Source organism: Halomonas litopenaei (assembly GCF_003045775.1).
Classification (GTDB): Bacteria; Pseudomonadota; Gammaproteobacteria; order Pseudomonadales; family Halomonadaceae; genus Halomonas; species Halomonas litopenaei.
Map to the genome: position 1 here is coordinate 1 of NZ_PXNS01000011.1, position 57,671 is coordinate 57,671.

44 protein-coding genes are annotated in these 57,671 nt (G+C 66.3%); 12 read left to right on the forward strand and 32 right to left on the reverse strand.

From position 1 onward, the window contains the following. Positions 1-616: TRAP transporter small permease subunit (locus C6W88_RS16880; RefSeq protein WP_108133370.1), on the reverse strand; the 616-nt coding region annotated here is incomplete at its 3' end. Between the two features lie 151 nt (positions 617-767). Next, complete coding sequence (locus C6W88_RS16885; RefSeq protein ID WP_108133327.1) at positions 768-1,802, reverse strand: TRAP transporter substrate-binding protein; 1,035 nt, start codon at positions 1,800-1,802, stop codon at positions 768-770. 241 nt (positions 1,803-2,043) lie between these two features. Between C6W88_RS16885 and C6W88_RS16890 the strand changes: the two genes are divergently transcribed. The 3 genes from C6W88_RS16890 to C6W88_RS16900 all read left to right on the forward strand — a co-directional run bounded on the left by C6W88_RS16890 (position 2,044) and on the right by C6W88_RS16900 (position 6,878). Continuing rightward, positions 2,044-3,855, forward strand: a complete 1,812-nt coding sequence (locus tag C6W88_RS16890) for an IlvD/Edd family dehydratase (RefSeq protein ID WP_231498685.1) — start codon at positions 2,044-2,046, stop codon at positions 3,853-3,855. Positions 3,856-3,927: 72 nt separating this feature from the next. Then, complete coding sequence (locus C6W88_RS16895; protein WP_108133328.1) at positions 3,928-5,730, forward strand: IlvD/Edd family dehydratase; 1,803 nt, start codon at positions 3,928-3,930, stop codon at positions 5,728-5,730. Positions 5,731-5,936: 206 nt separating this feature from the next. Then, positions 5,937-6,878, forward strand: a complete 942-nt coding sequence (locus C6W88_RS16900; RefSeq protein ID WP_108133329.1) for a Gfo/Idh/MocA family protein — start codon at positions 5,937-5,939, stop codon at positions 6,876-6,878. Between the two features lie 83 nt (positions 6,879-6,961). Here the strand turns inward: C6W88_RS16900 and C6W88_RS16905 are convergent, their stop codons facing one another. Next, a complete protein-coding gene (locus C6W88_RS16905) occupies positions 6,962-8,188 on the reverse strand; it encodes an ROK family transcriptional regulator (RefSeq protein WP_108133330.1) in 1,227 nt (408 codons plus the stop codon). Positions 8,189-8,885: 697 nt separating this feature from the next. Here C6W88_RS16905 and C6W88_RS16910 point away from each other — a divergent pair. Both C6W88_RS16910 and C6W88_RS16915 read left to right on the forward strand, forming a co-directional pair. Continuing rightward, positions 8,886-9,659, forward strand: coding sequence for a D-xylose 1-dehydrogenase (locus tag C6W88_RS16910; protein ID WP_108133331.1), 774 nt, complete (start codon positions 8,886-8,888; stop codon positions 9,657-9,659). A 46-nt stretch (positions 9,660-9,705) separates the two neighbouring features. Further along, a complete protein-coding gene (locus tag C6W88_RS16915) occupies positions 9,706-11,130 on the forward strand; it encodes a sugar porter family MFS transporter (protein ID WP_108133332.1) in 1,425 nt (474 codons plus the stop codon). Between the two features lie 103 nt (positions 11,131-11,233). Here C6W88_RS16915 and C6W88_RS16920 read toward each other — a convergent pair whose 3' ends face one another. The 18 genes from C6W88_RS16920 to tmpA all read right to left on the reverse strand — a co-directional run bounded on the left by C6W88_RS16920 (position 11,234) and on the right by tmpA (position 39,504). Further along, positions 11,234-11,863, reverse strand: a complete 630-nt coding sequence (locus C6W88_RS16920) for a CDP-alcohol phosphatidyltransferase family protein (RefSeq protein WP_108133333.1) — start codon at positions 11,861-11,863, stop codon at positions 11,234-11,236. A 105-nt stretch (positions 11,864-11,968) separates the two neighbouring features. Next, a complete protein-coding gene (locus tag C6W88_RS16925) occupies positions 11,969-12,733 on the reverse strand; it encodes a FadR/GntR family transcriptional regulator (protein WP_231498686.1) in 765 nt (254 codons plus the stop codon). Between the two features lie 197 nt (positions 12,734-12,930). Next, positions 12,931-15,060, reverse strand: a complete 2,130-nt coding sequence (locus C6W88_RS16930; protein ID WP_108133334.1) for a site-2 protease family protein — start codon at positions 15,058-15,060, stop codon at positions 12,931-12,933. Between the two features lie 98 nt (positions 15,061-15,158). Beyond that, the gene (locus tag C6W88_RS16935; protein ID WP_108133335.1) at positions 15,159-16,589 is read right to left on the reverse strand and encodes an efflux RND transporter periplasmic adaptor subunit; all 1,431 of its coding nucleotides are present in this window, start codon (positions 16,587-16,589) and stop codon (positions 15,159-15,161) included. Continuing rightward, the gene (locus tag C6W88_RS16940; RefSeq protein ID WP_197037140.1) at positions 16,586-17,434 is read right to left on the reverse strand and encodes an efflux RND transporter periplasmic adaptor subunit; all 849 of its coding nucleotides are present in this window, start codon (positions 17,432-17,434) and stop codon (positions 16,586-16,588) included. Before C6W88_RS16940 ends, C6W88_RS16935 begins: the two co-directional genes overlap by 4 nt. Continuing rightward, positions 17,424-19,019 carry a TolC family protein gene (locus tag C6W88_RS16945; RefSeq protein WP_108133337.1) on the reverse strand — a complete coding sequence of 532 codons (1,596 nt, stop codon included), beginning with the start codon at positions 19,017-19,019 and terminating at the stop codon, positions 17,424-17,426. The genes C6W88_RS16940 and C6W88_RS16945 overlap by 11 nt, the downstream gene beginning before the upstream one ends. Before the next feature lie 23 nt (positions 19,020-19,042). After that, positions 19,043-24,217 (reverse strand): cadherin-like domain-containing protein, encoded by a 5,175-nt coding sequence (locus tag C6W88_RS16950; RefSeq protein ID WP_108133338.1) that lies wholly within the window; start codon positions 24,215-24,217, stop codon positions 19,043-19,045. A gap of 60 nt (positions 24,218-24,277) precedes the next feature. Then, on the reverse strand, positions 24,278-28,927 hold the full coding sequence (locus tag C6W88_RS16955) for a DUF4347 domain-containing protein (protein WP_108133339.1): 4,650 nt from the start codon (positions 28,925-28,927) through the stop codon (positions 24,278-24,280). 461 nt (positions 28,928-29,388) lie between these two features. Continuing rightward, complete coding sequence (locus C6W88_RS16960) at positions 29,389-30,129, reverse strand: ABC transporter permease (protein WP_108133340.1); 741 nt, start codon at positions 30,127-30,129, stop codon at positions 29,389-29,391. A gap of 189 nt (positions 30,130-30,318) precedes the next feature. Continuing rightward, positions 30,319-31,032: an ABC transporter permease gene (locus C6W88_RS16965; RefSeq protein WP_045994541.1), complete on the reverse strand. Its 714-nt coding sequence runs from the start codon at positions 31,030-31,032 to the stop codon at positions 30,319-30,321. 275 nt (positions 31,033-31,307) lie between these two features. Next, entirely contained in the window at positions 31,308-32,150 is an 843-nt protein-coding gene (locus C6W88_RS16970) for a transporter substrate-binding domain-containing protein (protein ID WP_045994542.1), read from the reverse strand. 30 nt (positions 32,151-32,180) lie between these two features. Further along, positions 32,181-32,993 (reverse strand): amino acid ABC transporter ATP-binding protein, encoded by an 813-nt coding sequence (locus C6W88_RS16975; RefSeq protein ID WP_108133341.1) that lies wholly within the window; start codon positions 32,991-32,993, stop codon positions 32,181-32,183. Between the two features lie 7 nt (positions 32,994-33,000). After that, the gene (locus tag C6W88_RS16980; protein WP_108133342.1) at positions 33,001-34,185 is read right to left on the reverse strand and encodes a pyridoxal phosphate-dependent aminotransferase; all 1,185 of its coding nucleotides are present in this window, start codon (positions 34,183-34,185) and stop codon (positions 33,001-33,003) included. Next, positions 34,182-34,937, reverse strand: coding sequence for a class II aldolase/adducin family protein (locus C6W88_RS16985; RefSeq protein WP_108133343.1), 756 nt, complete (start codon positions 34,935-34,937; stop codon positions 34,182-34,184). The genes C6W88_RS16980 and C6W88_RS16985 overlap by 4 nt, the downstream gene beginning before the upstream one ends. Continuing rightward, positions 34,934-35,884: an ABC transporter substrate-binding protein gene (locus C6W88_RS16990; RefSeq protein WP_052704501.1), complete on the reverse strand. Its 951-nt coding sequence runs from the start codon at positions 35,882-35,884 to the stop codon at positions 34,934-34,936. The genes C6W88_RS16985 and C6W88_RS16990 overlap by 4 nt, the downstream gene beginning before the upstream one ends. A gap of 94 nt (positions 35,885-35,978) precedes the next feature. Further along, a complete protein-coding gene (locus C6W88_RS16995) occupies positions 35,979-37,685 on the reverse strand; it encodes a 5-guanidino-2-oxopentanoate decarboxylase (protein WP_108133345.1) in 1,707 nt (568 codons plus the stop codon). Next, on the reverse strand, positions 37,682-38,305 hold the full coding sequence (locus tag C6W88_RS17000) for an HD domain-containing protein (RefSeq protein ID WP_181248663.1): 624 nt from the start codon (positions 38,303-38,305) through the stop codon (positions 37,682-37,684). Before C6W88_RS17000 ends, C6W88_RS16995 begins: the two co-directional genes overlap by 4 nt. Positions 38,306-38,322: 17 nt before the next feature. Beyond that, positions 38,323-39,504, reverse strand: coding sequence for a 2-trimethylaminoethylphosphonate dioxygenase (gene tmpA / locus C6W88_RS17005; protein ID WP_108133347.1), 1,182 nt, complete (start codon positions 39,502-39,504; stop codon positions 38,323-38,325). Between the two features lie 316 nt (positions 39,505-39,820). Here tmpA and C6W88_RS17010 point away from each other — a divergent pair, with 316 nt between their 5' ends. Next, positions 39,821-40,873: a GlxA family transcriptional regulator gene (locus C6W88_RS17010; RefSeq protein WP_231498689.1), complete on the forward strand. Its 1,053-nt coding sequence runs from the start codon at positions 39,821-39,823 to the stop codon at positions 40,871-40,873. A gap of 20 nt (positions 40,874-40,893) precedes the next feature. Here C6W88_RS17010 and C6W88_RS17015 read toward each other — a convergent pair whose 3' ends face one another. Together C6W88_RS17015 and C6W88_RS17020 are read right to left on the reverse strand one after the other, a co-directional pair. Next, entirely contained in the window at positions 40,894-42,162 is a 1,269-nt protein-coding gene (locus C6W88_RS17015) for a TauD/TfdA family dioxygenase (RefSeq protein ID WP_108133349.1), read from the reverse strand. A gap of 378 nt (positions 42,163-42,540) precedes the next feature. Beyond that, entirely contained in the window at positions 42,541-43,500 is a 960-nt protein-coding gene (locus C6W88_RS17020) for a GlxA family transcriptional regulator (RefSeq protein WP_108133373.1), read from the reverse strand. Between the two features lie 277 nt (positions 43,501-43,777). Between C6W88_RS17020 and C6W88_RS17025 the strand changes: the two genes are divergently transcribed. Then, on the forward strand, positions 43,778-44,773 hold the full coding sequence (locus tag C6W88_RS17025) for a GlxA family transcriptional regulator (RefSeq protein ID WP_108133350.1): 996 nt from the start codon (positions 43,778-43,780) through the stop codon (positions 44,771-44,773). 12 nt (positions 44,774-44,785) lie between these two features. Here the strand turns inward: C6W88_RS17025 and C6W88_RS17030 are convergent, their stop codons facing one another. Further along, positions 44,786-45,460 (reverse strand): Fe2+-dependent dioxygenase, encoded by a 675-nt coding sequence (locus tag C6W88_RS17030; protein ID WP_108133351.1) that lies wholly within the window; start codon positions 45,458-45,460, stop codon positions 44,786-44,788. Positions 45,461-45,678: 218 nt separating this feature from the next. On the opposite strand from C6W88_RS17030, the gene C6W88_RS21540 reads away from it, so the two are divergent. Next, complete coding sequence (locus tag C6W88_RS21540) at positions 45,679-47,079, forward strand: 4-helix bundle domain-containing protein (RefSeq protein ID WP_156088609.1); 1,401 nt, start codon at positions 45,679-45,681, stop codon at positions 47,077-47,079. A 168-nt stretch (positions 47,080-47,247) separates the two neighbouring features. Here the strand turns inward: C6W88_RS21540 and C6W88_RS17045 are convergent, their stop codons facing one another. From C6W88_RS17045 to C6W88_RS17065, 5 genes are all read right to left on the reverse strand, one after another. Continuing rightward, positions 47,248-48,639, reverse strand: coding sequence for a BCCT family transporter (locus C6W88_RS17045; RefSeq protein WP_045994800.1), 1,392 nt, complete (start codon positions 48,637-48,639; stop codon positions 47,248-47,250). 130 nt (positions 48,640-48,769) lie between these two features. Continuing rightward, a complete protein-coding gene (locus C6W88_RS17050; RefSeq protein WP_108133352.1) occupies positions 48,770-49,588 on the reverse strand; it encodes an alpha/beta hydrolase fold domain-containing protein in 819 nt (272 codons plus the stop codon). A gap of 40 nt (positions 49,589-49,628) precedes the next feature. Next, a complete protein-coding gene (locus tag C6W88_RS17055) occupies positions 49,629-50,081 on the reverse strand; it encodes a thioesterase family protein (protein WP_108133353.1) in 453 nt (150 codons plus the stop codon). Beyond that, positions 50,081-51,034: an L-carnitine dehydrogenase gene (locus C6W88_RS17060; RefSeq protein WP_108133354.1), complete on the reverse strand. Its 954-nt coding sequence runs from the start codon at positions 51,032-51,034 to the stop codon at positions 50,081-50,083. Before C6W88_RS17060 ends, C6W88_RS17055 begins: the two co-directional genes overlap by 1 nt. Continuing rightward, complete coding sequence (locus C6W88_RS17065; protein WP_108133355.1) at positions 51,031-51,951, reverse strand: beta-keto acid cleavage family enzyme; 921 nt, start codon at positions 51,949-51,951, stop codon at positions 51,031-51,033. The genes C6W88_RS17060 and C6W88_RS17065 overlap by 4 nt, the downstream gene beginning before the upstream one ends. Positions 51,952-52,185: 234 nt before the next feature. Here C6W88_RS17065 and C6W88_RS17070 point away from each other — a divergent pair, with 234 nt between their 5' ends. Further along, complete coding sequence (locus tag C6W88_RS17070; protein ID WP_045994795.1) at positions 52,186-52,761, forward strand: carboxymuconolactone decarboxylase family protein; 576 nt, start codon at positions 52,186-52,188, stop codon at positions 52,759-52,761. A 329-nt stretch (positions 52,762-53,090) separates the two neighbouring features. On the opposite strand, the gene C6W88_RS17075 is transcribed toward C6W88_RS17070, so the two are convergent. Continuing rightward, positions 53,091-53,393 carry a hypothetical protein gene (locus C6W88_RS17075; RefSeq protein WP_108133356.1) on the reverse strand — a complete coding sequence of 101 codons (303 nt, stop codon included), beginning with the start codon at positions 53,391-53,393 and terminating at the stop codon, positions 53,091-53,093. An 84-nt stretch (positions 53,394-53,477) separates the two neighbouring features. Then, positions 53,478-54,398, reverse strand: a complete 921-nt coding sequence (gene argF / locus C6W88_RS17080) for an ornithine carbamoyltransferase (RefSeq protein ID WP_045994793.1) — start codon at positions 54,396-54,398, stop codon at positions 53,478-53,480. Between the two features lie 237 nt (positions 54,399-54,635). Here argF and grxD point away from each other — a divergent pair, with 237 nt between their 5' ends. Continuing rightward, the gene (gene grxD, locus C6W88_RS17085; protein WP_045994792.1) at positions 54,636-54,986 is read left to right on the forward strand and encodes a Grx4 family monothiol glutaredoxin; all 351 of its coding nucleotides are present in this window, start codon (positions 54,636-54,638) and stop codon (positions 54,984-54,986) included. 171 nt (positions 54,987-55,157) lie between these two features. On the opposite strand, the gene rnt is transcribed toward grxD, so the two are convergent. After that, positions 55,158-55,823 (reverse strand): ribonuclease T, encoded by a 666-nt coding sequence (rnt, locus tag C6W88_RS17090; protein WP_045994791.1) that lies wholly within the window; start codon positions 55,821-55,823, stop codon positions 55,158-55,160. Between the two features lie 207 nt (positions 55,824-56,030). Between rnt and C6W88_RS17095 the strand changes: the two genes are divergently transcribed. Both C6W88_RS17095 and C6W88_RS17100 read left to right on the forward strand, forming a co-directional pair. Further along, positions 56,031-57,248 (forward strand): argininosuccinate synthase, encoded by a 1,218-nt coding sequence (locus tag C6W88_RS17095; protein WP_045994790.1) that lies wholly within the window; start codon positions 56,031-56,033, stop codon positions 57,246-57,248. Between the two features lie 35 nt (positions 57,249-57,283). Further along, the gene (locus C6W88_RS17100; protein ID WP_045994789.1) at positions 57,284-57,586 is read left to right on the forward strand and encodes an HlyU family transcriptional regulator; all 303 of its coding nucleotides are present in this window, start codon (positions 57,284-57,286) and stop codon (positions 57,584-57,586) included. Positions 57,587-57,671: the final 85 nt, after the last annotated feature.

Consider the following 57,671-nt stretch of genomic DNA (forward strand, 5'->3'; position numbering starts at 1 on the left):
TCAGGTGAATCAGCGCCTGGACGCACATGATCGCCACCGCGGCGAGGATCATGCCCTTGACCAGGGCGGGGAACGGCGGGTTCCAGGAGGTGCCGGAGCGCTCCAGTTGCCACTCGCCGAGGGGGTTGTGGGAGGCGCCATAGAACATCACCCAGGCGGCGTAGGTCATGCCCAGGCAGAAGCCGAAGGTGACCAGGTCATTGAAGCGGTCGAGCCACAGCCGGAACCTCGGGCCCACGGCGTCGTAGAGCACCTTGACCCGGATATGGCGGTTGGAGGCCAGCGCGGCGGGGCCGCCGAGACAGAAGCTGACCGCCACCAGCATGACCACGCTCTCGTGGACCCAGGAGGTGGGCGCGCCGAAGCCGTAGCGCATGATCACCTCATAGACGCTGATGGCCATGGCGATGAACACCAGCCAGGCGGCGAACTGGGCCACCCGGACCACGCCACGATCGAAACGACTGCGCACCACATCGGGGGCACGCTCGGGCGTCCTGTCCGCCGACGGGTCGGGGTTCGGGCCGCGAGAAGGCTCGTGCGAAGGATCGGGCGGCCGCCCGGCGCCGTCATGTGGCGATCCGGCGGGGGTGTTGTGGGAGGAGGGAGGCGTCATGGTTGCTCCAGGCCGCTGGCGGCGTTGGTCAACAGGTTGAAGGTCACGACCACGGGTGCGGTCAGCAAGTCGTCACGGATCTGCCCCCCGGTGTCAGCAGGCTGGACCGGGGGGCAGGGGCCCTCTCGGGGGGCAGGACGGCTGGCGAGGCTTACAGTTGGCCGCGGGCGGTCAGGAAGCCGGTGGCGGCGTCGTAGACCTTCTGGGTCATCTCGTTCTTGCCGGCCCACTCCTGCCATTCCTGTTCAGCCGCCTGACGGAAGGCCTTGCGTTCTTCGTCGGGCAGGTCGAACGGGTGAACCTCCGGGTCCGCCTGGAGACGGGCAAGCGCTTCGATGTCCTGGGCCTTGAGTCGGGCGATCAGGTCGTAGGCCATGGCGTCGAAGGCGGTCTCGAGGGTGGTCTGAAGGTCTTCGGGCAGGCCGTCCCAGATATCCTTGTTCACCGATACCGCGATCATCGGCATGGAGTGGAAGCCCGGGTACAGCGGGTAGGGCGCAAAGGCATGGAGGCCCTGGGCGTCGTTGTTCGACAGCACCGTGGAGTCGGCGGCGTCGATCACGCCCTTCTCAAGGCCGGTGTAGACCTCGGAGCCGGGCAGGTTGACCGGCGTGGCGCCGATGCGCTCGAAGATGTTGTAGACCATGCCCTGGGGCGCACGAATCTTGAGTCCCTCGAAGTCTTCCAGCGACTCGATGGCCACCGTGGACGGGATCGACTCCAGCGGGAAGGTCGCCGCCGCCACCAGATGGGCGCCGTAGGGCTCCACCAGCTCGTTGTAGAGATCCTCGCCGCCGGCGTTGTTCATGAACTCGAGGAAGTCGTAGGGGTCGTTCCAGGCGCCCACCAGATTGCCGAGCATGCCGAAGGCCGGGTTCTGGCCGGAGAAGTAGCTGGGGTCGGTCATATGGCCCTGCAGGATGCCGGAACTCACCGCCTGCAGGGTTTCGGTGGGACCTACCACCGAGTTGATCGGCAACACCTCGATGGCCACACGGCCATCGGTCATGGTCTCGATGCGCTCGGCCCACTCCTGCTTGATCTTGAAGCTCGGCTCGCCGGCGGTCTCGGAGGCCTGGAAGGTCCACTCGTATTCAGCGGCCTGGGCACTGGCGGCAGCAGTGATGGCGATGGATGCCGCACCGATGGAGGCGGCAAGACGGGAAAGCCTGGGGATAGCTCGCATGGTCGATCTCCCTGATGAGAGCGTGATCGTTATTGGTGTGGCGGCAAGTCTTGACCGAGTTGCGAGTATGTTCAACATATACTTTCGTATGTGTGTACTTTGTGGCGCCCGCGACGTAGGCTTGCCCAGGACCCGACGAGCGGGTCGGTATTCGCCATGACGTCGAAGGCCAGCGATTGGCCCGAGACAGCAGGCAGACCGGTTGCCGCTCGCCCCGTGACAGAGTTGAAGGAGCCAGGCAATGGCCGATAGTGATCAGGATTCCCCAAGCGTGGGTATTGAGGCTGCAAGCGACGAAGCGGCGACCGAAGTGCCCCAGAAGGCACGCTTTCGTAGCGCCGAGTGGTTCGGCAGCGCGGACAAGAACGGCTTCATGTACCGCAGCTGGATGAAGAATCAGGGGATTCCTGATCACGAATTCGATGGCCGCCCGATCATCGGTATCTGCAATACCTTCTCCGAGCTCACACCGTGCAACGCCCACTTCCGCAAGCTGGCCGAGCACGTCAAGAAGGGGGTGCTGGAGGCGGGCGGCTACCCGGTGGAGTTCCCGGTGTTCTCCAACGGCGAATCCAATCTGCGTCCCACCGCCATGTTCACCCGCAACCTGGCGAGCATGGACGTGGAGGAGGCCATTCGCGGCAATCCGCTGGACGGCGTGGTGTTGCTGACCGGCTGCGACAAGACCACTCCGGCGCTGTTGATGGGGGCGGCCAGCTGCGACATCCCGGCCATCGTGGTCACCGGCGGGCCGATGCTCAACGGCAAGCACAAGGGCCGGGATATCGGCTCCGGCACCGTGGTCTGGCAGCTGTCCGAGGAGGTCAAGGCAGGCAAGATATCGATCCACGACTTCATGGCCGCAGAGGCCGGCATGTCACGCTCCGCCGGCACCTGCAACACCATGGGCACGGCCTCCACCATGGCCTGCATGGCGGAATCGCTGGGGGTGTCGCTGCCCCACAATGCGGCGATTCCTGCGGTGGACTCGCGCCGCTATGTGCTGGCGCACCTGTCGGGCAATCGCATCGTCGACATGGTCAAGGAGGACCTGCGGTTGTCTCGGGTGCTGACCCGGGAGGCCTTCGAGAACGCCATTCGCACCAACGCCGCCATCGGTGGCTCGACCAATGCGGTGATCCACCTCAAGGCGATCGCCGGACGCATGGGCGTCGAGCTCGAGCTCGATGACTGGAACCGGGTAGGGCGTGGCACCCCGACCATCGTCGACCTGCAGCCGTCGGGGCGCTTTCTGATGGAGGAGTTCTACTACGCCGGCGGGCTTCCGGCGGTGCTGCGGCGCCTCGGTGAGGCAGACCGCCTGCCCCACAAGGAGGCGCTGACGGTCAACGGCCAGACCCTGTGGGACAACGTCAAGGATGCGCCGCTCTACAACGATCAGGTGATTCGTGAGCTGGACAACCCGCTGGTGGACGACGGTGGCATGTGCGTGCTGCGCGGCAACCTGGCGCCCAAGGGCGCGGTGCTCAAGCCCTCGGCGGCGAGCCCCGAGCTGATGCGTCACCGTGGTCGCGCGGTGGTGTTCGAGAACTTCGACGACTACAAGGCGCGGATCAATGACCCGGATCTGGAGGTCGATGCCGACAGCGTGCTGGTGATGAAGCACTGCGGTCCCAAGGGCTACCACGGCATGGCCGAGGTGGGCAACATGGGCCTGCCGGCGAAGCTCCTGGCCCAGGGCGTGACCGACATGGTGCGGATCTCGGACGCTCGCATGAGCGGTACCGCCTATGGCACCGTGGTCCTGCATGTGGCGCCGGAGGCGGCGGCCGGCGGTCCCCTGGCGGCGGTAGAGAACGGCGACTGGATCGAGCTGGATGCCTACGACGGGCGTCTGCATCTGGACGTCGACGAGGCCGAGCTCGAGCGGCGCCTGTCCGCCAGCGATCCCACCGAGGCGTCGCGCCGTATCGCCTCCAGCGGCGGCTACCGTCAGCTCTACATCGAGCACGTGCTGCAGGCCGATGAAGGCTGCGACTTCGACTTTCTGGTGGGCTGTCGTGGCGCGGACGTTCCGCGACACTCCCACTGAGCGCTCCCGACCTTCGCACCCAATGGCAGACCGTTGCCGCTCGCATGCCGGCGGCAACCGCAGGAGAACACCATGACCCAGCGCCCCCGCCTTACCCCCGACCAGCTGCGTTCCCGCTGGTGGTTCGACAATGCCGACCACCCGGGCACCACTGCGCTGTGCATCGAGCGTTACCTCAACTACGGGGTGACCCTCGATGAGCTGACCTCGGGCAAGCCGATCATCGGCATCGCCCAGTCCGGTTCCGACCTGACCCCCTGCAATCGTCACCACATCGAGCTGGTCAAGCGGGTCAAGGACGGTATACGCGCTGCCGGCGGGGTGCCCTTCGAGTTCCCCCTGCACCCGATCCACGAGAACGTGCGCCGGCCCACGGCGGCGCTGGACCGCAACCTGGCCTACCTGGGCCTGGTGGAGGTGCTGCACGGCTATCCGCTGGACGGCGTGGTGCTGACCACCGGCTGTGACAAGACCACCCCGGCCTGTTTGATGGCGGCGGCGACGGTCAACATTCCGGCCATCGTGCTGTCCGGCGGCCCCATGCTCAATGGCTGGCGGGGCAACGAGCGGGTCGGCTCCGGCACCATCATCTGGGAGCTGAGAAAGCGTCTGGCCGCCGGCGACATCGACTACGCCGAGTTTCTTGCCCGGGCCAGCGACTCGGCGCCTTCGGTGGGCCACTGCAACACCATGGGTACCGCCTCCACCATGAACTCCATGGCCGAGGCGCTGGGCATGAGCCTGCCGGGGTCGGCGATGATTCCCGGGCCCTACAAGGAACGCGCGATGGTCGCCTACGACACCGGCGAGCGCGCGGTCGAGATGGTATGGCAGGACCTGCGTCCGCTCGACATCCTGACGCGCGAGGCGTTCGAGAACGCGGTGGTGGTGTGTTCGGCGCTGGGGGGATCGTCCAATGCGCCGATCCACGTCAACGCCATCGCCCGCCATGCAGGCGTTGCGCTCGACAACGACGACTGGCAGCGACTGGGCCACCGGATTCCGTTGCTGGCCAACGTGATGCCGGCGGGTGCCTATCTGGGTGAGGAGTTCCATCGTGCCGGCGGGGTGCCGGCAGTCCAGCACGAGCTGCTCGAGCGCGGACTGCTGCACGGCGACGTCACCGGCGTCGACGGCCGCCGCCTGGCCGACAGCATCGCGGGCCGCGAGACGCAGGACGAGGAGGTCATCCGACGCTTCGACAATCCGCTGGTCGAACACGCCGGCTTCCTGAACCTCAAGGGCAACCTGTTCGACTCGGCGCTGATGAAGACCAGCGTGATCTCGCCGGACTTTCGTCGGCGGTTTCTCGAGAACCCGGACGACCCGGATGCCTTCGAGGGCCGGGTGGTGGTGTTCGACGGCTCCGAGGACTACCACGCCCGCATCGACGATCCCGAACTCGGCATCGACGCCAGCACCATCCTGATCATGCGTGGGGCGGGACCGGTGGGCCATCCTGGCGGCGCCGAGGTGGTCAACATGCAGCCGCCGGAGGCGCTGATTCGCCAGGGGATCGAGTCGCTGCCGTGTCTGGGCGACGGGCGTCAGTCGGGGACCTCGGGATCGCCCTCGATCCTCAACGCCTCGCCGGAAGCCGCCACCGGCGGGCCGCTGGCGCTGGTCCAGACCGGCGATCGACTACGCGTGGATCTGGGCCGCTGCGAGGTCCGCCTGCTGGTGGACGATGACGAAATCACCCAGCGTCGACAGCGTCTCGACGCCCAGGGCGGCTATCCCTATCCGGCCCACCAGACGCCGTGGCAGGAGATCCAGCGCACCCTGATCGAACCACTGGATCGCGGCATGACCCTGCGCGGCGCCGACGCCTACCGTGACGTGGCGCGCCAGAGTCCGCCCAGGGACAATCACTGAAAGGGTGATCCTCGTCCTTGTCTGGGCGCCCGCCAGGGCCTTCGCAGCAGCACACCAGGGCTGACCCGACCTTTTGCCCGGGGTAGCGAGGGTGGCGACAGGTCCCTGGCGTAGCTGGGGCAGGGTTGGTCACGCCCCTCGGCTCAATTATGCTGTGCTCCTTGATTACGTTGAGGTCTCCGCGGGGACCGCTCCAGGAGGCAGTAATGCGGCAGTTTCGACTGGGCGTGGCCGGCGCCGGCAAGATCGTCCGGGATCAGCATCTGGACGCCATCCGTGCCACCGAAGGACTTGAGCTGGTGGCGTCGGCGGACCCTCATTCGCGCCTGGAGGACGTGGCGTCCTACGCAAGTCTCGAGGAGATGCTCGACGCCGAGCCGGATATCGACGCCGTGGCGATCTGCACTCCTGCCCATCTGCGCCACAGGCTCGCCAGTCAGGCGCTGGCCCGTGGCAAGGCGGTGCTGTTGGAAAAGCCGCCGGGTGCCACCCTGGCCGAGGTGCAGGACCTCAAGGCACAGGCCGAAAAGGCGGGACTTACGCTGTTCGCCGCTTGGCACTCGCGCTTTGCCCCGGGCATCGCCGCGGCCGCCGAGTGGCTCGCTGGACGCCGGGTCGAGGGCGTCGATATTCGCTGGCACGAGGACGTGCGGGTGTGGCATCCAGGCCAGGCCTGGCTGTGGGAAGCCGGCGGCATGGGGGTGTTCGATCCGGGCATCAACGCCCTGTCCATCGTTACCGCACTGCTGCCCGATCCGTTCTTCTTGAAGCGGGCCAATCTGGTCGTGCCCGCCAACGCCCAGACACCCATCGCGGCGACGCTTGAATGGCGTACCGCCGATGGCGTCCTGCTGAGCGGTGACTTTGACTTCCGCCACGAGGATCCGCCGTGCTGGGAGATGACCTTCGTCACCGATGGGGGAACCTTGACCCTGGAGGCAGGGGGCGCCCGTCTGATCGCCGATGGCAGGACGCTGATCGATGAGCCGGAGCGCGAGTACCAGGGGGTCTACGCGCATTTCCACAGCTTGCTCGAGGCTGGCCAGCGCGATATGGACATCACGCCGCTGCAGCAGGTGGCCGACGCCCTGATGCTGGGGCATCGCCAGGCCACCGAGGCCTTCGTCGACGATGATGGCAGCGCCTGAACACGCCACTTCGCGTCGATCTCTCGATGACCCACGACGCCGTCGCTCCCTTGGTGTGAGCTGAACCCGCCAGAAGCAGCGGGTTATTCGTCAGTGGCGAATTCGTCGTGGCGAGCCAGCAACTGGCACAGTACCTGGGCGGCAGCGCCGCGGGCGGCGGTCGCCAGGCTGTCGTCGAGGATGCGCACCGGGATCGGCGGCGCCTGTGGCAGCAGATGGTTCTGATGACGAGTGAAGAACGCAAGCGCCGGGTCCAGCAGCGGTGCGCCCAGCTTCACCAGCGAGCCACCGATGACGATGCGCTCGGGATTCAGGGTGAGGTGGAGATTGAGCAGCAGCAGGCCCAGGGCTTCCCCTGCCTGGTTGAGGGTCTCGGCCACCAGGTCGGGGTCGTGGTGATGCTTGATGCCTTCGCTCAAGGAGGCGCCGGCCTCGATACCCAGGGCATCACGCAGGGCCCAGCCACTGACCAGGGTCTCGGCGCAGCCGTGGTTGCCGCAGTGACACGGCTTGCCCCCCGGCGCCAGGAGTGTGTGGCCGATCTCTCCGGCCAGCCCATGCACGCCACGAATCACCCGGGGCGGCGTGCCTTGCACTACCAGCCCGCTGCCGATCCCGGTAGCCGCGCTGACGTACAACAGTGAGGACGGTGTCGCGGCATCCTGGCCGCTGGACGGGCTGCAATAGAGCTCGCCAAAGGCCGCCGCCTTGGCCTCGTTGTCCATGCACCAGAATCGTCTCGAATCATCGCCGAGTTCCGGCAGGCGCTGCCTGAGCATCTCGAGCAGCGGGACGTCTCGCCAGCCCAGGTTGGGCGCCAGGCTAAGCCGCGACTGCTCCGGCGACGTCGGCCCCGGCACCGCCAGTCCCACACCGAGCAGTGTCCTGTGTGAAAGCGCCGTCCGGATAAGCTCGCGCACCATGGGCACGATCTGATCCAGGGTATCGTCTGGCCGGGTCGGCACCACGGCCTGGTGTCGCTGGGCCAGGATCTGGCCATGAAAGTTGATGGCCAGCACGTGCAGGCCATGGACCCCGATCTCGATGCCCAGGATGGCATGGCTGTCGGGATTGAGGGACAGCGCCCGTCCGGGGCGGCCGCTACCCCCACGCAGCAGATCGCCTTCGACCAGCCAGCCCTGGTCCAGCAGCGTCTGTACGGCGGCGCCGACGGTTACCTTGGTCAGGGCGGTGCGCTGGGCAAGCTCGGCACGGGTCAGCCCGGGCTGGCGGCGCAGCCACTCCAGCAGAGAGGCGCGGTTGCGTGACTTGAGCGCACCAAGGTCGCCGGCGGTGGAAGAGGCGGTCATGAACGAAAGTCTCCGACCCTGTCAGGGATGGGGAAGGTCGCGTCGAGTGTACCAAGGCGGGCGACGGGCCGCAGCGCCGGACTTTAGGGCTTGTCTGAAAAGTGCCTGCGCTCGGTAATACGGCGTTAAAAATCGGATCAACATGCTCATTTACACCCCGTAAACTGCGCTTTCTCACCAATTTTTGCCTTGTCTAACCTTCGCTCGTCGACTTTTCGGACAGCGCCTAGCGCCGTACAGTAGCGCCCGGCTGCATCGACCGACTGCATCGGCCGGCTACATCGGCCGAACAAGGATCCTGAGTGAATCCGTGCGACGCCTGTGCCGCTTTTCAGAAGAGCACTGGATTTCAGAAGAGCACCGGGCGCCATCAAGCACCTTTCCGCTGGGAGGCTTCTGTTCGACATAAGTGCAATGGCACAAGGCGTCCGACTCGACAAGACTGTGCACTTAGTTAGGACAAATTACTAACGAAATATTAGTAAAGAGAAATAACAAACATCTCTCGTCGAACGAACGGATCTCGCCAGACGAAAGGCTTCGCCAATCGAAAGGCTTCGTCGATCGAAAGGCGAAAGCGGTGACAGACGCCGCCTCCAGCAGGCCAAGCCGATACGTCGACGAGCGCAGGCGCTTCCAGGCAAGTCCTGGATGGCTTAGGTACAACCCCTACAACAGCAACGGGAGTCACGCTGACATGACGAAGGAATCTCGAGCGCCGGTGGCGCTTTATCCAGGCCTTGCGGGCAGGCGGGTGGTCATCACCGGTGGCGGCTCGGGAATCGGAGAAGGGCTGGTGGAAGCCTTTGTCGAGCAGGGCGCCGAGGTGCACTTTCTCGACCTCGCCGAGGCGCCATCACAGGCGCTGGTGGCGAGTCTGACCGAGCAGGGTGCCGGCCGCGATCGGCTGCAATTCCATCACTGTGACCTGACCGATCTGGCGCGTCTCGACGAGGTGCTGAGCGCGATCGGTGATGTCGATGTGCTGGTCAACAACGCGGCCAACGACGATCGCCATCGTCTGGCGGACATCACCCCGGCCTATTTCGACGAACGCATCGCCGTGAATCTCCGCCACCTGGTGTTCGCCACCCAGGCGGTGGCGCCGGGCATGGCCAGACGTGGCGGCGGAGCGGTGATCAACCTCGGCTCGATCAGCTGGCATCTGGGCCAGGCAGGCCTGGCGCTCTACGAAACGGCCAAGGCCGGTATCGAGGGGCTGACCCGGGCGCTGGCCCAGGAACTGGGTGAACAGGGCATCCGGGTCAACTGCGTGATCCCCGGCAACGTCAAGACGCCGCGCCAGTCCCGCTGGTACAGCGCCGAACAGGAGGCCCAGATCGTCGCCGAGCAGAAGCTCAAGGTGCGCCTCGAGCCTCATCACGTCGCGGCGATGGTGGTATTTCTCGCCTCCGACGCGGCCAGCGGCTGTACCGCGCACAACCACTGGGTGGACGCCGGCTGGCTGTGACCCAGCCTTTCTTCAACTGCGATATCAAAACAACAAGGAGTTCAGCATGCCTATCGTATCCTCAGCGGCGGACGCCGCCTCGCTCAAGCGACAACGCTATGTGTTCGCCATCTGCTGTATCGCCGCCATCGGCGGTTTTCTGTTCGGCTTCGACAGCGGCGTGATCAACGGCACCGTCGATGGTCTGCAGACGGCCTTCGACTCCGACAGCGTCGGCACCGGCTTCAACGTGGCCTCGATGCTGCTGGGTTGCGCCATCGGTGCCTTCTTCGCCGGCCGCCTGGCCGATCGCTACGGCCGTCGTGCGCTGCTGATCGTGTCGGCGGTGTTCTTTCTGGTCAGCGCCTGGGGCTCCGGGGTGGCGACCGGCTCGCTGGAGTTCGTGATCTACCGGGTGCTTGGCGGCATGGCGGTGGGCGCGGCCAGCGTGATGACGCCGGCCTACATCAGCGAGGTGGCGCCGGCCGAGCGGCGCGGACGGCTGGCCACGATCCAGCAGGTGGCGATCATCTCGGGGCTGTTTATCGCCTTCGTCAGCAACTATGTGCTGGCCAAGATCGCCGGCGCCTCCACCGCCAGTCTGTGGTTCGGCTTCGACGCCTGGCGCTGGATGTTCTGGATCGAGATGCTGCCGGCGGCGATCTTTCTGCTGGCACTGCTGGGTATCCCGGAGAGCCCGCGTTTTCTGATCAGCCGCGGACGCGACGACAAGGCGACACGGGTGCTGGTCACCCTGCTCGGCGAGCAGGCGGGGCAGGCCAAGGTCGCCGAGATCAAGGCGTCGCTGAACGCCGACCATGTGCCGAGCCTCAGGGATCTGATCAACGCCACCAGTGGCAAGGTGCACGGCATCGTCTGGGTCGGTATCGGGCTGGCGGTGTTCCAGCAGCTGGTCGGGATCAACGTGGTGTTCTACTACGGTGCGGTGCTGTGGCAGGCGGTGGGCTTCTCCGAGGGTGATGCCCTGCTGATCAACGTGATCAGCGGTGCGGTGTCGATCGGCGCCTGTCTGATCGCCATCGCGCTGATCGATCGGATCGGTCGCAAGCCGCTCTTGTGGGCAGGTTCAGTGGGTATGGCGCTGACCCTGTGCCTGTTGGCCTACGCCTTCTCCACCGCCAGCATGGTCGACGGAAAGCTGGCCTTGGCCGGTGACATGGGGGTGCTAGCGCTGCTGGCGGCCAATGCCTATGTGCTGTTCTTCAATGTGTCCTGGGGGCCGGTGATGTGGGTGATGCTCGGTGAGATGTTCCCCAATCAGGTGCGCGGTTCGGGACTGGCGGTCTCGGGGCTGTTCCAATGGCTGGCCAACTTCGCCATCACCATGACCTTCCCGATCATGCTGGCGGGAATCGGCCTTGCCGGGGCCTACGGTGTCTACGCCTTCTTCGCGGCTTGCTCGGTGGTGTTCGTGATGAAGTGGGTCAAGGAGACCCGTGGACGGGAGCTTGAGCAGATGGCCTACGAGTAACCCATGCGTTCGGGTTGGGCAGCAGGCGGGTTGCCCATGGTGAACGGGGCTGTCGTCCTGCATCTTAGGTGCCACGCCTGCTGATGGTGGGACCCCGGCGAGATCAAGGCGCCGGGGTCTTGTCGTCTCCAGTGGCCTCGGCGATGCCACGCTGGACGCGATGGTACAGCGAGACCAGCATCAGCACCGCCATCAGCCAGAATACCGCTGCGATGAACCAGCCTGCCGCCAGGCCCACCGCCACCACCAGGGCGAGTATGCCGATGACCAGGGCGCGATCGCTCTTGCCCATGGGGCCGTCGTAGCGTCGGGTCGCCCCGACCAGGGGGCCCATGACGCCGGCGTACTCGACGATGATCGCCAGCACCATGGCGATAAGGACGGCGCCGGGGCCTGTCTCGGGCAGCAGCGCGAAGGGGACGAACAGGGCGGCGTCCGAGACCACGTCGCACAGCTCGTTGAGGTAGCCGCCCAGGGCCGTCTGCTGGCCGTGTTCACGGGCGAGCATGCCGTCGATGGCGTTGAGCGCCATGCGTAGGGGGAGCCACAGTGCGATCAGTACGAACCAGAGCTGCGTCTGCACGTTGAGGCCAACCACTGCCGCCACCAGCAGTGACAGCACGGCGGCCAGCAGGGTGACCTGATTGGCGCTGACGCCACGCTGGTGAAGGCGGCCCACCAAGGGACGCAGCAGGGCTTGAAAACGAGGCTTGAAATCATACACGGAGGCCATGTCAAAGGTCCTTTTTGACGGGCTAGGCGAGGGGGACGGGGCTGGCGGGTGCGTGGGCTGCGCCAGGCCGCCAGCATAGCATGGCGGCTCCCACAGGACCTTGACTCAGCCGGTAGGTGGCAACTCCAGGTCGCTGCCGAGCACCGAGTCGCCGGGTTTGATGCCCAGGGCGTCGGCGGTACCGGCCAGCACCGCCTGGGCGGCGCGAAAGGCGTCCTGGGGGCGTCGCGTGCGTATCGCCTCCATCAGCTCGCGGTGACGCTCGAGGCTGTCCTCGGGGTCGCTGGCGCTTTCGTTGGAGGTCTCGATCAGCAGGTAGATCGAGGGGCGCAGGATATGCGAGAGCTGGGACCAGACGATATTGCGGGTGGCCTTGAAGATGGCCACATGGAAGGCGATGTCGTGATCGCTGTGCAAGCGCTTGGCGTCGCCCTCGGCGGCGTTCATGGCGCTTTCCATGCCCTCGAAGGCCTCCTCGATGGCGACCAGATCGCGGGCCGTCGCGCGGCGGGCTGCGGTCATCGCCACGTAGGGCTCGACGTCGAGGCGGAAGCTCAGGATCTCGCGCTGGATCTCGGGGTTGGGAGCCGCGTAGCGGGTCATCCAGTCGGTGACCGACGGGTCGAGGATGTTCCAGGCCTCGACCTCGCGCACCTTGGAGCCGTGGCCGGAAATGCGTTCGATGATGCCCACGTCCACCAGCTGGCGCAGGTCGCTCCTGACCGCCGAACGGTTCAGTGCAAACTGTTCGGCCAGGTCGACCTCCTTGGGCACGAAGTCGCCGGGGCGATAGCGTCCGCCGAAGATGGCCTCGGCCAGGTAGTCGGCCACGCTGGGGCGTTTGCTGTTGCTGCGAGATGGGACGGCCACTGACTTGCTCCTGGCGAATGCAGTGACGATGCTAGCGAATGTGCAACATAGTGACAATGCGCCTTAGTGACAACGGGGCACAGTGACAACGGGGCATAGCGACAACGGGGCATAGCGACAACGGGGCATAGCGACAATAGGGCACAGTGGCAGCGCTGGTGGGCTCGCGGGCAGGCAGTCTAGAGGGAACCGTCTTCTCAGAAGCCGCTCTCGCGGATCACCACCGAAGCGAGCCAGGTAGTGAACTGTCCGACCAGGCTCTGACGCTCGGCGTCGATGTGCAGTTGGCCGGCGGCCTGCCTGCCGCCTGTCCAGGGGCTATCCAGGCGGGCTTCGATCGCGATCAGCGCGCGTTCAAGACGCAACTTGCCGCGCTCCTCCGGGTCCTCGTAGGTGGACAACGGGCCGCCGTGACGTGCCGCCAGCAGGGTGTGACTCAGGTGCTCGGCGCGGGTGGCACCGATGCTGGTGACGTGTCCGGCCAGTGGTCGGGTGTGGCCCTCCACCAGAAAGCGCACCCGAGCACCAGGACTCAGGCGGTGGACCTCGTCCTGAGGCACGTAGGCATCGATGACCCAGGTCGAGGGGGCCACCAGTACGCCCAGCGGCTCTTGGGTCGCGACCCATTGCCCCGGCGTCTGTTGTCGATCGAAGCGCTGCCATTCGCCGGCGAAGGGGGCGTTGATGACCAGTCGCTGCTGCTCCCGCCGGGCGGCCTGGCGTCCACTTTCGCTGACGCGGTGTAGCGCCAGGGTAGCGCTGTCGCGATTACGCCCATCGTCGGCGTCGAGCAGCCCCGCGAGTTCGGCCTCCAGCAGGTCGAGCTCGCTTTCCTGGGCCAGCTCACGACGTCGGATATCCGGCTCGCTCAGCCGCACCAGGGCCGCCTCCCGCTCGACCCGCCCGGTGGCGGCGATGGTCTCCAGGCGTGCGGGAAACGGCGAGTACAGGGTCAGCTCGCGCTCGGCGTGGAGCACGCCAGGCCCGCTGACGCGGGTCTGCAGGGGCAGGCAGGCCAGCAACAGCAGTAGGCCGAGGGCCAACAGCCAGGCCAGGCGAAAGCGCCGGGGGACGGCGCGGCGATGGGACCACCAGTGCTGCAGTTCTCGGGTGACGGGCATCAGGATGAACCAGGCTATTTCCACGGCGAACAGGACGATGCCCAGCGCCTTGAAGAACAGATGATAGACGGCCAGGGCGATGCCGAGGAACAGCACCAGTCGATACAGCCAGGTGGCGAAGGCGAACAGCACCAGCGAACGTCGCTGATGACGGGGAAAGGGCTCGGGCCAGGCCTCGTCGAGCCCCAGCAGTCGACGGCGCAGCCACACACGGGCCTGGGCGCCGGCGCGCTCGTGCAGGTTGGGGAAGTCGAGCAGATCGGTCAGCACGAAGTAGCCGTCGAAGCGCATGAAGGGACTTGCGTTGATCGCCAGGCTCAGCACCCAGCTGGTGGTGGCCAGGTACAGAAGTGCCGAGTTGACGGCGCCCGGCTCGGTCAGCACCCAGCCGAGGGTCGCCAGGCCTGCCAGGCCAAGCTCCACCAGCATGCCCGCCGACGAGATCGCCAGCCGCGATCGACTGCGCCTGAGTTTCCAGCTCTCGCCGGTGTCGGTGTAGAGCATCGGCCACAGCACGATAAAGGCGACGCCCATATGCGCCACCTTTACCCCCAGCCGGGTCGCCACCAGGGCATGGCCGAGCTCGTGGCAGGCCTTGGCGACCACCAGTGCACAGGCGAAGCTGAGCATGCCCGACATCGAGAAGGCGTCCATCACCGCGTGGGTAAAGTGGTCCCAGCGGCGCACCACCAGCACCAGCCCGAGCAGTCCGAGCAACAGCACCGCCGTGACCATGCCACGGCTGAACAGCCAGGGCAGGGCGCGCACCACGGCGCCAAGAAAGCGCTGCGGGCGCACCAGCGGCAGGCGAAAGAACAGATAGTGATGCAGCCACCAGGACAGCTTGCGCCAGGCGGCGCCTGTGGCGGCCTCGCGGGCCAATCGGTCGGTGCTGTCGGGCCCGGCCCGCAAGAGACGGTGATGCTCGAGAAAGTCCACTAGTTCGAGCACCTGCTCGAGCGACGGCTGCATCGGCGTCTGGGCGGCGATCTCGTCGCGAATCCGCGCGGGGCTCGCCCCCCAGCGCGCCAGACACTCGAACTCGAGCCAGCCGATCCGGTAGAAGCGATTGGTCACCGGGTCCTGGATCGACCATTGGGGCTCGCCATGGCGATCACGACCCGCATCCACCAGCACCAGGTCCTCGCGCAGCGGCGGCGGCGGACGATCCGAGCGTTCATCGACGCCGGCGGTGTGATGGGCCATCGTCGCGCTAAAGGGGCTGGCGTTGACTTCCGTGGGTGAGGCAGCCGCGCCGTGGGAAGCCCCCGGGCCATGGCTTGCGGGTGTCGCTGAGGCCATGGCTACCACCCCGTCCAGGCGCGCAGGGCCGACAGCGGCCGGCGCAGCAGGTAGTAGCCGAGACTGACCTCTTCGCCGTAGACCTTGGCGGTGCCGTGCAGCCCCAGGCGTACTTGGTTCGCTGTCGAGTCGGTCTGGGTATCGGTCCCCTGGTCGAGGCTCTGTCCGGCGCTGTCTTTCACCTCGGTCGGCGCAAGCTCGGCCAGCAGGCGATAGGCGGCGACGCCATCTGCGTCGGTCGAGGCTTCGTAGCTGGTCTGGGTGAGGCGCGCGCCGATCGGTTCCAGCGGACGGGCGCTGAGGAACACCTTGACCTCGGCCCCGGGTGCCAGGGTGATGGCGTCGGCGGCGGCCAGCTGGATCTCCACCGCCGGCTGATCGGGGTCGGCCAGGCGCAGGATGCGCTCGCCGGTGGCGACGGGGCGTCCTTCCCAGTCGTCGGGGTCGCTGTAGACCGCGACTCCCGCCGTCGGAGCCGTCACCAGGGTGCGTTCGAGCCTGGCCTCCAGTGCCTCCAGTTCGGCCTGGCGCTGTGCCTGCTGGCGCCTCAGGCGGCTTATATCGGCGAGCCGCGAGCGGTCGTCGAAGGCCAGGTTGCCGGCGGCGTCGAGCTCGGCGCTGGCCACCTCGAGCTGACGCCTGAGTACCCCGGCGCGGCCTTCGAGTTCGCTACGATCCAGGCGGAACAGGGGGGTGCCGGCCTCGACGCGTGAGTTGGGCTCTACCAGCATCTCGGCCACCACACCGTCCAACGGGCTGGTGATGGCGGCGCTGTCCAGCGACACGATCTCGGCCGGGGCCAGGGCCGACTGGCGCACCGGCAGGAACATCGCGGCGATCACTGCAACCAATAACAGCCAGCCGAGCCGACGACGCGGTAGCTGCCAGGCGCGGCGGCGTGGCGCCAGGGCCTGCCAGCAGTAGCGCCAGGTGGCGGCCAGGCCACCGAGCTGCTGGCGCAGCGCCTGGGGCGGTGGCTGCTCGAGCAGAAACAGCGCCCAGGCATGGTCGCTGGACGACTTTCGGTCGACGTCGGCGCCGCCGGGACCCAGCGGCACCAGCCACAGCACCTCTGGCCACCACTGGGCCCAGCCCTCGGCCAGGTCCTCGGGGAGTTCCAGTTGATCGCGCAGCAGCAGCCTGGGGCCATCGATGTCGTGTTGATCGAGTAGCCAGGCGCTGAGCCTTTCCACCCAGTTGACGAAGGGGGTGCGCTCGGTGGGCGTGGCCAGCCCCGAGACACAGCGCAGCCTGAGCGCGCCCCGGGCACGGCCCTCCACCACCAGGGCCTGACGAAAGCGCAGCAGCGGATAGGGGTCGTTGGCGATGGAGAAGGCCAGGGTGGTGCGTGACTCTGCGTCCAGCGCGCGATCTCGCAGGGCCAGGCTCAGTGACGCCAGCGATGCCGGGCGTGGGTGTTCGCTGGCGCTCATGGCGTGCCTTCGTCGCTGTCCTCTGTGGTGGGCGACTCGGCCACCAGGGTGGCACGCCCAGTCATGCCCGGCATCAGCTCGTCATGGGCCTGGTCGAGGCGTGCCTCGAGCTCGACGGTCTGGGCCACCGCATCGATGCGGGCACTCACCGCGCTGAGCGTGGCGGCGTAGCGCTTGCCGGTCTCGCTGACGTCAAGACTGACTGGCTGGCCTTCACCGAGCTCGGACAGGTGCGCCGAGGGGGCATTGAGCCGGACCTTGAGAGGGCCATCACCGACCAGATCGGCGATCGGCGTACCGGCGGCCATGGTCTGGAACGGCTTGACGTGAACCGCGGCGATGCGCCCGGCGAAGGGCGCCTTCAAGGTACAGCGATCACGCTGGACGGCGGCAAGGTTCAAGGCGCTCTGGGCCTTGTCGACCTCCGCCCGGGCCAGCGCCACCTCGAGATCGCCCACCGCGTCCAGGCGGCGCAGGCGGTCCTTGGCCTGGCTGTTGAGCCGGGCCACGCCGAGTTCGGTATTGGCCACGTTGACCCGGGCCTGCTCGATTCGGCAGTCGAAGCGGGCCAGCACATCGCCCTCGGCCACCGTAGCACCCAGCGACACGGCCAGCTCGTCCAGGGTGCCTTCCATGCGGCTCGACAGGGTCGCCTCCTGCTGGGGGGCCAGCAGGGCGCGCATGGTCAGCTCGCTCCGGCTTTGCTGTGCCGAATGCTGGGTCGACTGCTGGGTCGATTGAGGTGCCGACTGCTGGGCCGATGCTGGCGCCGACAGCCCGAGCAGGGGCAGTGCGAGGCCGAGGAGCATCCCGGCCGAGCGCGGGCGAAGACGACTAGACGGCATCGGTTCCCCCCTTATCGGCGCCCGTCCCCGGCTGCGGGCGACGCGGCTCCAGGGTGGGCCCGCCGGCTGGCGCCGGTGGCTGGCCCGGGTGAGGCGCAATGATGCCTTGGCGCTCGTGGGTGGTCATGATCCGCTCGATCTCGCCGGCCAGGGTCTGTACATCGTGCTGGGCGACGGTCTCGGGCAGCACGTCCAGGCCCACCGAGTTGAACAACCGGCCCCAGGCGGCCTGGGCGCGGGAGTAGGCCGCCTCGCGCTGGTACTGGGACAGCAGGTAGCGGCTCTCGGCGCGAATCACCTCGAGCTCCGAGCCGATGGAAGAGGAGGCCGCGGCCTTGGCGTAGGCCAGCAGGTCCTCGTCCACCTCGAGGCTCTCGTCGCTGTACTCGAGCTCCTCGCGGGCCAGGTGGTAGCGCAGGGCGCCCACCCGCACCTGGGTCAGTACCGCCATGGACAGGGCGGTACGGCGCAGGTCGTCGGCGTCACCCTGGGTGTCCTGGGCTTCGTTCAGATCGGGATAGGACAACAGCTTCAACAGGTTCAAGGACACGTTGACGCCGGTCTCGGTCCAGTCGTTGTTGTACAGGTAGTCGTTGGAGTCGTACTCGATGCCCGCGCTGACCGTGACGTTGGGCCACAGCCTGAGCTTGGCGGCTTCCAGGTCGTTCTGGTTGACCCGCTTGCGGTACCACTCCTCCATGATCTCCGGGCGGTGCTGCAGCGCCAGCTGTTCCAGGCGCTCGATATCGCTGACGTCCGGGGGAAGATCCGGTTCCGGTTCGTCGGCCAGGATCAGGCGGGTACCGGGGGGCAGCGACATCAGTGCGGCCAGTTCGGTCTTGGCCAGCTCCAGATCCTGGCGGCGCGCGGTCAGCAGGGTGGTGGAGTCGAGCAGCGCGCGCTGGTAGGCCAGTACCTCCTGGCGTGGCAGCAGTCCCTGGCGCTGGGCCTCACGGGCGGCGTCCAGCGCTACCTCGGTGCGCGCCAGCAGTACATTGAGGCGAGGAATCAGGCGTTGGGCGGCCAGCGCCCGCCAGTAGGCGTTACGTACGTCGCGCAGCACGTTCTGGGCGACCTTGCGCCGGCGTTCCTCGGCCATCAGCATCTGGTCGGCCTTCTGCTGGTTCTCGTAGTAGGCCAGGCCGAAGTCGAGCAGGCTCCAGGACAGGCCAAGGCCCGCGGTGGAACGGTAGCGCTGCTCCGAAGTGGAGGGCCGCAGGCTTTCCTCGCCGTCCTCGATACCGATGGAGGTGCCGCCGGAGTCGTTGCTGCGATCACTGTAGCCGGCCTCGGCGACGATGCGTGGTAGCAATTCATGGCGCGAGACGTCACGCAGGTTCGAGGCCAGGGCGCTTTCCATCAGCTTCAGGCGATAGTCGAGGTTGTACTTGAGTGCCCGGGCGGCGGCCTCGTAGAAGGTAACCGGCTGATTGAGCGGCTCCTGCAGGCGATACATCTGGGCCTGGTCGCTGATCGCCCGCTGACGGATCTCGGTGGCGTCGAAGGGCTGGGGCTCGAGGCTGGAGCAGGCACTCAGGGTCAGGCCGGCGGTGACCGCCAGCGTGGTGAGCGGTAGTCGATGCATGCGGTGTCCTTGTCGTTCGAATCTCACAGGTCGTGCTCCCCTCGCAGCGGCGCGGTGGAGCCGGCCATGGCCGTCAGTTGTGCGCGAAAGCCTGCAGCGACTCTGGGAGAGGCGCCGGAGGTCTCATCTGGCCCGCGCCAGCCGTCCTGGGCCAGCGCTGCTGGCGCGAGGCGATCGTCCTGGTCACCATCGGCGATCCATTCGGCCCCCGGCGGCAGCTCAGGCCGGCCGTCATCTGTCGCATCGCGATTCGGCGCCTCGGCCGAGCCAGGTTGAGCGTCGCCCGGCGTCGAGCTTCGCGTCGGAATCGTCGGTTCGCCATCGGCACCAGTGGCGTTGTTCAGCAATTGTTCGCGGGTGGGAGCGTAGACCGATGGATCGGCCAGCAGGCCATCCGCCGTCAGGTCGGTGCGGCCGTGGCGGCCCAGCATCAGCAATTGATCCTGCTCGGCGTACAGGCGACTCAAGGCTACGCCGCGTAGCACGTACTGGCCTGGCACCTCACCCAGGCCGTTGGCCAGCGACGGGATCTGCGTCTCCAGCGGCCGGACCAGCCAGGGCTGGGCGCCGTGGGACAGGCGCAGGTAATCGAAGACCTGGCGGCTGTTGCGCTCGACCTCCGGGGTGACATAGACCACCGGGTCGACATCGCCAAGGGTGGCGCGCGACTGGCGCCCATCGTCCGGGCGCAGGAAGTGGGGGCCGGCGCCATCCCTGATCGGAATATAGGGTGCGGCGATATCCAGGGTCAGGGTCAGGGTGGCGGTGTCGCTGGCGCCGGCCTGGTCGGTCAGGGTGTAGACGAAGACCTCCTGCAACAGCGGACCCAGGCCGCTGGCGCGCAGTACCTCGCTGTTGGTGCGGTCGATAAAGTAGCGGTAGCTGCCGTCCGCCTCGATGATCAGGGTGCCGTAGCGGCCCGCCAGGCGCTCGCCGGGCGCCGCGCTGACGCCGTCCTGTGCCACCAGGGTGACCCTTTGGGTCTCGCCGTAGCGCTCGGCGTCGACGTCGGTGTCGTTGGGCAGCACATTGCCGGTGGCGTCGGGGCGGCTCGCGCCTCCGCCGATGTCCACGGCGTCGCCGCTGTCGTCGCGGGCCGTCGGTGTATCGTTGCGCCCATCGATGGTGATCGTCAGGCTGGCACTGGCGGGGCCGCCCCAGCGGTCCTCCAGTGCATAGGTGAAGACGTCGACCAGGGTCTGGCCGCTTTGACGCAACGCCTGGACCTCCGGGTTGTCGTCATCGACCTGGTAGCGGTAGCTGCCGTCGGCCTCCATCACCAGGCTGCCGTAGCGGCCCTTGAGTGCCTTGCCGAGGGTGCCTTCGGTGCCGGCGCTTGGGTCATCGCCGGTGCGAACGCCGGTCACCGTCAGGTTGGGGCCGAGCAGGTTGACGCCGAGGTTGATGTCGCCATCGACGTCGCTGTCGTTGTCGAGCACGTTACCCACGGCGTCCGCCCCGGGCGTGGCGTTGTCGCGGCCACCGGCCTCCACCGCCAGGCCATCGTCGGTGCCGGGCACCGGCGCCTGGTTCTGGCCGCGCACGAACACCGTCAGTTCGGCCAGGTCCACCAGTCCCGCCAGATCACGGGCCTCGTAAGTAAAGACGTCACGGCGGAACTCCAGGGGGCCAAGCCCGAGGATCTCGGCGTTGGACTGGTCGACCGCGTAGCTGTAGCTGCCGTCGGTAGCAAGCGTCAGGGTGCCGTACTGGCCTGTCAGGGTTATCGTGCCGGCGCTGGGGGTGGACAGGGCCCCGCCTGCGGCCTCGGTGCCGGGGCGGGCGCCACTCACGGCCAGTTGGTCACCGGCGTCGATATCACTATCGTTGTCGAGCACATTGCCGCTGGGATCACGGCCGGTGCCCTGATCGCTGTCGGCCACCGCCAGGGCGACGTTGTCGGCGGCCACCGGGGCATCGTCGCGTCCCTCGATGGTCACGGTCAGACGCGCCGTGGTGCTGGCACCCAGGGGATCGACGCTGCGGTAGACGAAGACCTCGGTGAGGGTATCGTTGGCGGTTCTTAGGGCCTCCACCGCCGGATTGCTGTTATCGACCACATAGGAAAAGCTGCCGTCGGCGTTCAGGGTCAGGGTGCCGTAGCGTCCTGCCAGCGGCTGGCCGGCGTTTACCGTGGTGGTGTTGAAGCGGACCTGATCGACACTCAGTGTCTGTCCATCCACGTCGTCGTCGTTGGTCAGGACATTGCCGCTGGGGTCGTCACCTGGGGTGGCGTTGGCGGTACCCCCGGCCTCCACCGCGATGGCCTTGTCGGCCACCGGGCTCGGTGGATCGTTGGCGCCGGTGACGGTGACGACCAGCTCGGCCAGGTCCGGATTGCCGGCGGTGTCGATCAGCCTATAGGTGAAGGTCTCGCTCAGGGTGGCGCCTGCCGCCAGGGCCTGTACGGCGGCGTTGTCGCCGTCGACCACGTAGCGGTAACTGCCGTCGGCGTTTACCGTGAGGCGCCCGTACTGACCATCGACGCTGGCGCTGACGCCACCGAGGCTGGTCATGGCGCCGCCGGCCGTCTCGCTGCCGGGGCGAATGGCGCCGACGGCGAGTGCACCCTGGTCGATGGTATCCACGTCGGCGTCGACGTCATCGCCGTCGTCATCAGCGATCAGATTGCCGGTGCCGTCCACCGCCGGCGTGGCGCCGTCGGTGGACGGTGCCTGGGCGCTGGTGGTGTTGTTGGTGGCGACGGGGTTGTCCTGGGCGCCTTCGATGGTGATGGTCAGCACCGCGATGTCATCGAGTCCCTCGGCGTCGGTGACCAGGTAGCTGAAGGTCTCGCTCAGGGTATCGCCCACCGCCAGGGCTTCGACGTCTGCGTTGTCGTCAGCGATGACGTAGGTATAGCTGCCATCCTGGTCGATGGTCAGGGTGCCGTATTTTCCGATCACGTTGGTGGCGCCGGTGACCTCATCGAAACTGCCTAGGAGCTCATCGCCATCGCGGATACCTGTGACCGCCTTGGTCTCGCCGTTGAGGTCGACGTCGGTATCGTTGGTCAGCACATTGCCGGTGGCGTCCTGGCCGGCGGTGGCGTTGCCGATACCGCCCGCCTCGATGGCCACGCCGCTGTCGTCGACGCCCACCGGGGCGTCGTTGGCGCCTTCGATGGTGATGGTGATGGTGGCCTGGGAGGTGGCACCCGCGCGATCGCCGATTTCATAGACGAAGGTCTCGTCTAGCGTATTGCCGCTCAGCCTCAGCGCCTCGACGGCGGCGTTGTCGTTGTCGAGCTGGTACTCCGCCGAGCCGCTCGAGGAGATCACCAGGGTGCCGTAGGTGCCCTGGATACGGGTGGGCGAGGCGGGGTCGCTGTTGACCGCCTGCAGTGAGCTGTCGTCGGGGCCCGCCCGGACCACCGTCAGCACGTCGGGGTCGGCGTCACCTTTGTCGGGGTCTTTGTCGTTGCCGAAGACCAGACCGTTGGGGTCGATGCCGCCGATATTGAAGCGCCCCCCGGCCTCCACGGCGGTGGCGCTGTCGTCGATGGCGACAGGGTCGTCGTTGACCGCGATGACCTCGATGGCCAGTGTATCGCGGTCGGTCAGGGCGTCGTCGATCTCCTCGCCGGGGATGCCGTTGCCGTTGTCCGGGTGATCGCCGAAGTTGCCGTTGTCGCTGGTGACGATGGTCAGGGTATCGTCACCGTTGAAGTTGTCGTCGCCTTTATAGTGGAGGGTGGCGAGGGCGGCGTTGATCTCGGCGACGCTGCCGGTGAGTTTTAATTTTTTTCCGTCGTTTTCGACGGTGGTCATGGAGTCATAGTCGTCGTCCACGCTTAGCTTCCCGTGGTCGACGCTCAAGGTCGTGGTGATCGGCTCGGCGCCGTACTGGCCGGGCGTCAGGGTGTCGGGGTCGGCAATCGAGATGCCGGTGATGGCAAATTCGGTGTCTTCGTTGCCGGAGACCGGCGAGGCCGGCAAGGTGTGAACCGGGGCGTCGTTGAGTTCGACATAGCCGATATTGGCTTCGTAGGTGTCGCCGTCGATGGCACCGGTGATCGACGACAGGCTGCCGTCGTCGAAGGTGCCGCTGTCGATACGTGCCTTCAGCTCGCCGGCATCGGCGTCGGTGAGGCTTTCGCCGGCCGAGATGCGATAGCTGCCCTTGGGCAGCACCCCGAAGGAGTAGTTGCCGTTTGCGTCGGTGACGGTGTCAAAGGTGAGATCTTCGTCGTCATCGAAGTCGCCGTCGTTGTTGCCGTCCCAGGTCAGGATCACTCTGACGCCGGCCAGACCATCTTCACCGACATCGGGTGCGGTGCTGGCGTCGGCGCTGAGGGTGTCATTCCACAGGGTGCCTTCGATCAGCCCGAGACTCGCCCCGGCGGTCAACACATAGTCATTGAGCCTGCCGCTTCCGTCGGCATCGGTACGCTCGCCGGTTGCCGAGCCGTCGGGGCCGACATCGCTGCCAGCAAAGCCATCGAAACTGCCGTCGTCGGGCAGGCTGGACCAGGCAAGACGGGCCTCGGCATCATCGGCCGCCACCGGCGCGTTGTTGGGTATCTCGACGCTATAGGACACGCTGACCTTGGTACCTGGGTCGAGCTGTGCAAAGGTGACCTCGATTCCACTGGCGGTGGCGTTGGCCAAGACGCCGGCCGGCAGGCCGCCCAGGCTGTAGCTCTGGCCATCGATGACCACACTGTCGATGACATAACCGCTGCCCGAGGGAAAGGCGTCGGTCAGCACCACATCGTAGGCGGGCATGCCGCCGTTCTGGGTAAAGGCAACGGTGACGCTGGCGCTGCCGGTGGTGTCATCAGGGGCAGGATCGAAGTCCACCACCGTCTTGGTCATTTCTTCGAAGGACGGCTCGACGATTCGTTCGTAGATTTCCTCGCTCTGGAAACTGGTGCCGTCGCGGCTTTCGGTCACGACCATGCCAAGCTCTGTCCCTGCCTGGTTGGTCGAGACGTTGTCGACCCGCACATTGAACTCGAGCGAAATGCCTTCCTTGTCGAGGTCATTATCGTCGTTGGTGATGGTGCCCAGGTCGATGGTCAGGGTGCGTCCATCGCCGCTGATGGTGTAGCGGGCAGGGTCGAGCACATCCTTCAGTCCGCCGCTCAGGTCGCTCTGGATGTACCCGGCCTCGGGGGACTGGCCATTGCCCTCGACGGAACCGGCGCCGGTGTTAAGGTTGCTTGTCAGACCGCCACCGTTGGCGATGAAGGCCATCTTGATCTGGTTGGCCGTCTCCGGGAGAATGGTGAGACCTTCATCGACCTGAATCGTCAGTTAATAGTTGTCCGTAGTGCCTTCGGGCAGCAGCGCCACCACCCGGTAGCGGATGATTTCACCCACCGCGACGTCTTCGCGGGTGTCGCCGGTCGGGTCTGCAGCTGCGGTGCTGTCCAGCCCGCCGACGCGGGACACCTGCAGTGTCTGAGCGATCGGGATCGCCTGGATATCGATCTGCCGATAGTCGTTGAGGGAGCCATCCCCCAGTTCCCCGTTGGCCCCTGTACGTTCGGAATCGTTGCTGGAGCTGGTGTCATCGAGACTGGTCCAGTCGACCCGGGCCTCGGAGGTGAGGTTCGCCAGATCCGCGGCAGTGGCGCCCACGGTGCCACCGATGGTCAGGGTGATGGAATGGCCGGTACGCAGGTCGAGATCGAATCCACTCTTGAGGCTGAGTAGATAGCCGTCGGTGTCGTTGCCGGTGATCTCGAAGTCACCCACGGCGGGCCCGTTGGCATCGCTGAAACTCACCGCCTCAAGGCTGACGCCGTCGAGTTCAGCAGGTAGCTGGACAGACAGCCCCAGGTCGAAGGCGTCGACCCCCGAGGTGTTCGAAAAGGTGACGGCGTACTCGATGGCGTCACCAGAGTCGACTCCGAGACCCGGGTCGGAGGGAGTGGTCAGCGCCTGTTCGATGCTGACCGTGGGTTCCACCAGGGTGGTGGTCGGACCCTTACCGGGCTGACTGACGTCGCGATCCACGGCGGTGGCGCCGTTGATCTCGTCGCCGTCGACGTCCTGATAGGTCAGGCCCGCCTTGTGTTCGTGTTCGGTGCCTTGCTGGTTGTTGAGGGTGTTGGTGGCAATCAGGCGGACGCGCAGAACAAAGGTATTGTTGCCGGTGTCGTTGTCGCCGGTGGCGCCGGCGGCGCTGAAGGTGAACTGGCCATCGACGCCATCGACGCCATCGACGCCTAGGGTGCCTCCACTGCCGGCAAGGCCTGAGACGGAGACGCTGCCGGCGAAGTTGGCGCTTAAGTTGTTGCTGTCGGCGGATGCGGTAATCAGCCGATAGCCGGATCCGTTGTAGGAGGTATCCAGCGCCATGCCCGGCGGTATCAGGTCATTGACCCTGAGTTCCTGGGTAGTGCCTTCCGGCAGGGTCACCACGATGTCGTAGAACATCGACTCGCCGACCACCAGATCGGCGCCGTCGGTATGGCTGGCACTTGAGTCGTTATCAGTGGCGGCGCCGCCGTCCGCGAAGGTGGTCGTGATGGTTGGCGCCGCCACCTGCTGGGTCGCGTCGTCCTCGAGGTCCGTCGGGGTAAAGTCGGTGCCGCCGTCGACGCTTGCATAGTTGGTGAGCGTTGCCGTGGTGCCGAGGGTGCGACTGGCGCTGACCGCCGCGGCCACGGTCACGTCGTAGGTGATGACGATGATGTTGGTGCCGGCGGCGTCGCTGGCGCTGCCATCCCGCCCGGCCTGCAGGGTGGCCTGGCCGCCGGCATCCAGCAGGGTGATGGTGGTACCACTGACGCTATAGTCGGTGCCCTCGATCAGCACGCTGCCGTCACCGAGCGTCAGGGTCAGGTTGGCACTACCCAGGCTGTCGCCGACAAAGTCCAGGTCCGTGGGCAGTTCGATCTCGGTCGTCACGTCGAAGGCGCCGCCGCCGCCGGTGTTCTCGAGCAGGGTGGCCAGGCGCAGGGTGTCGCCGGCGTCGATGTCGGTGACGTCGCCGTCCACCGCCGCCGGGTCGGTGATGCTGCCGGTGAAGGGCGCACCCGCCGAGCCGGGCGCATTCCAGCTGCCGCTGGTGCCGCTGACGCTGCCGTTGGTCGAAGACACCACCCCATGGGTGATGGTGACGACCGGCTCGGCCACCGATTGCACCTTGACCACGTCCTGGGTCACCAGTTCGGTCTGGTCGAGGGTGGTGGTCTGGCGCGATTCGGCCAGCACATCCAGCGAGCGGCCGTCGGCGAAGGGCTGATCCCCCACCGTCATGGTAAAGCTCAAGGCGATGGTGCTGGCCTCTGTCGTGGACAGGTCTGCCAGGGTAAAGACGATGGCATTGCCGGGACCGCTCGCTACGCTGGTGATCTCGCCCGCCCAGCTGTTGTCCGCTGCCAGGGACCACTGGCCGGAGTCAGTACCTTGCGTCCAGCTGATGCCCGAGGTGTCGAGCAGCGGCAGCGGCAGGTAGGCGATCAACTGGAAGTTCTCGTGGTCGCCGGTGACCAGCTCGTAGCGCAGGGTGAAGGTCACCTCGTCGCCGGGGGCCAGTTCGCTGACGCCTCCTTCGATGGCGATGTCCACCTGGCTGGTGGGCACCGTCAGTTCGGTGCTGGAGTCGTCGGTCTCGCTATCGCCGGTCAGGTTGTTCGGGTTGAGCAGCAGGGTGGCATCGACCTCGGCGGCATTGCCCAGGCTGTCGCCTTCGTTGATGGTAGGGTGGTCGGTCACGTCCTCGTCTGCATAGGCGTCGTCGATGACCGCGCGATAGCTGATCAGCGCACGGGTGGCGCCGGCGTCGATCACCCCATCGAAGGCGGCGTCGCCGGCGAGCCAGGCCTGGTCACCCAGAGCGTTCTGGATCGACAGGGCGATATCGAAGCCAAGGGTGGTGGTGCCATCGGCATTGACGCTGGTGGTGACCACCAGATCGATGGTGGTGGCGTCATCACCGCTGTAGAGGATCAGCGTCGGGGTGCCCTCGAGGGTCTGGCCGTCGCCGAGGGTATCGGTGACGACAAACTGACCAACGAGCTGGGTGTCCTCGCCAAAGGCGAAGTAGTCCGACAGCGCCATCTCCAGCTGGTATTCCAGGGTGTCACCCGGAGTCAGGCCGCTGGTGCCGGTATCGATGGCCAGGGTGGCGGTCTTTTCCAGGGTGATCGACTTGGCAACGAAGCTCAGCTCATCGCCGGTACCCTCGAAGCTGACCTTGCCGTCGGGATCGTCGGGATTGCGGTCGCGATCGTCCAGCGGCAGCCAGACGCCGCTGCCGGTGGGGGCGCCGAACTTGATCGTGGTGTCGTTGCCAGTCACCGGGTCGAGGACAGGGGCGCCGTTGGCATCGGTCTCCGGCACATAGAAGTCGACCCGGCTGGACTGGGCCTCGGTGAGGTTGTCGTAGGTCACCGTGTAGGAGGTGATGAAGGCATCGCTGTCGATCAGCGCCTGTATGGTCAGGTCACCGGTGTAGGTGTTGCCGCTGGCCAGGGTGATGGAGGTCAGGGTGCCGTTGCCGGGATCGATGGCGGTGACCTGAACGTTGTCCGGAACCGGCTGGGTGATGACTACGTCGGTCAGGGTCTGGGCGGTGGCCCCGGCGCCTGCCGGGCGCACCGTGGTGACCAGGCTGTGGGGGTAGTTCTCGCCGGTGGTGGTGTCGCCCTCGCTCATGTCGAGGCTCTGCTCCACCGCGATGACCGTGGGGGTGATGGTGAAGGCGACCGCGCTACCGATCAGGCTGGGGTCCTGCTCCGGGTTGGACAGGGCATCGTTGCCGAGCTCGAAGCCGGCCATGGCCTGGATGACCAGGTCCGGGCTGCCGTTGGTCTGGGAGGTGTCAGCCAGCTCACTGAGCTGGCCGGTAAAGGTGACGTCGATGCTTGGCTGGTCGCTGGTCAGGCTGGCGAAGGGCAGCGCCGCCACCACCAGGGTGTCGCCGGCCTGGGCGCCATAGGCCGAGGCCAGCACGGTGATCGGTTCGCCATTGGCGTCCTTTGCCAGGGGATGCACCGCCTCGCCGTTGGCGTCGAAGGTCACCTGGTAGAGGTCGAGTTGCCCTCCCAGGTAGCTTGCCGAGGTGATGACAATGCCATCGTCGACCTCGGCGCCGGCGCCGTCCTTGCCGGTAGCGGGCACGATCAACTGGACAAAGGGGGCGTAGCCCTCCTGGGCGGTGGAGGCATTGGACACGCTGACGGTGAACTGAAATTCCTCGCCCAGCGGCACCTCCGCGGCAGATTCGCCGAGCGACGCCGTCGGCTCGGCGTCGGCCAGCAGGCCATCCAAGGGTGCCAGGGCGGCGAGTGCCACGCCACGGTCGTCAGCCAGTTGCCCCTGTTGACGCTCCAGCTCCCAGTCGCCGCCCAGGCCACTGTGGCCGGTATCATCGGTGGAGGCGCCCACGTCCATGCCGGTGGCGCTGGCGAGACCTTCCACCAGTTCGAGCCCAGCGTCGGTGGCGCCGATGCGACAGCCGTAGAGCAGCAGGTCGGCGTCGGCCGTCAGTGCCTCGCGCCACTGGCCGAGGCTCGCCGTCAGGCTCGTGAGAGTGTCGTTGCCGACCAGGGTATCGCCGAGCTGAAACTGGCCTGAGGCGCCGTGGCTGAAGATCTCCACGCTCTCGACCTGGTCCATGCCGGCCAGGGCAGCGGTGATGGCCTCGATACCGTTCTCGTCGGCGTCGACCTCGAGCAGTTCGGCGTCGTCGGCAAGACCCTCGCGGATCGTCTGGCGCTGGGCGTCGGAGAGGCGTGCGTCCACCACCACCAGATGGCGAGCCGGCGCTCCGCTACCACGGGGGCTGTCGCTGTCGCCCTGGGTGGCCGGTGCCTGGCCGTCGCCGTCCGTTGGCTGCTGGTTGGGTTTCCCACCGTCGCCATCGCTGGCGGGGTCGGGGGTGGCCGCCATGGCGCCATCGAACAGCAGGCGTGGCTCCAGCGCGATCAGCCGTGAACGAGTTCCCTTCATACCGACTCCTGCCTTTCCTTGTTGTCACTGTATCGATGGCAGATGACGCTTTTAATGCCATATCTGCACAATACTCTAAACATAGACGTTGATTCTCATTCTGTGCCGAAAAAGTGGAGGAGTGGCTACGCGGATCAGGACGGTAGTGACAAGGCTATGGTAGGCGGCTGGCGCCAAGGCCCCAGCCCTTCACTCGAGGGCTGGCAGGGCCCTTTTTTGGGGGAGGGCGAACGTCAGGAATGCCCGCTGAAGCAAATAACGTGAGGGTTAACGCCGAAAACGATGTGGAACCACTGACGTTTCCGGGGAGGAATGCCGGAGGGGGCAAGCCGAGCAGGCGCGTGAGGAAAAGGGGAAAAGGCGCCCTGTGCCGGCGGTCGATCGACATTGGCAGGCACAGGGAAAGGCGGGAAGGTCACATCGACATGGGCGTCGATGCCGGTGCGGATGGCGAAGCGCCTTTACACCCGACGAGGTTGTCCAAAGGGGCGCCAGGCGCGACGTACCGGTTGTACCCCCGGGAAGTGGTGTTCGACCTGACGCAGGCACAGCGTCAGCACGATGGTCAGCAGCAGATAGACGGCGGCGATCAGCAGCAGTGGTTCGTAGGTCAGGAAGGTCTCGTCGCGAATGATGTTGGCGGCCTGGAGCAGATCCATCATGGCGATGGTCGAGACCAGCGGGATCGACTTCAGCAGCAGGATCATCTCGCCGGTGAGGGTGGGCAGACACAACTGTACCGCGCGGGGTAGCCACAGACGCCAGAATACCTGGAACGGGTTGAGGCCGAAGGCCCGCCCGGCCTCGCGCTCGCCTGGCGGTACGCTGAGCAGGGCGCCGCGCAGGATCTCGCCGCTGTAGGCGCCGACCGAGAGGGTGAAGGTAAGGGTGGCGTAGAAGAACGGGTCGCGCAGCAAGCCCCAGAAGATGCTGTCCTGGATGCCGGGGATGCCTTCCAGCAGCCGACCCACCCCGTAGTAGAAGAAGAACAGCTGCACCAGCAATGGGGTGCCGCGAATGACCGAGGTCACCGCCGTGGCCGTCCAGGCCAGCGGTCGGGGGCCCCTGATGCGTGCCATGGCCATGCCGATGGCCAGGGTGAGGCCGGCGATGGCCGATACCAGCAGCAGCCACAGGGTATTGATCAGGCCTTCGATGAGGTATTCCTGATAGAAAGGGTCGCTCAACCAGCCGAAGTCCATGTCAGGTCTCCCGGGGCTGGAGGTGAGAATGGGGCTGGCCGCGTTTGACACGCCGTGAACGTCCAAAGGGCGCAATGAAATGACACCAGCGCATATCAGGTCTCCCGGGGCTGAAGGTGAGAGTGGGGCTGGCCGCGTTTGACACGCCGTGAACGACCAAAGGGCGCAGTGAAATGACACCAGCGCATATCAGGTCTCCTGACTCTGGGGTTGTCCACGCCTGACCCGGCGCTCGATCAGCGCGAAGACCAGGTTGGACGACAGCGTCATCATCAGATAGAGCACGCCGGCGGCAGCGTAGAACAGAAAATGCGCACGGGTGCTGGCGGCGGCCTGTTGGATGGTGAAGAACAGTTCGCTGTAGCCGATCACGCTGATCAGGGCGGTGTCCTTGATCAGGATCAGCCAGAGGTTCGACATCCCTGGCAGGGCGTTGGGCAGCATCGCCGGCAGGGTGATGTGGAGAAAGCGTGCCCAGGGGGAAAAGCCGAAGGCGTCGGCGGCCTCGAGCTGGCCCTTGGGGATGGCCGAGATGGCGCCGCGGAAAACCTCTGTCATGTAGGCGCCCTGGACGAAGGCCAGCACCCCCACGGCGGTGACGAAGCCGTTGATGGCGACCTGCCCGGGCAGGCCCAGGGCGTTGGTCAGGGCGGTCAGCGCCTGGGAGCCGGCATAGTAAAGCAGGATGATCAGCAGAAGCTCCGGCACCGCACGCACGCCGGTGGAATAAGCGCCGCCGATTCCGCGCAGCCAGGCGTGTCGGGACAGCCGGCAGGCGGCACCGACAAAGCCAAGCAGCACGCCGATGGCGTAGGCCAGGCAGGCGATCTGCAGGGTGGTGAGGGCGCCGTCGAGGATCGGTCCGGCCCAGTCGGCCAGCCCCTCCTGAGAAGCGTTGTTCATGGGGCATTCTCGTCGTGGGTGAAAGTCGCGATGGCAGGGGGCCTGGTGCGCATCCGGCGGCTGTTGCCGGCGTTCGCCCAGGCCCCGGCCTCAGGCAGAAGCGTCGTTCACACGAGCGCGTCGCCGATAGGTCCTGTGCTTTAGACGAAAAGTCGACGAGCGATGGTTAGACAAGGCAAAAATCGGTGAGAAAGCGCAGTTTACGTTTGTAAATGAGCATTTTGACCCGATTTTTAACGCCGTATTACCGAGCGCAGACACTTTTCGTACAGGCCCTAGCCCACGCAGACGTCGGTGCCGAAGTAGCGCTCGGACAGCTCGCTGCAGATGCCCTGCTGATTGACCGCCTCGATGGCGGCGTTGACGTCCTCGGTCAGGGCGTCGTCCTCCTGGCGCAGGCCGATGCCGACGCCTTCACCGTAGGCCTCGTGGTGCGGCGCCGTGGCCTTGATCTCGAAGTCCGCGGCTTCATCGCGTTCGACCAGCTCGGTCATGGCGATCTCGTCGGCCAGGATCAGGTCCAGGCGGCCGGAGAGCAGGTCGCGATTGACCTGTTCGGCCTGGTCGTACAGACGGATGTCGACGCCGCTATCGCGAAGGGCGCGACGGGCGTAGGTGGCGTTGGTGGTGGCGCTCTGCACCCCCAGCACCTTGCCGTCCAGGCCCTCGGGCGGCTCGATGTCCAGTGAGCGGGCGGCGACGTAGGCACCGGGGGTGAAGTAGTAGGGCGAGCTGAAGTCGATGACCCGCAGGCGCTTCTCGGTGATCGACATGGAGTTCATGATCATGTCGATGCGTCCGGCCTTGAGCGAGGGGATGATACCGCTCCAGCCGGTCGGGGTGATCTCGCACTCACGGCCCATCTGGTCGCAGATGGCCGATGCCAGTTCCACCTCGAAACCGGTCCAGTCACCGTCGGAGGAGGTGTAGGTGAAGGGCGGATAGGGTTCGGCGGAGATGCCGATCTTGAGGGGCTCGCCAGCGTCCTGGTTGGCTGCCTGGTCGGTCGCATGGGCGCTGCCGATGGTGGCGGCGCCGAGGGTCGTGGCGAGCGCGACGCCCAGGGCAAGGCGACGAGCGAGGTCGGCTGACGGGCGCAGGGGATGGGATACGGTCATGGGAACTCCTGGTTGTTGTGTGACTGGCAGTCAAGCTGCGGGGGCGATGAAGCGCCGGCAGCGTTCGTTGTCGCTGTGTTCGAAGATGCGCTCGGGGGGGCCGGCTTCGCCGACGACGCCGCGGTCGAGAAACACGATCTGGTCGGATACCTCCCGGGCGAAGGCCATCTCGTGGGTCACCATCAGCATGGTGCGCCCCTCGTCGGCCAGGCCGCGGATGACCCCTAGCACCTCGTTGACCCTCTCCGGGTCCAGCGCCGAGGTAGGCTCGTCGAACAGCAGGATCTCGGGCTCCATGGCCAGCGCTCGGGCGATGGCCACGCGCTGCTGCTGGCCACCGGAGAGAAACGCCGGGTAGGCGTCGGCACGCTCGGCCATGCCGACGCGCTCCAGATAGTGGGCGGCCAGGGCGTTGGCCTTCCTGCGTGAGATTCCCTTGACCCGCACCGGGGCCTCGCTGACGTTGCCGAGCACGGTCAGGTGCGGCCAGAGGTTGAACTGCTGGAATACCATGGAGACCTTGCCGCGCAGGCGTTGCAGCTGATGGCGACTGAGCGGCATGTCGGTATGGCTGCTGCGGGGGCCCTGCTCGGTGAAGCGGATGCGTTCATCGGCGATGGAGAGGCTGCCCTGCTGGGGTCGCTCCAGCAGGTTCATGCAGCGCAGCAGGGTGCTCTTGCCGGAGCCACTGGCGCCGATGATGGTGGTCACAGTGCCTTCGGCGACGCTCAGGGAGACGTCGCGCAGCACGCTGGTGTCCCCGTAGCGCTTGACGAGGTGACGAGCCTCGACCACGGGGGAGGTCGGGCTCAAGTCGTCGCTGGTGGTGACGGATGGTGGCATAGGCGACTCAGGGGCTGGTGACAAGACAGGCATCGGCAAACTCACGAAGCCGTGTTGCGGCGCGACTCAGGCGCTCCGGGGGCTGGGTCAGGCTCAGCCTCACAAAGCCAGCCGCCGAGGGGCCGAAGGCCTCGCCGGACAGCACCGAGATGCCGCAGTCATCGAGCAGGCCATCGGCGAACTCGGCCGATGACAGACCAGTGGCGCGGATGTCGACCATCACGAACATGCCGGCGTCCGGGCAGATCGCCTTGACCGAGTCGGCACCGTCTAGGGCGCGGCAGACGCTGTCGCGGCGTTCACGGTAGGCGGCGTGCATGGTGGCAAGCTCGGGGAGGTCGCTGTCGAGCGCGGTGATCGCCGCGTCCTGGATAAAGTCCGGGCAGCCGTACAGCATGCACAGCGCCAGATTGTCCAGGTGCTCGATCAGCGCCTCGGGCGCGACCACCCAGCCCAGCCGCCAGCCGGTCATGGCGTGGGACTTGGACAGGCTAGAGATCACCACGCTGCGATTGGCCATGTCGGGCAGCGCCAGCGGGCTGTGGTGCTCGCCCTCGAAGATCAGCTCGGCGTAGACCTCGTCGGAGATCAGCCAGAGGTCATGGCGGTGACACAGCTCGGCGATCTGCTCCCACTGCTGCCGGGTCATCGACTGGCCGGTGGGGTTGTGGGGGCTGTTGAGCAGGATCGCCCGGGTGTTGTCGGTGATCGCGGCGGCGATATCGGCCACGTCGAGTCGAAAGCCGGCCTCTGGCCGCAGCGGCACTCGGGCCAGTCGTGCACCGGTCGACTGGATCACCGCCTCGTAGGTGACGTAGCTCGGCTCCGGCACGATCACCTCGTCGCCAGGGTCGAGCAGGCACTGGGCGGTGGCGTAGAGCCCGCACTGGGCGCCGGCCATCACGATCAGTCGCTCGGGGGACACCTCGACACCCTGATGGCGACGATAGTGGCGGCTGATGGCTTCGCGCAGCTCACCCTTGCCCTGGACGTCGGCATAGTGGGTCGCGCCGCGGTCGAGGCTTTGCTTGGCCGCCTCGATGATCGGGGCGGGGGTGGTGAAGTCGGGATCGCCCACCGACAGTACGGTGATGTCTTCACCGCTGGCCTGGCGCTTCAGCGCACGCACATGGATGTCCCAGGCGGCGGCGCCTTCGCCGGCGATGCGTTGGGTCAGGGCGGAGACTTTCATGGTGAAGGGTCCTTGTTGTCGGAAGCGGCGGGAGCGTCGATGCCGAGGCGGCGCAGTTCCGCCCGCCAGGCAAGCTCGGTGCCCTGGGGGCTCGCGGCCCAGTCGTCGTACTGGCGGGCGACCTTTTCGCAAAGCTCAGGACTGGCGCTGACCAGCGCCGCCCCGGTGGCCTGGGCCGCGAGCTGGGCCTGGCAGGAGCGCTCCAGGTCGCGCATGCGCAGAAAGGCGTCGCCGACGCTTTCGCCGACCACCAGCAGGCCGTGCTGGCGCAGGATCATGCTCATGTGCTCGCCGAGGTCACGTACCAGCCGTTGGCGCTCGTCCAGGTCGAGGGCGATGCCCTCGTAGTCGTGATAGCCGATGCGCCGATAGAACTGCATCGCCCACTGGTTCAGTGGCGCGAGGCCCTGCTCGAGGCAGGACACGGCGACCCCGGCGACGCTGTGGGAGTGCAGTACACAGTGGGCGTCGGGACGCGCCGCGTGGATGGCGCTGTGGATGGTAAAGCCGGCCGGGTTGATGCCGAGGCCGGTGGGATCGTCGAGCACCTGGCCGTGCTCGTCGACAGTCACCAGAGAGTCGGCGGTGACCTCCTCGAAGCGCAGACCGAAGGCATTGAGCAGGAAGCGCCCCGGCCCGACTCGCGCCGAGATATGGGTCGAGATGCCATCGTCCATGCCATCCATGGCCATCAGCCGGTAGGCGGCGGCCAGGTCGCGGCGGATGCGCTGCTGGCGGCTGTCTTCGCTCACAGGCTCGCCTCCAGGGCGGCCAGGGCGTCATCGCCGTCGCGGGTGGTGACGCCTTCGAGGAAGGCAGCGCGCTTGTCGGGATGCTGCTCGAGCCACTCTCGGGCGACCTCGTCGAGGTCACGCTCCTCGAGGCTGAAGGCCTTGATGAACTCGCTCTGCTCATGCGCGCTGAACACGAACTGGTCGAGCAGTCGGGTCAGGTTGGGATTGGCCTCGGCGAACTCGCTGGCGACGATGGTCTTGACGTCGCTGCGGCCGTTGTCGGGGCCGAACACGCCTTCGCTGTCGTCGAGAATGTGCACGTCGTACTCGGGGATCATCCAGTGGGGCGTCCAGCCGTAGAAGACGATCCAGCGCTGTTCGTTCACCGCCGCCTTGACTTCGCTGAGCATGCCGGGGGTCGAGGAGGACATGACCTCCCAGTCACCGAGCCCGTGGGTGTCGCTGTCGATGGCGGCGTGGATGAAGTCGGTCACGGTGGAGCCGCTTTCGATCGAGTAGAAGGTGTGCTCGAAGCGCTCGGCGTTCTGCGCCTCGCCCAACTGGGAAGCGTCGGTGATACCGGCCTCGGCCACGTAGCCGGGCACGGCGAATCCCATGCGCGCGCCGGTCACGTTGTTGCCTAGATCGACGATGGCGTCCGCCGCCATGGCGGCGTCGTAGCTTTCCTGCTGGGCCGGCAGCCAGCCGGCCAGAAAGGCGTCGCTGTCGCCGGTGGTCAGGGTCTTGTAGCCCACCGTGGAGCTGAGCTCCTGGCGTTCGACCTGGTAGCCCAGGGGCGCGACGAGCTGCGCCAGGATCTCGCTCTTGACGGTGACCCCGGGCCAGGGCGGGACGACCAGGCTCAGCTCATCGTCGCGGTCAGCGGCCTGGGCGGAGGCGGCGGCAAGGCCGAGCGCGGCTGCCAGGGCGATGGAACGGGGCTTGTGCGAGAAACATCGAGTCACGGGGAACTCCTTCGTTATTTTATGGATGCATAACTGATGCATAAGTGATGCATGGTCGGGACGCCGTCGATCCGCTCGGTGCCGGCGTCCTGCCTCAGTGTTCGAGCTGGCGACACCAGGCCAGGGCGTCGATCTCGACGATCAGCGGTGAACCGGCATCATTCAGGCTTGAAAGCGCCGACGCCAGGTCGTCGGCGCTGGCGGCCTGACGATAGCGGCAGTCGAAGGCCTGGGCGAGGGCGGCGAAGTCCGGGGGAGCCAGATCGACCCCCACGTGAGCCACACCGTCGGCGCTCATGTAACGGCGTATCTCGTCGTAGCCGTCGTTGTTCCAGATCAGGATCGCCAAGGGCCTTGCCAGGGCGGTGTCGGCGCAGGCCAAATCGCTCGAATCACGGTCGATTGACCCCTGCTCGGCGCGAGCGCGGTCGGCCTCCAGGGCGATATCCCGGGCGGTGGCAAGCTCTCCCAGCACGAACTGCAGGCCGCCGTCGCCGACCAGCGCCACCACCGGCAGATCCGGTCGTGCCAGCCCCGCGCCCAGGGCCGCAGGCAGGCCGTAGCCCAGGGTGCCGAAGCCGGTGGCGGCGTTGAACCAGCGACGTGGCGCCGGGCGTCTGGCCACCACGTTGCCGGCGTACACCGGGCCGGTGGAGTCGCCGACGATAATCGCCTCGGGCAGCACCTCGTCGAGGGTGGTAAACAGCGGCCGATAGCGCGCGAGCTCCGGGTCATCGGCGAGGGCCAGCTCGTGGCGCACGCGCTCGCAGCGCTCGCGACCGACTTCTCGTTGTGGCCGGCCTTCATCTTCGCCGCGTTCCAGTGCGACCAGCAGGGCCTCGGCGGTCAGCCCGATATCGGCCACCAGGGCCAGGTCGGCGATGTGACTGCGCGCCAGCTGCTCGGCGTCCAGATCGACCCGGATCAGGCTGCCCTCGAGCTTGAAACCGTCGTCGAACACCAGGTCGTAGTCGGTCTCGCCGAGTTCGGTGCCAAGGGCCAGGATGACGTCGGCCTGCCGGGCCAGTCGGCGTGTCGCCGGCAGGCTGGCGGTGGCGCCCAGGTCCAGCGGATGGTCGGCACCGAGCAGCCCGCGGGCATTGATGGTGGTCAGGGTGGGGGCGTCCAGGTGTTCGACCAGGGCGGTGACGCTGGTGGCGGCGGCGCAGGCGCCACCTCCCACCAGTACCAGCGGGCGCTGTGCCTCGCCCAGCAGTCGGCTGGCGGCCGCGACGGCCTGGGGCGCTGGCGCCGGTGGAAAGACGCGCATCGCCGCAGGCATCGGTGCCTTGACCGGGGCGGCGAACAGATCGATGGGGATCTCGATATGCACCGGCCCCGGGCGTGCGCCCTGGAACACGGCGAAGGCGCGGGCCAGCACTTCGGGCAGCGCCTCGGGATCGAGCAGGGTATGGCTGAAGCGGGCCACCCCGGCCAGGGTCTGGCCCTGGTGGGGCATCTCGTGGAGACGGCCCTGGCCGCGCCCAAGCGTCGACACGGTATTGACGCTGGAAATCACCAGCATCGGCACCGAATCGGCCAGCGCCTGGCCCATGGCGGTGGCGATATTGGTCATGCCCGGGCCCGTGATGATAAAGCAGGCGGCGGGACGCCCGCTGGCCCGGGCGTAGCCGTCGGCCATGAAACCGGCGCCCTGTTCGTGGCGTGGCGTGACATGACGAAGACCAGAATGCTCAAGGCCCCGGTACAGCTCGACGGTGTGCACGCCGGGAATGCCGAAGACGGTGTCGATCCCCTGGGCCTCGAGCAGCTCGATCAGGCGCTGGGCGCAGGTGGTCATCGGGAGGCCTCCTGGGCATTCGCCTGGGGCTCGGGGCTGGAGTCGCTGTCTTCTACCACGCTCGGCAGGCCGCCGAAGGGTTCGCGGCCCATGACGTTTTCGATCATCGGCAGGAAGGCGTCCAGTGGCAGGGTGTCGTAGTCGGGGTCGAAGCTGGTCTGGTCCCAGTCGTCGCAGAAGCGCACCGTGCGGGCGTAGGCCGGGTGGTCGCGATAGGCCTCACGGGCGTGGCGATCCTGGCCGAAGAAGTGGCGGTAGTGGTAGCCCTGAAACAGCTCGTGGTGACGGATCATCCAGACATTGAGCGGGTCGACGAAAGGCTCGAGGATGGCGGCGGCGATCTCGGCGTGATTGGCCGGGGCCAGGTCGTCGCCGATGTCGTGGAGCAGGGCACAGACCACGGTCTCTTCGTCGGCGCCGTCACGCAGCGCGCGGGTGGCGGTCTGCAGACAGTGCTCGTAGCGGTCCACCGGATAGCCGTGGGTGTCGCCCTTGAGTCGCTCGAGGTGGGCGAGCACACGACGGCAGGCGTCGCTCTGGTAGGCACGAAAGTGGCGGTCGATCAGGCGCCACTCTTCGGCGGTGCTCTGGTCAAAGCGCGCGAAGCGGGCCTGGGTCAGTGCGAGATCGCTGGTGCTCATACGCTGGCCCCCTGGGTGGTTCGTGGGAGGTTGTCGGCGGTACCGGCTTCCGAGTCGTGTGCGGGCTTGAGCCGATCCTTCAGCAACAGGCGTCGACTGGCGGTGCTGTCACGGTCCACGTAGCCCTGGCGCAGGTGGCGTACGCCGCCTTCGAGCTGAAAGGCGGTACGCCCGTGCAGCAGGCGGTAGTTGTCCATGATCAGCATCTCGCCAGGGGACAGCTTGAGTTCGAGGGTAAGCTCGGACGAGCGAATCAGTTGGTAGAAGGCCTTGCGGGCGGCGTAGTAGCGGCGCAGCAGGGCGCTGTCCATCAGGTCGATACGCTCGGTGCGGTTGGAGTAGCGTACCCGCGTCACCTCGCCCCGGGCGTCTAGCTCGATCAGCGGACCTTCGCTCTCCAGACGGGTGGTCTCGTCGTGGTAGCGAAAGCGCGGGGTCACTTCGGTCAGGCAGGCGAAGGCGTCGGGATCCTGCTGACGCAGGCGTCGAGCGGCCTCGAAGCCGTCCACCAGGGTGCTGTCGCCACCATCGGCGGCGTTGGTCAGACAGTGCAGCCAGATGTAACCGGGGATCGGATCGCGATAGGGGTTGTCGGTGTGGGGCTCGAGGCCGCGCTGGGTCATGGTCAGGTCGTAGGCGTTGGCCACCGACTTGACGTCGGCGATGCCGCCCCAGTTGGTCCGGCGCAGCGGGCCGATACGGTCGATCAGCGGCTGCATGCCGTCTTCGCTGACCGGTACGTCCGTGACGCGCACGAAACCGAAGCGATGTAGCTGGTCGAGCAGATCGAGCAGCGCCGGATCGCTTTCCAGTGCTTGCTTGAAGCTGGCCTGCGGGGGTGTGGCGAGCGTCGAGTCCCAGTACACCCGTGAGGCGTTGTCGTCCGAGCGCTGGCAGCGCACGGCATCCTCGAGCTCGTCGATCGTGATGCTGCCTCGATGGCCATCGGAGAAGGCCACGACCAGCCGCTCATCCTGGATTTCTGCCTGGGTGAGGATCAGATCCAGCGGTAGTTCGGCGGCCTCGATCAGACGCTGCCCGGTCTGGGGGTCCAGGGTTTCGGCATCGGGCAGGCGTTCGCGCAGCCACAAGGCATCAAGACGGTGATGCCCTTCACCAAGGGTCAGCGCCAGTTGGCGGCCGTCATCGGTCAGTTGCGGGGGCGTCTGCTGGGTCATCGTCGAGGCTCTCTCCGGATTCGATCGGTCTGGCGTTGTTAAAGGCTCACCAGGTCGAGGAAGGGCGGTTCGACACCTGGCGTCGCTGTCTGGGTTACAGGTTACTGTGCTATTTGGGATACAATTTGATCAAATTCGCCATAGCCTTGATAAAATTCGCCCCATGTCGGACGTTGATCACCACTTGCACAGTGACATAGACAGGCACGCCAACAGCCACGCCAACAGCCACGGCAACGGCCACGCCAAAAGCCAGGCAGACAGCGAGGCCCGCTGGCCCGACAGCCATCCCTATCCGCGCCCGGACTCGCCGCCGCTGTTGTCGCCCGACCAGGCCGAACACACCCTGGACGTGTGGCTGGTGCCCAAGTTTTCGATGCTGACGCTGTTCTGCCTGCTCGAGCCGCTCAGGGTGGCCAACCGTTTTGGTCGGGATCTGTTTGCCTGGCGCCTGCTGTCTGCCGATGGCGAGGCGGTGACGGCCAGCAATGGCGTACGCATCGATGTCGATGGACGTCTGTCCGAGGTTACCGAGGCCGACTGGTACCAGGGGCTGGCGTCCAAGGGGCGTCTGATGGTGGTGTCGTCCTATGAGCCGGAAGCCTGTATCGGTGTCGAGGATCTGGCGTTGCTCAAGCGACTGGCGGCCCATGGCGTCTGGCTTGGGGGGGTGGACACCGCCCCCTTTATCCTGGCCAGGGCGGGCGTACTGGAGGGCTATCCGGTGGCGCTGCACTGGGAAAGCGTGCCGGCCTTTCGCGAGGAGTTCCCTGAGCTGATAGTGCGAGCGGACAGCTACGTCTGGGAAGGCGGACGTCTCACCGGCTCCGGCGGCGCCGCCAGCATCGACATGATGCTCGAGTGGATCGTGACCCTTTATGGTCCTTCGCTGGCCGAGGCGGTGGGGCGACAGATCGTGCATTCGCGGCCTGCGGAGGCGAGGGGAGCCGCAACAGCGCAGCAAGTAGCAGGGAGGGCTGGGGCCAGCACCGGCTGGGTAGCGGATCGGGCTTCGCCCAGGGAGCTGCCGCGTGGGGTGCTGCGCGCACTGGCGGTAATGGAGGCCAATCTCGCCCAGGCGCTGCCGATTCCCGACGTCTGTCGTCTGGCGGGCCTGTCCCAGCGCCAGTTGACCCGGCTATTCGTGCAGGAGTTCGGCGAGACGCCCAAGCAGTGCTATCTGAACATGCGGCTGGACCAGGCCCAGCGGATTCTGGCCGACAGTCGCATTGCGGTGACCGAGGCCGCGGTGGCGGTGGGCTTCAGCCACCTGGCGCACTTCTCCAGAGCCTACCGCAAGCGCTTTGGCGAGGCGCCGAGCGTGACCGCCCGGCGTGGGCTGCGGCCACCGGCGTCGGCGGAAGGCTAGCCGGTGGCCTTGCCTCGCTGCTAGGCCTGTCCGGCCTCGGCCAGTTCCCGCTCGCGGCGACGGCGCTGGACGATGCGATAGCGTGAGCGCACCTCGTCGCGCTCGAGGTAGCAGCCCTGCAGCCAGCGGTGGCCGGAGTCGCCTTCAAAGGCGTCACGAGCGTGCAGCAGGCGGCGATTGTCGAAGATCACCAGGTCGCCGGGGGCGTAGGTGAAGCGCAGGGCGAAACGGGGCTCGCGCAGGCGCTGCTGGAGCGCCATCAGTGCCCGGTAGGCCTCCTCGACCTGGTCGAAATCGGTCATCAGCGGGCCGCGCAGGAAGTCGGCGATGCGCACCTCGAGCAGTTGCTGCTGTTCATCGAGCACGATCATCGGCGAGTGCCAGACGTAGTCGGTGGTCTTGGCGGTATTGGCGTAGCGCCAGTGGACGCGAGTCAGGGTAGCGAAGGCCTCGGGGTCTTCCTCGCGCAGGGCCTCGGCCACCGCGAAACCGTCGAGCATTACCGCCTGGCCGCCGGCCACGCTGTTCTCGAGACAGTGCAGGAACTGAAGACCGGGATGGTACTCGCGGGTCGGCAGGTCCACGTGGGGCGGCAGGGCAATCGAGGTGTAGGCGTTGGAGTCCGGGTCCGGCTTGGCGCGAACGTTGAACAGGGTGCCGAAGTTGGTGGCCCGCAACGGCCCGAAGCGCTCGGCGATGTTCTCCAGGGTGCCGGGCTCGGTGGGCAGGCCGCGCAGCCGCACGAGGCCGTGGCGCAGCAGCGCGTCGAGCGCCGGGGCCAGGATCGTCTCTTCTTCGGGGCTGTCGGCCTGGGTCGTGGTCCAGCCGCCGGCGTCCAGGGTGACCGGTTCCTTGTCCTGGCCGCCGAGCCAGGTCTCGACCGGTACCAGCGGCGCCAGCGGATCCTCGGTGTTGTCGTAGTCGTGGGCTCTCAGCCAGCCGGGGTGAAAGCGCAGGCTGCGCTGTTCCGGCGTCATCAGCAGTTCAACGGCGCCGCTGGTGTCCAGCGTCGCTTGGGCAATTTCCGGCCAGGCGTCCAGGCTCGACAGATCGAGGATGCGCTCCCTTGTCGCCGGATTTATGGTGCTGTCGTCGGCGGCGTTTTCGCGCAGCCAGACGCTGTGATAGCGGCTGACACGGCCGTCCTGCCAGTTCACGGTCAGCACCCTTGGCGTCGAGGCAACGCTTGCGATGGGCACCTCGATCGGCCAGGCGTCATAGTCCGGGGTGCGCGGTAGATCGACCGAGGCGGACTGCTGGTGTTCGCTGGTGTGCTGTGGCTGGTTCATCGGGACTCCGTCGAAGCTGGGACGGGCGCGTGGTGCGTCACGGATGGCAGCGCCCGCGCTGTGCGTCATGGATGGCAGCGCCGACTGGCGCTCAAGTGGGGACCAGCTTGCCTGTCAGGCAGCACCGAAGTCGTGCATAAATCGACAGGTATCGTGCAGAAGCCGACATTCAGGGCGCGCCAGGTACGCCAGGTATGCCAACTGGCCAGGGCGAACAGGGCGACAGATGGTGGCCCGTGTCAAAGGAGGCGTCGTCTTGGCTCCCGGGGGGGCTGGCGCCGTGTTGTTGATGAGTGTGGATGAAAGGCGCGGGTGAAGCTCGAGGCGGAGGCGAAGCCGCTGGCCAGGGCGAACAGGGCGACAGATTGTAGGCCCGTGTCACATGAGGCGGCGTCTTAGCTCCCGGGGGCTGGCGCCGTGGTGCTGGCGAAAGGCGCGGGTGAAGCTCGAGGCGGAGGCGAAGCCGCTGGCCAGGGCGATGTCCATGACGCCGTGACGAGTGCTGGTCACCAGATGGTGGGCCAGTGCAAGGCGACGCTCCAGATACAGCCGGCTCGGGGTACGGGCCAGATGGTGCTGACAGTCGCGCTCTAGCTGACGCTCCGACAGGCCGATCTGGGCGGCCAGTTCGGCGATGGCCAAGGGGGACTCCAGGTGGCTGTCCATCAGGCCGATGACCCTGGTCAGGCGTTCGGGCAGCCGCTCGAATTCGCTGGCGTCGCGCTGGCGGCTGGCCGGCAGGCGACGATGGTCGTGCACCAGTTGCTGCTTGACCCGACGGGTCAGGGCATCGCCGTGGCGGCGGCGGATGGTGTCCAGCGCAAGGTCAATGGAGGCGCTGGCGCCGGCGCCGTAGAAGCCGACCGGGCCGACCTCGTAGAGCGACTCCACCGCTTCGATGTCGGGATGGCGACGGCGAAACTCGGGCAGGCTTTCCCAGTGCAGGGTCACGGTGTCCTCGATCAGCCCGGCGTCGGCCAGGCAGAAGACACCGGTGTCCAGTGCCCCCAGACAGGCGCCCTGGGCCCGGCGTTGCGCCAGCCAGTCCCTGAGCGGCTGGTCCACCGCGGCCATCGGCTCGAAGCTTGCGCACACCGCCAGACTAGGGAGCCAGGGGGCATTGTCCAGGTCATGCTCGACGCTCAGGGGAATGCCGTTGCTGGCGGTGACCGGCTCGCCGTCGCGGCTGACCAGGTGCCAGCGAAACAGCGGCTGTCCGGCCAGACGATTGGCGATTCGCAAGGGGTCGATGGCCGAGAACAGCGCCACCATGGAGAAACGCGGCAGCAGCAGAAAGCCGATGGGTTCCGGGACAGGGCCCTGGTAGGTCAGACGCATGGTGGCCTCATGGATGGCGGGGGCGGGACGGCGCTGGCCGCGCCAGGATCGGTGGTTCGGGTATCGGCGCACCAGCGGCAGCGGATTCACGATCGGCCCGGTCCACACCGCGCTGCAAGGGTGCCACCGTCGTGCGCTGCCCTCAACTCAGGGCGCAGGCGAGACACGGCCAGCCAGGAGGCGCGGCCCCACTCTACTCAGCCTTTCGACGTTATCGTCGATATCCTCATGCTATGCTGCGCCGCAGTCACGGGCGTCGGTAAGGAGGCGGACAGCGATGGTAGAGCTCAGTGGTCAACGCCTGGAGGCGAGCGCCGGTGAAATCGAGCAGGCCGAACAGCGGCTGGGTTTTCTGCTGCTGCCGCAGTTCTCGATGATGGCGTTTTTCTCGGCGGTGGAGCCGCTGCGCATCGCCAACCGCATCGCCGGTCGCGCTCTTTATGACTGGACGCTGATCGGGCTGGGCGGAGGGCCGGTGACCGCCAGCAACGGCATGACCCTGCTGGTGGACCACCCCATGGAAGACGTCCGCAATCTGCCGTGGCTGGCGGTATGCAGCGGCTTCGATCCGGAATTGTGGATCGGCCACGGGCTCAGCGCCTGGCTCAACCGGCTCGACCAGGGTGGCTGCTGCATCGGCGCGCTGGACACCGGCGCGGTGGTGCTGGCGGAGGCCGGCTTGCTCAGGGGGCATACGGTGACCCTGCACTGGGAGACGCTGCCCACCTTCAACGAACGCTATCCCTCGATTCGCACCTGCGACGAGCTGTTCCTGCTGGAGGAGCGGCGCTTCTTCTGTGCCGGCGGCGCGGCGGCCATGGACATGACCCTGGAGATGATCGCCCGTCGCCACGGTATGGCGCTGGCGGTGGACGTGTCCGAACAATTGATTCACGACCGCCTGCGCTCGCGCACCGACCAGCAGCGAATGAGCCTGGTCAGGCGTCTTGGCACCCACCAGCCGCGGCTGGTCGATGCGGTAGCGCTGATGGAGTCGCACCTGGAAACGCCCCTGCCGTTGGCCGAGATCGCACGCCGCAGCCGCGTGTCGAGTCGCCAGCTACAGCGCTTGTTTGCCGATGTGCTGGGCACCTCTCCCAGTGCCTACTACCTGTCGCTGCGCCTCAAACGTGCCGCCCAATTGCTCAAGGATACCGACCTCGATGTGCTGGCGATCGGGCTCAGCTGTGGATTCGGCTCGGCGTCGAGTTTCAGTCGCGCCTTCCGCAGGGCGTTCGGAACCGCGCCGCAGGGCTTTCGACACCACGGCTGACCGGCACTCAAGTCAGATCTCGGCCCACATCCGCAGCAGATTGGCCAAGCTCTTGGAGATGTTGTCGAACTCGGCGGTCTTGCCGTCGCGCTCGAAGATCTGGCGGCGAGTGGTGTCGAGGTCGAACAGCACTTCACGCTGTTCAGGCTGGCGTACCTGGCTCTGCAGCCAGCCCACCGCGGCCAGTCGCTGCCCCTGGGTGACCGGGTCGACGCGATGCAGCGTCGAGGACGGGTACAGGATCATCGAACCCGCCGGCAGCTTGAAGCGCTGTTCGCCCTGGGTGGTCTCGGTGACCAGCTCTCCGCCCTCGTAGCTGTCCGGATCCCCAAGGAAGATGGTGAAGGACAGGTCGGTGCGCATCGGCCCCTGGGGGGTGGGCATCACCGCGTCGTCGACGTGATTGCCGTAGGTCATGCCTTGCTGGTAGCGGCTGAACATGACCGGCTTCATTCGGCGCGGGCGCGCCGCGATCTGGAACAGGGTGTGTGCGGACAGGGTCTGCATGACCTCGTCACGCAGGGCGGCGATGGCGGGCTCCTGGCTGCTCGCCTGCTGATTGCGCTTGACCGTGCGCGCATGCCAGCCGGCGGTCTCCCGTCCGTCACGAAAGTCGCTGGCGTCCAGTGTCTGGCGAATACGCTGGAGCTGGTCGTCGGTCAGCACCTTGTCGATACACAGAATCATCGGAGGCTCCCGCAAATGGCCGTCAGTATACCCGACTGTTAATCGTTTGCATTACACTTCGTGACACGCCAGTCTAGTGGGCAGGCACCTGATGGTTTGACTGGCGCAGACATTGCCAGATCGGACATGGGTTTGCGGCAAGTGGATCCTGGTTCCATCGAGCGCGAGCCCTGAACAAGAAATTGGCCCCAAGTAGACGTAGAAGGAAGGAGCACCCCATGACGCAAGAGACCCGTACCAAGCTGTGGATTGGCGTTGGCGCCAGCATCCTGCTCGGATCCAGCGCCGCCTGGGCCGACCATCACGGCGATGGCGACGATATGCACAAGGACGACACTGCCTACGAACAGAGCCACGGCGGTGAAGGTGGCGAAGGTGGCGAAGGTGGTGAAGCCGGCCACGGTGGTGAAGGTGGCGAGAAGGGCCACGGTGGTGAAGGCGGCGAAGGCGGTGAAGGTGGCGAAGCCGGCCACGGTGGTGAAGGTGGCGAAGGCGGCGAGCACGGCCACGGCGGTGAAGGTGGCGAAGGTGGCGAGCACGGCCACGGTGGTGAAGGTGGCGAAGGTGGTGAATCCGGCCACGGCGGTGAAGGCGGTGAAGGCGGTGAAGGCGGTGAAGGCGGTGAAGGCGGTGAAGGCGGCGAGCACGGCCACGGTGGCGAAGGTGGCGAAGGTGGCGAGAAGGGCCACGGCGGCGAAGGCGGTGAAGGTGGCGAGCACGGCCACGGCGGCGAAGGCGGCGAAGGCGGTGAAAGTGCCTCCCTCGCCAGCGATCCCTATGCGGTCTTTGCCTATCTGACGGCGTCTTCCGGTGGTGAAGGTGGCGAAGGCGGTGAAGGCGGCGAAGGCGGTGAAGGCGGCGAAGGTGGTGAAGGCGGCGAAGGCGGTGAAGGCGGTGAAGGCGGTGAAGGCGGTGAAGGCGGTGAAGGCGGTGAAGGCGGTGAAGGCGGTGAAGGTGGCGAAGGCGGCGAAGGTGGCCACGTCGACGCGGCCAACCCTGGCGTCTACACCACTGAGCTCGCGCTGATGCTCGGCCACCTTGAGGTCGCCAAGGAGCTCTACACCGAGGGGGCCAAGACCGCGTCCTACCCCCACTTTGGTCATCCCTACCACGAGGTGTACCCCGGTATCGCGCCTGCGCTGGAAAGCCGTGGCATTGACGCTTTCGATACTGAGCTGGAAGCCTTCTCCGGTAAGGTGCAGCAGGGCGGTGACTGGAGCGAGGTCGAACAGGATTACGCATCGCTTCGCGAGACCATCCTCTCGGCCATGGCCGACGTCGACGATGGCCTCGAGCAGGATGCGGGCTTTCAGGCCAAGGTCCAGCTGGCGCTGTTGAAGACCGCGCTGCACGAGTACGAAGAAGCCGTGGATGACGGCGAGTTCAAGAACGTGGTCGAGTATCAGGACGGTCGTGGCTTTGTGCTGACCGCCCGGGAGTCGCTGGAGCGCCACGCCGACATGTTCCGTCAGGCGGGTGCCTACGATGCCCTGGTCGAGGGCTACGACGGGCTGCTCGAGGCCTGGCCGACGGCCAAGGCGCCGGAGTCTCCGGTGATGACGGTAGGCGAGCTGTCGGCGGCGATGTTCCCGCTGGAGGCCGAATTGGGCAAGTTCTGATGGAACTGCCCTTGAGCTAGCATCCCAGAGCTAGCGTGAAGGGGCCGGCGTCTGCCGACGCTGGCCCCTGGACGTAAGTCCGCCAACCACACCTGGTCATGACGCAGACAGGGCCTGTTTACAGGCCCTGTCTGCGTTGGTCGTTGGGGTGGCACTCGACAATGCGGCTCAGGAGTCCTGGCCCTGCCTGTCGCTCAGATCATCGTGTCTGCCTCGGATGCGCACCAGGAAGGCGGCGACCAGGGCGAAGATTCCGAAGGCGACAGGCACGGCGGCGACCGAGATCAGGGTCAGAATGACCTTGAAGATGTCGCCTTCCAGCCAGTTGATCACCACCGCCAGGGCGGCCATGGCAACGATCCAGAAGGCTCGTGAGCGGCGCACCGTCAGCATCTCGCAGACCAGTCCCGCCGAGTCGGCGCTGGTGACGAAGAACAGCAGGATGTTGAGCGCCAGGACGGCCGACAGCACGCCATGGCTGTCGAGGGTCGCCATCAGGGCGAAGACGTCCTCGGAGCCGGTCTCGAGTCCGCCGAGGCCGAAGGTGGTAAACCACAGGCAGGAGAACAGACTCGGCACCAGCATCACCCCCAGTACCAGCTGGCGCAGGGTGCGGCCCTTCGAGATACGCGCGATGAATACGCCGGTGAACACAAACCAGCCGTACCAGGCGGCTTCGAAGGCGTACAGCCAGTCCGCCAGCCAGGCCTTGTGCTCGGGATCGCCGAGGCCGATATCGGTCGCCATCGCCGGGTACTTCACCAGGTATTCCGGCAACAGTCGGGTGAAGGTGCCGAGGATGTCCAGCGGTGAGGTCAGTACGAAGACGCTGACCATCAGAAACAGGGCGAACAGCGTGTTGTAGTTGCTCAGCCACTTGATGCCACGCTGGAGTCCCGAGGCGCTGGAGGCGATCGCGAACAGCGACAGCACCAGGATGATCAGGGTGGGGCTGGCGTCGATGCCGAAGAACTGCTCGAGGCTCTGTTTGAGCGGATCGGTGGCGTAGGAGAAGGTCAGCGACAGGCCGATGACGGTAGACACCACCAGGCTGACCAGGTTGAGCTTGCTGAGAAAGCCGCCACCAAGCAGCGTCTCGGCGGGCTTGTCGATGTTCAGGTTGTACATGGCGTGGGCGAAGATCACGCCGATCGCCAGATAGCCGGCCCAGGCCAGCAGGCCCCAGTGGTTGAAGGCGTACAGCAGGGCCTGGTCGGTGCTGTGGCCGGCATCGACGTGGTAGCGCGGTTCCAGCACGCCCCAGGTCACCAGGCCGATGCCCATGCCGGTGGCGAACAGCATGCCGAGCCAGGCCAGGGTGGAGAATTCGGGATCTCCCTGGCCGAACCTGAGCCGCCCCAGGGGGGTGAACATCAGCACGGTAAAGACGATGGAGGCGGCGAAGGCCGGGTAGGTGAAGATGAAGCCGAAGTTGCCGATGACGTTGACCTTGATGGCGTCAAGCAGCGTCTGGAAGGGGCCTGGGGCGAGGGCGGCAAAGGAGATCAGGGCGATGACGGTGGCCACGGTGGCGACCGAAGTGGTGATGTTCTGGTTCATTGGCGTCTCGTTGTCGTTTTGGAGGGGCGGGCGGTCGGCGGTGTCCTCGGTTGGGCAGGGTAAAGGCGACGAAAATGTGCTGGATAGTCGATTCAAGCACTTGAAAAACAAGGCGTTTATAGAAAAGACTCTAGTCAAGATGTGCGGCAAGCGCACGGCAGAATGCTCGCCAGGCAGCCTCCATGGCAGGCAGTGACGAGCGCGCGTGCAGGGCGCCGTGCAACATGCCCTCGGCCATATGCACACCGACCTGGTGGTGGCAGCGGCGCCATTCATCCAGTGTTGCCAGCAAGGGGGGCGTCAGCGGGTCATGCTCCACGGCGAGGCACTCGATGGCCCGGCTGGCGGGCAGGTTGTCGCGGATTCGGCGAGCCTGTTCGGCGATCATTGACCAGGCCGCCAACACGTCCTGCCGGCTGAGCAGCGGCGCGTCCGGTCCGAGGCTTGTGTCGCTTGGCGTGCCGAGCAGCGGGTAGACCAGGCCCAGGGGGCTGTCGTCGGCAGCACGCCTGGCGGCGTCCAGCACCAGCCGGGCACCGGCGCTGTCGCCGACCAGGGCAACCGGCGCAAGCCGCCGACGGACCACCTCGACGTCGTCGAGCAGCGCGAGATAGCACGCCTCGGGCATCAGCCGGTAGTTCAGGCTGACGACCTCTCGCCCGAGGGCCTGGGCAAGACCGGCGGCGACACCTTGGTGGCTCTCTACCGAACCGATGGTGAAGCCGCCGCCGTGGGCGTAGAGCACGACGCCTTCGGCGCCGAGGTGCGGTCGATAGCGGCGCACGCCGACGCCGTCGATGACCTCGTCGGTAACTGCGATCGTGGCCGGTACGGGGCCGGCGAAGCTGGCGCAGAGCTCGTCGTAGTGGCGCCTCGCCTGGTTCATCGGCATCGTCGCCATGGCGTCGAGCCCGGCCTGGAAACGTTCGGCGAAGTCATCGATGGTCATGGTCTGGTGTTCCCTGGCCGAATCTGCGCTGATGGCGCCGTCAGCGTCGGACGATGCCGATACGCCGCCCGAGTCCCTCGGGAGCGGGCGATGAGATGACCGGCAGCGCAGCGATGGCGGTGTCCACCGCCTCGGGGAAAGGTCCCGGGCGCCCGCTGTCGAGGTCGATGCCCATCAACATCTGTTCGCTGGTGGCCAGCAGCTGTTCGCCGCTGTACAGCTCGAACCACAGATGCAGGCGCTTGGCGTCACGATCGACCAGCGCGACCTCGACCTGAAGGGGCTGCCCCTGGTGGGCCTCGCGCAGGTAGCGCAGATGGGTCTCCAGGGTGTAGAGGGTGTAGCCGTGCCGGTGGCGCCCGGCCTCGTCGAGGCCGATGCGCTCCATGAGGGTGTCGACCGCCAGGGAAAACACCCTGGCGTACTCGGCGTCGTTCATATGGCCGTTGTAGTCGACCCAGTCAGGCTTGACGTCGGTGTCGAGCAGCGCCATCAGATCCGCCCCTCGAGGCCTTCCGCCTCCGGCCAGTACTTCTGGACCAGCCCGAGCAGCTCGACCAGAAAGTCGTCACGACGGCGATCCAGCTCGGACACGCTGCGACCCGCGGCCTGGTGCTCGCAGCCCTCGACCACCCGATCGATCAGCTCGTCGGTCAGCTCCGGGGCCTCGAGCTTGGTCCAGGGCAGTTTCAGGGCGGGGCCGAACTGTTCCAGCATGTGGCGCATGCCCTGATCGCCGCCGGCCAGATGGAAGGTCAGGAAGGTGCCCATCAGTGACCAGCGCAGGCCGCAGCCGTAGACCACGGCGGCGTCGATCTCTTCGGTGGTGGCGACACCGTCGTTGACCAGGTGCAGGGACTCCCGCCACAGCGCCTCCATCAGGCGATCGGCGATATGCCCTTCGATCTCGCGACGCACCACCAGCGGGCGCATGTCGATTGCCTGGTACAGCGCCTGGGCCCGCTCGGTGTGCTCGGCCTGGGTGGCCTCGCCGCCGACCAGCTCGACCAGCGGCAGCAGATACACCGGGTTGAAGGGATGGGCGACGATGACCCGGCCGGGCGCGTGCTGACAGCCCTGTTGCAGGTCGCTGGGCTTGAAGCCCGAGGTCGAGGAGCCGATCAGCACCTCAGGCGGCGCCGCGGCGTCGATCTGGGCCAGGATGCTGCGCTTGAGCTCGAGGCGCTCGGGCACGTTTTCCTGGATCAGGTCGGCGCCGTCCACTGCGGCTTCCAGCGACGTCGCAAAGCGCAGGTTGTCGGGGCTTGCGCCCTCGGCCAGGCCCCGTTTTTCCAGTGACGGCCAGGCATTGTCGACGAAGGCACGGGTGCGTGCCTCGGCCTTGGGGTCGGGGTCAAAGGCGGCAACACGCCAGCCGTTGGCCAGGGCGCGAGCGATCCAGCCGTTGCCGATGACGCCGGTACCGATGACGGATAGCTGTTTCATGCATCACCTCCAGCGCTGTCGCCGGCGATCTGACCGGTGGACGGGTCGCGCAGCTTGAGGAACTTGCGGGTTTCGGCCGGGGTCATCACGTTGGCGCCAAGGTGGTTGATCATCCGACCGGCCTTCTCGACCAGCTGGGCGTTGGAGGCCAGTACTCCCTTTTCCAGGTAGAGGTTGTCCTCGAGGCCGACGCGGGCGTGGCCGCCGAGCAGTACCGCCTGGGCGGCCATGGGCATCTGGTGGCGACCGATGCCGAAGGCCGCCCAGTTGGCGTTGGTCGGCAGCTTGTTGCGCATGGCCAGCATGGTCTCGGTGTCGGCCTCGGCGCCCCAGGGGATGCCCAGGCAAAGCTGGTAGAGCGGGTCACCGTCGATCAGGCCTTCGGCCTGGAGCTGGCGGGCGAACCATACATGGCCCAGGTCGAAGCACTCGAGCTCCGGCTTGACCCCGGCGGCCTGCACCAGGCGGGCGTGTTCACGCAGCCAGTCGGCGGAGTTGACGTAGATCATGTCGCCAAAGTTGAGGCTGCCGCAGTCCAGGGTGCACAGCTCAGGCAGCAGCTCGCCCACCGGCTCATGGCGCTGGGCAGGGGTCTGGATGTCGGTGCCGGGGCCACCACGGGTCGGATCCTGGCTGTCTGGAATCCAGTCCCCGCCACCGCCGGCGGTGATGTTCATGACGATGTCGGTGTCGGCCTCGCGCACCCGCTCCATCACCTCGCGGAAGTGATCCAGCGAGTGGCTGACGCCACCGGTCTCGGGGTCGCGCACGTGGATGTGGGCGATGCTGGCGCCGGCCTTGGCAGCCTCGATGCAGTCGTTGGCGATCTGCTCGGGGGTGACCGGAACCTTGTCGCTCTTGGCGGTGGTGTCGCCGGCGCCGGTCACGGCGCAGGTCAGAATGACGTTGCGGTTCATGATGCTCTCCTCGTCGTGAATGGGCGCAGTGTGGCGAAGATGACGGCCTGTCACTTGGCACCAACCGTCGTTTTGTTGACGTCATGCGACATCCTTGGTGTCGCTGCCAATCTGTGCCAGAACAGGCGTGATGAGGAGGGTAGGGAGAGTGCGAGGAAAGGATTCGGCAACGAGCGCCACCAAGTAGCACGTTCATCGACGTATCCCTTCACCTCTGTATTGGAATAGAGACCCATGACCGACTTTACTCAGCACGATCTGTCCAGCGCCCCCGAAAAAAGCCGCCCCCTGCTCGAGAAGGCGCAGAAGGAGATGGGCATGATCCCGGCCCTGTATAGCGTGATGGCCGAAGCGCCGGGCGTGCTGGAGGCCTACCAGCGACTGCATGAGCTGTTTCTCGCCTCGAGTTTCGATGCCGCCGAGAAGACGGTGGTTTGGCAGGCGATCAACGTCGAGCATGATTGCGAGTACTGTGTGGCCGTGCACACGGCGGTGGCCGGCATGATGAAGGTGGACCCCGCCATCACCCAGGCGCTGCGCGACCAGCAGCCGCTGGAAGATGATCGTCTGGAACTGCTGCGCCAGACCACGCTGGCCATCGTGCGTGATCGCGGACGTCCGGATCCGGCCGTGGTGGAGCACTTCCTCGAGGCGGGCTTCAGCCGGCAGCAGCTGCTGGATATCGTGCTGGGGGTGAGCCAGAAGATTCTGTCGAACTACGTGAATCACCTGGCGGACACGCCCATCGACGACGCCTTCAAGCGCCACGCCTGGACGAAGGGGGCTGCAGATACCGACGCGGCGGCCTGATCGAGGGAGCCTGATCGAGGGGGCCTTCACCGGCGACGCAGTGGCGGGCAGCCAAGCGGCAGACTGCTGTTTGCATAGGCCGTAGGTAACAACGACCGCCGCTGGAAAAGGCCAGGGGTCACAACGGATATTGGCAAGAGCCGCTAATGGTAAAAACGAATAGTGGCAAGAGCCGATACGCCCAAGAGCCGATAGCAGAAGCACCAAGGGCGCCCGCTGGGCGCCCTTGGCATATCTGGCTGGTGTCAGGAGACCGCCGGGCTATTTACCGCCTGGCTGTTGATGGCTGGCGACACCCAGACAGCAGCGTCGGTCGCTCGCTTTAGACCTCAGGCGCTGGCGTGAAGGTCGGCGGCGCCGACACCATAGAGATCAAAGGCCAGTTCACGTCCGGTGGTGGTGAGCACCAGCCGCCCCTGGCTATTGTGGGCCACCAGCGTCTGGCGCAATAGGCGGCGCAGACGCGAGGCCTGGGACCGTGAGCGGGTCAGAGAATCGAGCCGCTCGGCGCTGAGCCCGCGACTGGGCTGGGTGATCGCCTCCAGCACCTCGCCATCGCGGTAGAGATCCTCGATGAAGGCGGTGAGGTCGATGCGCTGGGCGGTGTCGTTGTGATCAGCGGTGAGGGCCATGGTCCCATCCCGAATAAGAAGATGGGACCAGTATACGACAATCGTCGAATTAGACCAAAGTCTATAAGTGCGTCGACCAGGATCTCAGCCGTTGACCTGACCCAGCATCAAGAACTCCAGCAGCGCCTTCTGGGCGTGCAGGCGGTTGCCGGCTTCCTGCCAGACGACCGCGCGGGGATCGTCGAGCAGGGTCTCGCTGATCTCCTCACCGCGGTGGGCCGGCAGGCAATGCAGGAACAGCACGTCCTTGGCGGCGGCGTCGAGCATCGCTTCGGTGACCTGGAAACCGGCAAAGTCCGCCTCGCGACGAGCCTGCTCTTCCTCTTGGCCCATGGAGGCCCAGACGTCGGTGGTGACGAGGTCGGCGCCGGCCACGGCGGTCATCGGGTCGCGCTCGATCACCACCCGATCACCGGCGGCGGCCAGGATATCCTCGCGGGGGTCGTAGCCCTCGGGGCAGCAGATACGCAGCTTGAAGTCGAACTGGCGCGCGGCGTTGATCCAGGAGTGGCACATGTTGTTGCCGTCGCCGATCCACACCGCGGTGCGGCCCTTGACGCTGCCGCGCAGCTCGGTCCAGGTCATGACATCGGCCAGCAGCTGGCACGGATGGTAGTCGTCGGTCAGGGCGTTGATCACCGGTACGTCACTGGCGGCGGCGAATTCCTCGAGACCCTGGTGGGAAAAGGTGCGGATCATCACCGCATCGACCATCTCCGAGAGCACCCGCGCGGTGTCACCGATGGGCTCGCCGCGCCCCAGCTGGGTGTCGCGCGGTGACAGAAACAGGGCGTGCCCGCCAAACTGCGCCATGGCGGTCTCGAAGGACACCCGGGTACGGGTCGAGGATTTCTCGAAGATCATCGCCAGGGTGCGGTTGGTAAACGGCGTGTAGGTGGGGCCGTGGGCCTTGAGGCCGTTCTTGATGGTGATGGCGCGCTGGATGAGGTAGCGCAGTTCATCCTGGCTCAGGTCCAGTAGGGTCAGGAAGTGGCGGGTGGCCATGGCATCTCTCCAACGAGGTAAAAAACGACCATCCTAGCCAGCCCCGAGGGGATGCGCAACGCGCCGCCGGGCCGTACAATGCGGCCATGCAAAGGCCGAGTGTGGCCATCGGGTATTGCCTCCTGCGAGGTAGTCCGCCGGGGCCGCATTGAAAATGGGGCGGGATGCCCCCATTGTCCCGGTCTGCGTCACTTAGCAAGGGCGAGCAAGCCAAGCCCGTTTCAACGAGGAGCCGTGATGAGTACCACCGTCGAGAATATTCAGCGCCAGATCAGCGAAAATCCCATCCTGATCTACATGAAGGGGTCTCCGCAGCTGCCGCAGTGCGGCTTCTCCGCCCAGACCGTGCAGGCGCTGATGGCCTGTGGCGAGCGCTTTGCCTTCGTCAACGTGCTGGACAACCCCGACATCCGCGCGGAGCTGCCCAAGGTGGCCAACTGGCCGACCTTCCCGCAGCTGTGGGTGGAAGGCGAGCTGGTCGGCGGCTGCGACATCGTCGTCGAGATGCACAACAACGGCGAACTCGAGCCGCTGGTCAAGCAGGCCGCCGAGCGTGCCCGTCAGAACGAGGAAGGCGCTGCAGACTAAAGAGCGCTGTTGGTGGCCGTGCGCCCGCCAGGCCAACGCCTTTCCATAAATCGTTGTCCGGCGGGACCGCGTCGACCGGCTGCCGCGAAAGCTTCGCACCTACGATAAAGGCCCCGATGGTCATCGACCATCGGGGCCTTTATCGTCTTGAGACTTTAGTGGCCGAAGGGGTCAATCCTCTTCCATGCCCTGTTCCTGCTGGGCCAGCCGCCATCCTCCCAGGTCCTTGTAGCGATTGACCATGGCGCAGAACAGCTCGGCGGTGCGCTCGGTGTCGTAGCGGGCCGAGTGCGCGGCGTTGTTGTCGAACTCGATACCGGCGGCGCGACAGGCTCGGGCGAGCACGGTCTGGCCGTAGACCAGACCGGCAAGTGAGGCGGTGTCGAAGCTCGAGAAGGGGTGGAAGGGATTGCGCTTGATCTCGCAGCGATTGACCGCAGCGTTGAGAAAGCCGTGGTCGAAGGCGGCGTTATGACCCACCAGGATGGCTCTGGTACAGCCGTGGGCCTTGATCGCCTTGCGCACCGGTCGAAATATCTCGCCAAGCGCCTCGGACTCGCTGACCGCCACCTGCTTGCGCAGCGGGTCATCGAGGCGAATGCCGGTGAAATCCAGCGCGGCCTGCTCCACATTGGCACCGGCAAAGGGTTCGATGTGGTAGGCGAAGGTGGCGTCGGGCAACAGGTTGCCCTCCGGGTCCATGGTCAGGGTGACGGCGGCGATCTCCAGCAGGGCGTCGGATTCCGGGTTGAAGCCGCCGGTCTCGATATCCACCACCACCGGCAGAAAACTGCGAAAACGTTGCGCCATGAGTTCGCGGGCGATCAGCTCGCTCATGCACCTCTCCTTAGTCGGGCCGTGTGGGGTCAGGGGGCCTGCTGTTGGCAGGCCGAAACGGCGAAAGTCTAGCAGTTTGGGGAAGCGGCGTCCCGTGGCCGGTATTCGGCACCCCAGATGCACGCTATAATCGGCGCTCTTCGGGCGTTATTCGCGCCGCGAATGCGTTGGTCACACCATGGTTGGTTACAAGAAGGAGCCCCTAGCATGTCCGATGTAAAGAAGGTCGTGCTCGCCTATTCCGGCGGACTGGACACATCCGTCATCGTCAAGTGGTTGCAGGAAACGTACGACTGCGAGGTGGTGACCTTCACCGCTGACATCGGTCAGGGCGAGGAAGTCGAGCCTGCCCGTGCCAAGGCCGAGGCCCTGGGCGTCAAGGAAATCTACATCGAGGACCTGCGCGAAGAATTCGTGCGCGACTACGTGTATCCGATGTTCCGCGCCAACACCATCTACGAGGGCGAGTACCTGCTGGGCACCTCCATCGCCCGTCCGCTGATCGCCCGCCGCCTGATCGAGATCGCCAACCAGACCGGTGCCGACGCGATTTCTCACGGCGCCACCGGCAAGGGCAACGATCAGGTGCGTTTCGAGCTTGGCGGCTATGCGCTCAAGCCCGGCGTCAAGGTGATCGCCCCGTGGCGCGAGTGGGACCTCAACTCCCGCGAGAAGCTGATGGCCTACTGCCAGCAGCACGATATTCCGGTGGACTTCAGCAAGAAGAAGAAGTCGCCGTACTCCATGGACGCCAACCTGCTGCATATCTCCTACGAGGGCGGCATCCTCGAGGATCCCTGGGCCGAGGCCGAGGAAGACATGTGGCGCTGGAGCGTGTCGCCGGAGGCCGCCCCCGATACCCCGACCTACGTCGAGCTGACCTTCGACAAGGGTGACATCGTGGCCATCGACGGCGAGCCGATGAAGCCCCACGAAGTACTCGAGAAGCTCAACAAGCTGGGTGGCGACAATGGTATCGGCCGTCTCGACATCGTCGAGAACCGCTACGTCGGCATGAAGTCCCGCGGCTGCTACGAGACACCCGGGGGCACCATCATGCTGCGTGCTCACCGCGCCATCGAGTCGCTGACCCTCGACCGCGAAGAGGCCCACCTGAAAGACGAGCTGATGCCGAAGTACGCCGAGGTGATCTACAACGGCTACTGGTGGAGCCCCGAGCGCCGCATGCTGCAGGCGGCCATCGACGAGACCCAGAAGAACGTCTCCGGTGTGGTGCGCATGAAGCTCTACAAGGGCAACGCCATCGTCGCCGGTCGCCGCTCCGACGAGTCGCTGTTCGACGAGTCCATCGCCACCTTCGAGGATGACCAGGGCGCCTACGATCAGAAGGACGCCGAAGGCTTCATCAAGCTCAACGCCCTGCGTCTGCGCATCGCTGCCGGCAAGGGTCGTCGTCAGGACTGAGTGGTAACGTCGCGCGACAGGCCAAAGGAGTTCCCATGCTGAAGCAACTGTTCGGAGCGCTGTTCAAGGGGGACGGCAAGTCGTCGTCCCGGGCCGCGCCCGAGGCCGAAGCGGTCGAGTACCGTGGTTACCTGATCATCTCGCAACCCGAGGAGCAGGGTGGTCAGTTCCGCGTCAGCGGTGTCATCCGCAAGCCCATCGAGGGCGGCGAGACCCTGGAGCATCGGTTCGAGCGTTCTGACCTGGTGCCGGGACGCGAAGCCTGTGACGCCCTGATGCGTCAGAAGGCCGAACGCTACATCGATGAAGTCGGCGACGAGATGTTCGAACCGCGCTGATTGCTCACCGCGACAACGGCGCCCTCCGGGGCGCCGTTTGTGTCTGTGGGGCGGTTGTTTCAGGCAGGTCGTCGCCGCACCCGTC

Bases quoted from the DNA above. Each gene is read 5' to 3' on its own strand.
- C6W88_RS16905 (WP_108133330.1), bottom strand. From the start codon at position 8,188: ATGACCGCCTCTTCCACCGCCGGCGACCTTGGTGCGCTCAAGTCACGC.
- C6W88_RS16945 (WP_108133337.1), bottom strand. From the start codon at position 19,019: ATGCATCGACTACCGCTCACCACGCTGGCGGTCACCGCCGGCCTGACC.
- C6W88_RS16955 (WP_108133339.1), bottom strand. From the start codon at position 28,927: ATGAAGGGAACTCGTTCACGGCTGATCGCGCTGGAGCCACGCCTGCTG.
- C6W88_RS16960 (WP_108133340.1), bottom strand. From the start codon at position 30,129: ATGGACTTCGGCTGGTTGAGCGACCCTTTCTATCAGGAATACCTCATC.
- C6W88_RS17095 (WP_045994790.1), top strand. From the start codon at position 56,031: ATGTCCGATGTAAAGAAGGTCGTGCTCGCCTATTCCGGCGGACTGGAC.
- C6W88_RS17065 (WP_108133355.1), bottom strand. From the start codon at position 51,951: ATGAACCGCAACGTCATTCTGACCTGCGCCGTGACCGGCGCCGGCGAC.
- C6W88_RS16885 (WP_108133327.1), bottom strand. From the start codon at position 1,802: ATGCGAGCTATCCCCAGGCTTTCCCGTCTTGCCGCCTCCATCGGTGCG.
- C6W88_RS17070 (WP_045994795.1), top strand. From the start codon at position 52,186: ATGACCGACTTTACTCAGCACGATCTGTCCAGCGCCCCCGAAAAAAGC.
- C6W88_RS16890 (WP_231498685.1), top strand. From the start codon at position 2,044: ATGGCCGATAGTGATCAGGATTCCCCAAGCGTGGGTATTGAGGCTGCA.
- C6W88_RS17030 (WP_108133351.1), bottom strand. From the start codon at position 45,460: ATGATTCTGTGTATCGACAAGGTGCTGACCGACGACCAGCTCCAGCGT.
- C6W88_RS16910 (WP_108133331.1), top strand. From the start codon at position 8,886: ATGACGAAGGAATCTCGAGCGCCGGTGGCGCTTTATCCAGGCCTTGCG.
- C6W88_RS16895 (WP_108133328.1), top strand. From the start codon at position 3,928: ATGACCCAGCGCCCCCGCCTTACCCCCGACCAGCTGCGTTCCCGCTGG.
- C6W88_RS16920 (WP_108133333.1), bottom strand. From the start codon at position 11,863: ATGGCCTCCGTGTATGATTTCAAGCCTCGTTTTCAAGCCCTGCTGCGT.
- C6W88_RS16975 (WP_108133341.1), bottom strand. From the start codon at position 32,993: ATGCCACCATCCGTCACCACCAGCGACGACTTGAGCCCGACCTCCCCC.
- argF (WP_045994793.1), bottom strand. From the start codon at position 54,398: ATGGCCACCCGCCACTTCCTGACCCTACTGGACCTGAGCCAGGATGAA.
- C6W88_RS16970 (WP_045994542.1), bottom strand. From the start codon at position 32,150: ATGACCGTATCCCATCCCCTGCGCCCGTCAGCCGACCTCGCTCGTCGC.
- C6W88_RS16995 (WP_108133345.1), bottom strand. From the start codon at position 37,685: ATGACCACCTGCGCCCAGCGCCTGATCGAGCTGCTCGAGGCCCAGGGG.
- C6W88_RS17045 (WP_045994800.1), bottom strand. From the start codon at position 48,639: ATGAACCAGAACATCACCACTTCGGTCGCCACCGTGGCCACCGTCATC.
- C6W88_RS17100 (WP_045994789.1), top strand. From the start codon at position 57,284: ATGCTGAAGCAACTGTTCGGAGCGCTGTTCAAGGGGGACGGCAAGTCG.
- C6W88_RS16900 (WP_108133329.1), top strand. From the start codon at position 5,937: ATGCGGCAGTTTCGACTGGGCGTGGCCGGCGCCGGCAAGATCGTCCGG.
- C6W88_RS17055 (WP_108133353.1), bottom strand. From the start codon at position 50,081: ATGGCGCTGCTCGACACCGACGTCAAGCCTGACTGGGTCGACTACAAC.
- C6W88_RS17050 (WP_108133352.1), bottom strand. From the start codon at position 49,588: ATGACCATCGATGACTTCGCCGAACGTTTCCAGGCCGGGCTCGACGCC.
- C6W88_RS16980 (WP_108133342.1), bottom strand. From the start codon at position 34,185: ATGAAAGTCTCCGCCCTGACCCAACGCATCGCCGGCGAAGGCGCCGCC.
- rnt (WP_045994791.1), bottom strand. From the start codon at position 55,823: ATGAGCGAGCTGATCGCCCGCGAACTCATGGCGCAACGTTTTCGCAGT.
- C6W88_RS17025 (WP_108133350.1), top strand. From the start codon at position 43,778: ATGGTAGAGCTCAGTGGTCAACGCCTGGAGGCGAGCGCCGGTGAAATC.
- C6W88_RS16935 (WP_108133335.1), bottom strand. From the start codon at position 16,589: ATGAGCGCCAGCGAACACCCACGCCCGGCATCGCTGGCGTCACTGAGC.
- tmpA (WP_108133347.1), bottom strand. From the start codon at position 39,504: ATGACCCAGCAGACGCCCCCGCAACTGACCGATGACGGCCGCCAACTG.
- C6W88_RS16950 (WP_108133338.1), bottom strand. From the start codon at position 24,217: ATGGCCTTCATCGCCAACGGTGGCGGTCTGACAAGCAACCTTAACACC.
- C6W88_RS16930 (WP_108133334.1), bottom strand. From the start codon at position 15,060: ATGGCCCATCACACCGCCGGCGTCGATGAACGCTCGGATCGTCCGCCG.
- C6W88_RS17075 (WP_108133356.1), bottom strand. From the start codon at position 53,393: ATGGCCCTCACCGCTGATCACAACGACACCGCCCAGCGCATCGACCTC.
- C6W88_RS16940 (WP_197037140.1), bottom strand. From the start codon at position 17,434: ATGCCGTCTAGTCGTCTTCGCCCGCGCTCGGCCGGGATGCTCCTCGGC.
- grxD (WP_045994792.1), top strand. From the start codon at position 54,636: ATGAGTACCACCGTCGAGAATATTCAGCGCCAGATCAGCGAAAATCCC.
- C6W88_RS17015 (WP_108133349.1), bottom strand. From the start codon at position 42,162: ATGAACCAGCCACAGCACACCAGCGAACACCAGCAGTCCGCCTCGGTC.
- C6W88_RS16915 (WP_108133332.1), top strand. From the start codon at position 9,706: ATGCCTATCGTATCCTCAGCGGCGGACGCCGCCTCGCTCAAGCGACAA.
- C6W88_RS16965 (WP_045994541.1), bottom strand. From the start codon at position 31,032: ATGAACAACGCTTCTCAGGAGGGGCTGGCCGACTGGGCCGGACCGATC.
- C6W88_RS21540 (WP_156088609.1), top strand. From the start codon at position 45,679: ATGACGCAAGAGACCCGTACCAAGCTGTGGATTGGCGTTGGCGCCAGC.
- C6W88_RS17060 (WP_108133354.1), bottom strand. From the start codon at position 51,034: ATGAAACAGCTATCCGTCATCGGTACCGGCGTCATCGGCAACGGCTGG.
- C6W88_RS17020 (WP_108133373.1), bottom strand. From the start codon at position 43,500: ATGCGTCTGACCTACCAGGGCCCTGTCCCGGAACCCATCGGCTTTCTG.